The sequence below is a fragment of the Streptomyces sp. WMMB 714 genome, assembly GCF_900090125.1.
In the GTDB taxonomy this organism is placed as follows: domain Bacteria; phylum Actinomycetota; class Actinomycetes; order Streptomycetales; family Streptomycetaceae; genus Streptomyces; species Streptomyces daqingensis.
This window is the reverse complement of record NZ_FMHJ01000020.1, coordinates 1-56296: the sequence shown is the minus strand read 5'-3', so window position 1 is coordinate 56296 and position 56296 is coordinate 1. Positions and strand designations below refer to the sequence as shown.

The following is a 56296-nucleotide window of genomic DNA, read 5'->3' as shown; positions in this document are numbered from 1 at the left end:
CAGGGACAGCAGCGTCTCCGTGCCCAGGGACCGCCGCGCCACGATCGCGCCCAGCGGGATCGGCAGACGCGTCGTGTTCTCCCAGTGCTCGCCCATGTCGGCCAGCTTGTGCAGCCCGTACCGCTGGTACGTGAAGCGTGCTTCGTGGATGACGAGCCCGGCGTCGACCCTGCCGTCGCGCACCGCGGGCATGATCTCGTGGAACGGCAGCACGACGACCTCGCCGACGTCCCCCGGCACCTCCTCCGCGGCCCACAGCCGGAACAGGAGGTACGCGGTGGAGCGCTCGCTCGGCACGGCGACGGTCCCGCCGTGCAGCGCGGCGGCGTCCGTCTCACCGCGCGTGAGGACGAGTGGGCCGCAGCCGCGGCCGAGCGCACCGCCGCAGGGCAGCAGCGCGTACTCGTCCAGGACCCAGGGCAGCACGCCGTAGGAGATCTTCAGGACGTCGAGTTCGCCGCGCTGCGCCATGCCGTTGGTGACGTCGATGTCGGCGAACGTCACGTCCAGCGGCGGGGCGCCCGGCACGCGGCCGTGCGCCCAGGCGTCGAAGACGAAGGTGTCGTTGGGGCACGGCGAGTAGGCGATGCTCACCGTGCGGTCCGGCGCCCGCCGGCCGGGGACGTGGGTGTGCGCGCTCATGCCTTCCATGCTCGCAGCACGGGCAGCAGCGCGGCGCAGCCGCCCCCGAGGGCCGTCAGCGCCTCGTCGATGCGCCACGAGTCCCGGTCGCGGGGCCCGCAGGGGTTGGAGACGGTGCGCAGTTCGAGCACCGTCACGCCGTGGGCCGCGGCGGCCTCCGCGACGCCGAAGCCCTCCATCGCCTCGGCCGCCGCGTCCGGGTGGCGGGCGGTCAGCTCCTCGGCGCGCTCGGCCGACCCGGTCACGGTGGAGACGGTGAGGACGGCGCCGGCCGCTGCCCCCGCCGCCTCGGCCGCCGCGCGTACGAGCTGCTCGGGCGGCCGGTGCTCCACCGTGCCGAAGCCGAGTTCCGTGACGGAGGCGAAGCCTGCCGGTGTGGCGGCCCCGAGGTCGGCGGCGACGATCGACGTGGCGACGACGGTGCCGCCCGGCGGCTGCCCGAACCCTCCGGCGATACCGGCCGAGACGACGGCGTCGTACGGCTCGCCCGCCGCCGAGGCGGCGGTGAGCGCCGTGGCGGTGCCCGCGGCCGCGGCGGCCGGGCCCACTCCGGCGGCGAGCACGTCGGCGACGAGCGGGGCTTCGCCGTGACGGGCGTGCGCGCGGTGCAGGGCGTATCCGGTCTGCCCGGACGGCAGCGGCACGGGCTCCGCACCGCCGAGGCCGGAGGCGACCGCGTCGCGTTCGGCCGGGACGGCGGTCACGATCAGGACGCGCACCGCGCGGGAGGGTGCGCCGGGAGACGGGGACGGCGACGGGGGCACGGCCGGGTCACCCCGCCCGTCAGCCGGACTTCTTCAGGTCGAGGTGCCAGACGCTCTTGAAGTCCTTGCCTTCCGTCTGGACGACGCTCACCTGGGCCGTCTTCTTCGCCTTGCCGCCGCCGCCCGCGGACTGCTGCTGGAAGAAGGCGTCGCCGTTGAAGGTGTAGTACGTCTTGTGGATCGGGTCCGGCACGGCGGGACGGCCGTCGACCACGAGGAGCCAGCCGGTCTCGGCGGTGTCCGGCTCGACGCCGAGGCGGAGTTTGTCGCCCGCGCCGACCCGGACCGTCGTGCCGGCCTTCTCGCCCAGGCACTTCTTGGCCTCGCCGGTCGGCAGCGTCTTGCCGTCGTCGTAGCAGGCGGCCTCGGTGGTGACGGATTCGCTGTTCACGGTCGCGGTCACCAGCGGAGTCGGCTTCTCGCACGCCGACAGGGCGAACAGGCCGAGGGCGGCGGCCCCGACGGCAGTGACCCGGGAGCGGAGGACCCGCCGGGAGATCGCGTAGCTCATGTGCGGCAGGCTACCGGGCAGTCCCGGGCCGTCCGGCGGGCGGGTGCCCGGTCAGGCGATGCGCGGGTGCGGGGAGCCGTGCCGGGCCGACCGCAGCAGGTTCCGCACGGACAGCGCCACACCGGAGGCCACGAGCAGGGCGCCCACGCACATGCCGAGCGTGCCGATCAGCGGCAGCGAGATGCCCAGCCCGCCGCCCACGACCCACGACATCTGCATCAGCGTCTCCGAGCGTGCGAAGGCGGACGTGCGCACCTCCTCCGGCATGTCCCGCTGGATGAGCGCGTCGAGGGAGAGCTTGCCGAGGGCCTGGGTGATCCCCGCCGTGGTGGCGACGGCGACGAGCGTGACCGTGCCGTAGAGCACGGACGCGGCGACGGTCGCGGTCAGCGCCAGGGAGAGGACGCAGGCGATGATCAGTTCCGGGGCGCGGGCCTTGAGCCATGAGCCTATGGCCGTCCCCAGCGCGTTGCCGCCGCCCGCCGCCACCGCCACGACGCCCAGCGAGACCGCGCCCGACAGTCCGCTGAGCGGCTGGTCGCGGAGGAGGAAGGCGAGGAAGAAGGTGAGGAAGCCCGAGAGTCCGCGCAGGGCGGAGTTGGCGACGAGGGCGCTGCGGACCGGGGCGCCGACGGTGCGCAGCCCGGGCCGCCGCTCACGGGCGCCGTCGCGAGGCTCGTCGCGCGGCGCCTTGCGCAGCGAGACGACTCCCGGTGCGAGCTGCGCCTTCCGCTCGCCCTTCGCGGAGTCGACCTTGCCGGGCAGGGTGAACGACAGGAAGGCGCCGAGGGCGAAGACGGCGCACGCCCCGTAGAGGGGCCAGTGCGATCCGATCTGGTGCAGTCCCGCTCCCAGCGGCGCCGCGGCCCCGGTGGCCACGAGCCCCGCGAGGGTCACCCGGGAGTTCGCCTTCACCAGCGAGAAGGCCCGCGGCAGCAGGCGCGGCACGACGGCCGAGCGCACCACCCCGTACGCCTTCGACGACACGAGCACCGCCAGGGCCGCCGGGTAGAGCTCCAGATCCCCGGTCTCCACCGCCCCGGCCATCGCCAGGGCCAGCAGCGCCCGCGCGAGCATCGACGCGGCCATGGCAGCACGCCGCCCGTGCGGCACCTTGTCCAGGAGCGGGCCGACGACGGGGGCGAGGAGCGCGAAGGGGGCCATCGTGACGAGGAGGTAGAGCGCGACCCTGCCGCGTGCCTCGCCGGTGGGTACGGAGAAGAAGATGGTGGAGGCGAGCGCGACCGTGATCAGCATGTCGCCCGCGGAGTTGACCGCGTGCAGTTCGATGAGCTTCCCCAGCCCGGACTCGCCCGCCCCGTGCGCGTGCGTGACGCGCCGCAGGCGCCTGGCCACCGCCGCGGGTGGCCGTCGCACGGCACGCGCGGCTCCGCGAAGCTTCTGACGCAGGCGTCGGGGCTCGGCAGCCACGAGCTTCAGTTTGCCCCACGGGCCGCGTGCGATGCGGAGAGTCCACGCCGTACGGGGCCTCCGGGGGAATCCCTCGACGAGTTCCGCCGATTGTGTGGGGTAGCGTGGTCGGCGGTGCGCTCCGCACGGCCCCGAGCGGGGCGCGGACGTCGCAGCGGCTCCCCGGTCCCGCTCCGTCCGCATTCCGCACGTCCCTTCCACGGCCGCCGTACGGGAGAGCACGCCGACAACGGCGCTATGGCGTAGGAGAGACGATTCTTGTGAGTGCTGCATGAGTGCCGCGACGCGAAGCGGCCGTACCCGCCGCTCCTCCGTGCCCGACCGGCTGTGCGCCGAAGCCGTCGATCTGGCACGCGAAGCCGTCGAGGCGGTCGCCGCACCAGGCGAGCTCGGCGAACACGTGGACGTCGTCGCCGACGGGGACCGCGTCGTCACCCACCTCTTCGAATGCCTCGTGCCCGGCTACAGGGGGTGGCGCTGGGCGGCGACGGTGACCCGCGCATCACGGGCGAAGTCGGTCACACTGGACGAAACCGTTCTGCTTCCCGGCCCCGACGCCCTCCTCGCGCCCGAGTGGGTCCCCTGGAGCGAGAGGCTGCGCCCCGGTGATCTGGGCCCCGGCGATCTGCTGCCCACCGAGGCGGAGGACATCCGCCTCGAACCGGGGTACGCCGGCGACGAGACGGCGGACCTCCCGCGGGCGGACGGGGCAGCCTCGACGCCGGCCCCCGGCCTCGAAGACCTCGTCGAGGAGGAGGACGTCGATCTGCGGCCCGGCTCGCCCCGGGACGTCGACGCCGTGGCCTCCCCTCCGGAGCGCGGCACGATCGCGGCGGTGGCCGAAGAGCTGGGCATGGCCCGGCCGCGCATCCTCTCCCGGTACGGGCTGCTGTCCGCCGCGGAGCGCTGGGAGGAGGAGTACGGACCGGACACGCCCATGGCGCAGTCCGCTCCCGCGAACTGCGTGACCTGCGGTTTCCTCATGCCTCTCGTGGGGTCGCTGCGGCAGGCGTTCGGCGTCTGCGCGAACGAGTACAGCCCGGCCGACGGGCGCGTGGTCTCGCTCGCCTACGGCTGCGGCGGGCACTCCGAGGCGGCGGTCATGCCGAAGACACCGCAGCCTCCGCCGCCCGTCATCGACGAGACGCGGGCTGACGAGCTGTCGTAGGTCCCGGGCCGCGGGCGGCCGGGCGGGGGTGGCGGGACGACGAAGGAGACGGCGATGGTTCAAGGCGGCGCACACGCGGACGTGTTCGGCACGGCACGGCTGAGGCGGAGCGTGCTCGACGCCTGGACGGCGTCCCCGGCGCGTTTCCGGGAGGACGCCAACGCCGAGCAGGAGCTGGCCCTCGGCGGGTACCGCGACCGGCTCGTCGTCGAACTCGCGCAGAACGCCGCCGACGCCGCCGCCCGCGCGGGAGTACCGGGACGGCTGCGGCTCACCCTCCGCGACGGCGTGCTCGCCGTCGCCAACAGCGGTGCCCCGCTGGACGCGACGGGCGTGGAGTCGCTGTCGACGCTGCGCGCCTCGGCCAAGCGCGAGGAGCGGGACGGGGAGGCGGTCGGCCGGTTCGGTGTCGGCTTCTCCGCGGTCCTCGCCGTCACCGACGAGCCCGCGGTCCTCGGACGCACCGGCGGTGTGCGGTGGTCGCTCGCGGAGGCGCGGGATGCGGTGCTCGAAGCGGCGGCCGAAGTACCCGCCCTGGGCGAGGAGTTGCGCCGCCGCGACGGTCACGTCCCGCTGCTGCGGCTGCCGTCGCCCGCCGAGGGCACGGCACCCGAGGGCTACGAGACGGCCGTCGTGCTGCCCGTACGGGACACCGCCGCGGAGGAGCTGGCGGAGCGTCTGCTCGACGCCGTGGACGACGCGCTGCTGCTGACGCTGCCGGGCCTCGCGGAGGTCGTGGTCGAGCTCCCCGGACAGGGCGCCCGGACCTTCACGCGCCACGACCTCGGCACGGGCACGGAGGGCGCGGACCCGGGAACCGCTGCCGGCGGCCTTCCGGACGTCGTGGCTCCGGAGTCCGGCGGCTCCGGAGCCGTGGAGATCCGCTGCGAGACGGGCGACGGAACGGGCACCGTCCGGCGCTGGCGGGTGGCGCGCGCGAGCGGGAGCGCCGCCCCGGAGCTGCTCGCGGACCGTCCCGTCGAGGAGCGCCTGCGTCCCGGATGGTCGGTGACGTGGGCCGTCCCCGAGGAGGACGGGCGCCCGGTGCGGCCCCCGACCGCGGCGTACGTCCACGCGCCGACGCCGACCGACGAACCGCTGGGCCTTCCCGCGCTGCTCATCGCGGGCTTCCCGCTGGACCCGACGCGGCGGCACGTCGCGCGGGGACCGCTGACGGACTTCCTGCTGGAGCGCGCCGCCGACGTGTACGTGCGGCTGCTGCGCGACTGGCGGCCCGTGTCGCCCGGCCTCGTCGACCTCGTGCCCGGACCGCTGGGGAAGGGCGAACTCGACGGCGAGCTGCGCCGCCTGCTGCTCGACCGGCTCCCCGACGTCCCCTTCCTCTCCGGCGCCGCGACCGGCGACGACGGCACGCCCGTCGTGCTGCGGCCCCGCGAGGCCGAGATCGCCGAGGGCGCGGGCGCCCGTACGGTCGGCGTCCTGGCGGAGCTGTTCCCCGGCCTGCTGCCGGCGGGGCTGGAGCGGCGGACGGAGCTTCGGGCGCTGGACGTGGCGCGGGTGCCGCTCGGCGAGGTCATCGACCGCCTCGCGGGTGTCGAGCGGGCGCCGGACTGGTGGTGGCGCCTGTACGACTCGCTCGCCGGGGTCGACCCCGACCGCCTGACGGGGCTGCCCGTACCGCTGGCCGGAGGTGCAGGCGGCCAGGGCCGGACGGGGCCGCGTACGGCCGTCGGCCCGCGCCAGGTGCTGCTTCCCCTGCCGGACTCCGCCCTGGAGCAGGAACGCGCGCGGCAACTGGCCCGCCTGGGACTGAAGGTGGCGCACCCCGACGCCTCCCACCCCCTGCTGGAGAAGCTCGGCGCGACGGGGGCCACGCCCCGGGCCGTGCTGACGACGCCGCAGGTGCGCGCGGCCGTCGCCGCGTCGCTCGACGACGGGGACGCCTGGGACGACGGACTCGGTGAGGACGGCCAGGGCCCCCTGGACGCCGAGGAGCTGGCGGAGGCCGTGCTCGGACTCGTACGCGACGCGGGCCTCGCGCCCGGGGACGAGCCGTGGCTGGGCGCGCTGGCGCTCCCCGACGAGGACGGCGAACTCGCGCCCGCGAGCGAACTCGTCTACCCCGGGAGCCCTTTCGAGAGCGTCATCCGCGAAGGCGAACTCCTCGCGTGCGACGCGGAGTTGTGCGAGCGCTGGGGCGAGCAGCCGCTGACCGCCGTCGGCGTGCAGGCCGCTTTCGCGCTGGTGCGGGCCACCGACGTGGTGCTCGACCCCGACGAGATGGAGCCCCGCGAGGCCGACTTCGCGGAACCCGACGACGTGGGGCTGCTCGACGCGGTCGACGTCTGGTGCGAGGACGTCCTGGACCAGCTCCCCGAGAGCGGGGCGGCGGTCCCGCCCGTGGCGTCCGAACTCGTGGCCGTACGCGACCTGGACCTCGTCGACGACGACTGCTGGCCCGCGGTGCTTGCCATGCTCGCCGAGCCGCCGCTGCGCGACGCGCTCACCGCACCCGTGCGCGTCCTGCTGCCCGACGGCGTCACCGAGACCGTGCGCCCGTACACGGCGTGGTGGCTGCGCGGACACCCGGTGCTGGACGGCCGGCGCCCCGCCGGACTGCGCGCGGCGGGCGGCGACCCGCTGCTGGACGGGCTCTACGAGGAGGCGGACGCCTCCGGCTTCTCCGACGCGCAGGTGCTGCGCGCACTCGGCATCCGCACGTCGGCGGCGGCGCTGCTGGAGGAGCCGGGCGGCGCGGCGGAGCTCCTCGGGCGGCTCGCCGAACCGGACGTGGAGGTCGGCCACGCCCAACTGCACGGTCTGTACGGGCTGCTGGCCGGGCTCGATCCGGACGAGGTGACACTCCCGGACGAGCTGCGCGCCGTGGCGGCGGCCACCGGCGACGTCGAGGTCGTGCCGAGGGAGGAGGCGCTCATCGCCGACGCCCCCGACCTGGTCCCGCTCGCCGGAGGCCGGATGCTGCTTCCCGTACCGCCCGCCGGAGCCGCGGGGCTCGCGGCGGTGCTGGACGTGCGCCGCCTCGGCGAGGCCGTCCCCGGCACCGTCGACGAGGCGGCCTCCGGGGAGGGCACGGAACGCGCGGTGCCCGACGCCGTGCGCATCCTGCTGCCGGACGCGCCGCTGACGTACCGCGAGCACGACGAACTCGTGGCCGACGGCGTCGACGTGGACTGGCGCCTGACACCCGACGGCGTGCTCCACGCGGCGACGCTGGAAGGCGTGGCCGCCGGGCTCGCCTGGTCCGCCGGCCACTGGGCGCGCCGCTTCGAGGTGGCCGCCCTGCTGGAGGACCCGGGGCGCGTGTCCGAACTGGAGCGCGCCCGCTGGTTCGGCTGAGCGGCCTGCGGGGGAGGGGCCCGGCGCATGTCCGGGCGGGCGCCCGGCAGCGATGAGTTCCGGGCCGCCCGCAGGTCATTCCGGGCATGACTTCACTTTCCCTCACGACGTTCCTGTCATTGGACGGGGTCATGCAGGCGCCCGGCGGGCCCGGCGAGGACACCAGCGGCGGATTCGACCAGGGCGGCTGGCTCGTGCCGTACGCCGACGCGGAGATGGTCTCCTTCATGAGCGAGACGATCGCCGCCGCGGAGGCGTTCGTCCTCGGGCGCCGCACGTACGAGATCTTCGCCGGGCACTGGCCGAGCGTGACGGACCCGGACGACCCCATCGCCACCAGCCTCAACAACCAGCCCAAGTACGTCGCCTCGACGACCCTCACCGACGCGGAGTGGCACAACACGACCGTGCTCGGCGAGGACGTGCCGCGGCAGGTCGCCGCTCTGAAGAAGGAAACGGCGGGGGAGCTGCAGATCCACGGCAGCGGACAGCTCGCACGGTCCCTGATGGACCACGACCTCGTCGACGAGATCCGGCTGCTGACCTTCCCGGTCGTTCTCGGCACGGGCAGGCGCCTGTTCGCGGAGGGTGGGCTTCCCACCGCTCTGGAACTCACCGGCAGCCGCACCACGGGAACCGGGGTCGCCATCCACACCTACAGGTGGTCGGGCCGCCCGGAGTACGGGTCCTTCGAGCTGGAATGAGCCGTACCGGCTCCGCGAGGCGCCTGCCCTACCGCTGGGCCCGGCGGCCGGCGGCCGGCGGCCCGTCCGCGTGCCGCCGCGGCTACCGTCGGGCGCATGGGTACCGAGGAGCCGCCGGGGGAAGCGGAACGCGAGCCGGGCCCGCCCTTCACCGAGGGACGGGCCCGCGCGCTGCTCGCAGCGGCGGGGGAGCGGGCCGGAACCGGCGGGGCGGAGCTCCTCGCGCTCGGTGAGAACGCCGTCTTCGCGCTGCGCGCGGCGCGGGAGACCGGGGAGCCCGCCGTCGTGCGCGTCGGGCGGGGCCCGTGGCAGCACGAGCGGGCCGCACGCGAACTGCGCGTCGCCGCCTGGCTGGAGGAACGAGGAGTGCCTGCCGTACGGGCGGCCCGCCCCGGTGTCACCGTCGTCGACGGGCACCCCCTGACCTACTGGCGGCGCCTGCCCGGCCCCGTACGGGCAGCCACGCCCGCGGACCTGGCGGAGCTGCTGCGCCTCGTCCACGCCCTGCCCGCCCCGCCGTTCCCCCTGCCGCGCCGGGACCTGCTCTCCGGCGTGGAGCGGTGGCTCCGGCTGGCGGGCGAGGCGGTCCCGGCCGAGGACGCGGCCTGGCTGCGGACGAGGCGCGACGAGTACGAGGCCGCCGTCGCCCGCCTCACGCCCGTGCTGCCGCCGGGCCCCGTCCACGGCGACGCCCTGCCCCGCAACGTCCACGTCGGCCCCGGCGGACCGCTGCTGCTGGACCTGGAGACGTTCTGCGACGACATGCGCGAGCACGACCTGACCGTCCTCGTCCTCAGCCTGGACCGGTACGGACTGCCGGTACGGGAGTACGACCGCTTCGTCCGCGGCTACGGCTGGGACGTCCGCGAATGGCCAGGCTGCACGGTCCTCAAGAGCGCCCGGGAGACGGCCAGCTGCGCGTGGGTGGCGCAGCACGCGCCCGGGAACCCCGCCGCGCGACGGGAGTTCGACCGCCGGGTGGCGTCACTCCGGGAGGACGACGCGACGGTGCGCTGGCACGCGTTCTAGCGTGCGGGCGTGGCGGCCGGTTCGTGTGGCCGGCCGGCGGCGTTCCAGCTGTACCGGCCGAGGGAGCCGCGGCGCACTGGCCGAGCGAGCCGCGGCTCAGCGCGTCCGGCTCCGGCTGCGGCGCCTGCGCAGGGCCTTCGCCGCCGCGCTGTCGCGTTCGCCGTGCCGCGGGTGCCTCACCCACCGCCAGACCGCCTCCAGGGACACGGCTGCCACTGCGGCGACAACCACTCCCGTCCAGGGCATGACCGTCCCGACGAGCTTCAGGGCGAAGAAGTGCTGCAGCCACGGCGTCACCAGTACGGCCAGGAAGCACAGCCCCATCGTCAGCACCAGCAGGACGCGCCACCACGAGTAGGGCCGGGCCACGATCGCCAGCACCCACATGGCGATCAGGAAGAGCGTCAGCGTCGCCACGCTCGTCTCGGCGGCGAGCGAGCCCTTGCCCGTGTAGTGGTGACGGGCCAGCAGATACGTCGCGAACGTGGCCGTCCCCGCGATCAGCCCGGCCGGCACCGAGTACCGCATGACCCGGCGTACGAAGTGCGGCCGGGCCCGCTCGCGGTTGGGGGCGAGGGCGAGGAAGAAGGCGGGGATGCCGATCGTCAGCGACGAGAGCAGGGTCAGATGGCGCGGCAGGAAGGGGTACGGGACCTGCCACAGGATCACCAGCGCCGCCAGCAGCACCGAGTAGACGGTCTTGGTCAGGAACAGGTACGCGACCCGCTCGATGTTGCCGATGACGCGCCTGCCCTCGGCCACGACGGACGGGAGCGTCGCGAAGCTGTTGTCGAGCAGCACGATCTGGGCGACGGCCCGCGTCGCCTCGGAGCCCGTGCCCATGGCGACCCCGATGTCCGCGTCCTTCAGGGCCAGGACGTCGTTGACCCCGTCGCCGGTCATCGCCACGTGGTGGCCGTGGGCCTGGAGGGCGGCCACCATGTCCTGCTTCTGACGGGGCGACACCCGCCCGAAGACCGTGCCCTTCTCCAGCTCGCGCACCATGCCCTCTGCGTCGCCCGGAAGCCGGCGGGAGTCCACGGGGTGCTGCGCGCCGGGCAGCCGCAGCTTGGCGGCCACTGCTCCGACCGAGACGGCGTTGTCGCCCGAGAGGACCTTCGCGGCCACGTCCTGCTCGGCGAAGTAGTGCAGTGTGTCCGCCGCTTCGGGCCGCAGCCGCTGTTCGAGCGTCACCAGGGCGGCCGGCTCGGTCCGCCGGAAGGCCTCGTCACCGGCACTGCCCGCCCGGTCCGGGATGCCGTCCGCGGAGGCCAGCAGGAGCACGCGAAGCCCCTCGCGGCTGAGCCGGTCGACCTCCCCGAGAACGGGATGGTCCGGCGGGAGGAGGACGTCGGGCGCGCCCAGCAGCCAGCTTCGGCGGGTGCCGTCCGGCTCGACGAAGGTCGCGCCGCTGTACTTGCGTGCGGAGGAGAACGGCAGGGACTGCTCCGTTCGCCATCCCGCGGAGCTGCTGCCAGGGGAGCCGGACCCGTCCGGGGAACTTGCGGAGTCCCGGGGGCCGGACCCGTCCGGGGAGTACGCGTCGACGATGGCGCGCATGCTGGCGTTCGGACGCGGATCGGCCGAGCCCAGCGCGGCCAGCACGCGCTGCAGATACGCGGTGCCGGGCGACCCGCCGGCCTTGCCGTCCTGGAGGGCCCGCACGCCGGTGACGTCCATGCCCCCCTCCGTCAGCGTGCCCGTCTTGTCGAGGCAGACGACGTCCACCCTGGCGAGGCCCTCGATGGCCGGAAGCTCCTGGACGAGGCACTGCCGCCGCCCCAGCCGGACGACGCCGATGGCGAACGCGATGGAGGTCAGCAGCACGAGCCCTTCCGGCACCATCGGGGCGATGCCTCCGACCATGCGGCGGATGGCGTCGTCGATGTCGTGGTGGCGGAGCAGGAGCTGGCTCAGCACCAGTCCGGTCCCCGTCGGAACGATCATCCAAGTGATGTACTTCAGCAGGTCGTTGATACCGCTCCGCAGCTCGGAGTGGACGAGCGTGAAGCGGGACGCCTCCTCCGCGAGCTGCGCGGCGTAGGCGTCGCGCCCGACCCGCGTCGCGGTGAAGGCGCCGCTTCCGGCGACGACGAAGCTGCCGGACATGACCCGGTCGCCGGGGCGCTTGAGGACGGGATCGGCCTCGCCCGTGAGCAGGGACTCGTCGATCTCCAGGGTGTCGGACTCGGTGACCTCGCCGTCCACGACGCACTTGTCGCCCGGCCCGAGTTCGATGAGGTCGCCGAGCACGATCTCGTGGGTGTGCAGGTCGCGCGTCGCACCGTCCCGTCTGACCTTGGGCCGGGCCTCCCCGATGACGGCGAGCGAGTCCAGCGTCCTCTTGGCCCGGAGCTCCTGGACGATGCCGATGAGTGTGTTGGCCAGGATCACGAAGCCGAACAGGCTGTCCTGGACGGGGCCGACGACGAGGATGAGCAGGAAGAGCACGCCGATGACGGCGTTGAAGCGGGTGAGGACGTTGGCTCTGACGATGCTCGCCGCGGAGCGGCTGCTGCGCACCGGAACGTCGTTGACCTCGCCGCGCGAGATCCGTTCCCCAACCTCCGCGGTACTGAGTCCACGCGCCGGTCGGGGCGCGGACCGCCCCTCTTCCCGCTGTGTCATGCCCCGACGTTACGGGCGCTTCATGACCCTTGTCCCGTTTCGCCGGGCGCGTTGACGGTGGTGAGCGGGCCACGCGTGCCTACGGGGCGCCGTCCCGAGGAGACGCGTCGCGCCGGGGAGCCGCTTTCGGGGGCGGCAGGGCCGCGCTCCGCAGCGCGTTGCGCAACGCGGAACTCAGCGGCTCCGGCAGGGGCTCCCCCTGAGTGCTCATCACCAGCGCCGAGGCCACCTTGTGCAGCTTGACGTTCGTGTGCTGCGAGACGGTGACCAGGAGCTCCCAGGCGGTGGGCGGTGTGCAGCGGTACGCGGCCATCAGGACCCCGTGGGCCTGGTCGATCACCGAGCGCGTCTCCATCGCGCGGCGCAGCTGCTCCAGTTCGGCATGCGGACTCCCGGCGTCGCCCATGCTTGCCCCGATTCCACTCAGGGTGCCCGGTGGTGCACCTCTGTCCCAGCGGGTGTATGGGCATATGCCCGATGAAGGGATCATACTCAGCCACTTCCGGTGGTCGGAACCGAGGCGGGGGCGGGGGCGGCTCAGCGGGGGACGAGGCCGAGGGCGAGGTGGAAGCGGTCGATCGAGCGCCTGCTGACGTCGGGGTCGTCCAGGACGCGCCGCCACCTTGGAGGCAGTGCGGCGGAGTCGCCGCCCACCTCGCGGGCCGCTTCCGCGTGGGCCCCCGCGCCCTCCCACTCGGCGTGGTTGAGGACCGGGTCCCGTCCGTGCCGACGTGGAAGTGCGCCGAGACGGGCCCCGGATGCGGCGCGGGATCCCCCTCCATGGCCTCGAACACCGTGTCGACCCAGGGGTGTTGGCGGTCGGGGCCGGGCCGTCGGGCCCGTCGAACTCCACGTCGACGATCGCGACGCAGCCCGGCGTGCGTCTCCGTGGCGGATCGGGCACTGCGGTGGCGGTGCGTTCTGCGGCAGCGGTCATGGCGGGATGCTCACACCGCAACGGATGTTGAAGTCAACGCTCTCGGGAAACGCCGGCCGGGGGAGGCCGCTCAGTCTCCGGACGGCTGCTGCGGCCCGCTGCTCTCCTGCTCCCGTTCGCGCCGGATGCTCCGCTCCCGGGCCCGTACGTACCACCAGCCGAGCAGGCCGAGGCCGGCGCCGGCGGCGCAGGTCCAGATGAACCACTCGTGGCCGTGGCGCGCGTACCAGTCGTAGAAGGGGAGCTGGCCGAGGAAGAGGAGGAACCACAGTCCGGTGCCGACGAGGACGGTGCCCGTGACGGGGCCCTCCAGCGGTTCGGGAGCTTCGCGCTCGCCGTCGGTCCACCGGTCCATGAGACCCATCGCCGCAGCTCCCTCGCGCTCGTCGGCTCGAATGTCCCGCACAGCCTAACCAGGCGCCGCAGAGCGGTGGCAGGCAGTGCCTCTACGCGCGGAGATGGCGTTCGGCGACTCCGTTTGCTCATACTGACCGCAAATCGGATTGATTGATTCCGCTTGGCTTTCCGGTGTGATCCGGTTCGCTTCCCCCCTCAGGGCCTGCAGCGCCGCAGTCCGTCGCCACGCAACAACCGAGGTCACTCATGCCCTCTCTGGACGCCACCCCCGTAGACCGCTTCTTCCAGATCTCCCGGCGGGGTTCCACCGTGGGGCGGGAGGTGCGGGGTGGCCTGGCCACCTTCTTCGCGATGGCATACATCATCGTGCTGAACCCGATCATCCTCGCCTCGGCGGAGGACAAGTTCGGCCACAAGCTCGACAACGCGCAGCTCGTCACGGCGACGGCGCTCGTCGCAGGGCTGACGACCGTGCTGATGGGCCTCATCGGGAACGTCCCGATCGCGCTGGCCGCCGGACTCGGCATCAACGCCGTCGTGGCGCTCCAGCTCGCACCGAAGATGAGCTGGCCCGACGCCATGGGCATGGTGGTCCTGGCGGGGCTGGTGCTGATGATCCTCGTCGCATCAGGGCTGCGGCAGCGCGTGATGGACGCCATCCCGGCGGGCATGCGCCGCTCCATCGCCATCGGCATCGGCCTCTTCATCGCGCTGATCGGCCTCGTCGACTCCGGGTTCGTCACCCGCAACCCCGACGCCGCGAACACGACGGTGCCGCTCGGGCTCGGGCAGGGCGGTCAGCTGAAGGGCTGGCCGGTCCTCGTCTTCGTGCTGGGCGTGGCCCTGATGTTCGTGCTCGTCGTGCGGAAGGTGCGGGGCGCGATCCTGATCGGCATCGTGACCATGACCGTCGTCGCGATCGTCGTCAACGCCCTGGCGGAGATCCCCGGCGAGGCGTGGGGGCTGGCCGTGCCGAGGGTGCCGGACTCGCTCGTCAGCACCCCCGATTTCGGCCTGGTCGGGCAGGTCAGCCTCTTCGGCGGCTTCGGGGAGGTCGGTGTGCTGACGGGCTGCCTGTTCGTCTTCACCGTGCTGCTCTCGGGCTTCTTCGACGCGATGGGCACCATCATCGGCGTCGGCGAGGAGTCCCGGCTGACCGACGAGAACGGCCAACTGCCCGGCATGGGCCGCATCCTGATGGTGGACGGGGTGGGTGTCGCGGGCGGCGGCCTCGGCTCGTGCTCGGCGAACACCTGCTTCGTCGAGTCCACCGCCGGCGTAGGAGAGGGCGCGCGCACGGGGCTCGCCAACCTCGTGACCGGCGGCCTCTTCCTGCTCGCGCTCGTCCTCACCCCGCTCGCGACCATCGTTCCGTCCCAGGCGGCGACGCCCGCGCTCGTCGTCGTCGGCTTCCTCATCATGGCCTCGAACGTGGCGTCGATCGAGTGGGGCGATCCCACCGTCGCCGTGCCCGCGTTCCTGACCATGGTGTCGATGCCCTTCACCTACAGCATCACCAACGGCATCGGCCTGGGCATCCTCTCCTTCGTCCTGCTGAAGGCCGTGACCGGACGGTTCCGCGAGGTGCCGTGGCTGCTGAACGCCGTGGGGTTCTGCTTCCTCGTCTACTTCATGCTCGACCCCATCGAGCAGGCCCTGGGCGTGCGCTGAGGCCCGGCGGGTCCGTGCTCCCGCGGCGGTCGGTGACGGCCGGGTCCGCCGCCTCCGTACGCCCGGAGGAGCCGTAGAAGCGCTCCGTCCTCTCCAGGGACGCCTTGAAGCGCTCGTCGAAGTCGTCGCGCACGAGCGTGCGGACCACGTAGTCCTGGACGCTCATGCCGCGTTTGGCGGCGTGGTCGTGCAGCCTGTCGAACAGCTCGCTGTCCATCCGCAGGCTGAGCACCTTCGAGGTCATCGAGGTCATGCGCTCAACGGTCCCGGTACGGGCGGGGGTGACACGTCAGATTTCCGTGCGAACTCACTCGTATGTGTGATTCGAGAGACAAGGCGTGACCCCGCTTCCAGCTGTTCTTTAGCTTGGGTAATGAGTTACGCTAACGACATGCCGGAAACGCCCGAGCGCACCACACCCCCACTCCGCGACAGCGAACCCGACATGGCAGCTGTGAACGCTCTGCGTACCGGCGTCATGCGCCTCTCGCGGCGCCTGAGGCACCAGCGTGTGGACGAGTCGCTGAGCCCGACCGAGATGTCGGTGCTCGGCACCCTCGCCCGCTGCGGTTCCGCGACGCCCAGCGAGCTTGCCCGCAAGGAGCACGTGCAGCCTCCGTCGATGACTCGTATCGTCGCGATGCTGGAGGCCAAGGGGCTGGTCCGCCTGGAACCGCATCCCGAGGACCGCCGCCAGAAGACGGTCACGCAGACCGAGCGGGCCGAGTCGATGCTCGCCGCGAGCCGCGAGAAGCGGAACGCCTGGCTGGCCGAGCTCGCCGGACAGCTCGACGAGGACGAGTGGGAGCGGCTGGCTGCCGCGGCCCCCGTGCTGGAGAAACTCGCCCACTCATGAGGAGCAGGACAAGACGCACACGCCACGACGGAGAAGAGGAGGCGAACCTGATTTGAGTACGGGCAACGGAGCACATTCCGCACCCGCACCACAGGACGAGCCCGCAACCGACACCACGACCCGCGCCCCGGCCACCGCCGCGGACGAGACGGTCGGCGAGACCACGACCCGCGCCCCGGCCGCCGCCGGCGCCGCACCACCCCCGAACAGCGCGGAACCCGGGCCCCGCGCCGAGGAGCAGGAACCCGGCGAGGCCCGCAAGCCGTCGATGTTCAGCTCCCTGCGCATCCGCAACTACCGGCTGTTCGCCATGGGGCAGGCCGTCTCCAACACCGGTACCTGGATGCAGCGCATCGCCCAGGACTGGCTGGTCCTGAGCCTCACCGGCTCCGCCACCGCCGTCGGCATCACCACGGCGCTCCAGTTCCTGCCGATGCTGCTCTTCGGGCTCTACGGCGGTCTGATCGCCGACCGCTGCGACAAGCGCCGGCTGCTGCTGGCCACGCAGTCCGTCATGGGCCTGACCGGACTGGCCCTCGCCGTCCTCACGCTCAGCGGGCACGTGCACATCGCGCACGTCTACGTACTGGCCTTCGTGCTGGGCCTCGCCACGGTGGTCGACAACCCGGCCCGGCAGACCTTCGTCTCCGAGATGGTCGGGCCCGCCCAGATACGCAACGCGGTCTCCCTCAACTCGGCGAACTTCCAGAGCGCCCGGCTCGTCGGGCCCGCCGTCGCCGGCGTGCTGATCGCCGCCGTCGGAAGCGGCTGGGCCTTCCTCTTCAACGGCCTCTCCTTCATCGCGCCCGTCGCGAGCCTGCTGCTGGTGCGCACCGGGGAGCTGCACCGCACCGAGCGGGTCCCGCGCTGCAAGGGCCAGCTCCGCGAGGGGCTGAGCTACGTGCGCAGCCACCCCGAGCTGATGTGGCCCATCGTGCTGGTCGGCTTCGTGGGCACCTTCGGCTTCAACTTCCCGATCTGGCTCACGGCGTTCACGGACCGCGTGTTCCAGGAGGGCGCCGGCACGTACGGGCTGCTCAACACGCTGATGGCCGTCGGATCGGTGGCGGGGGCGCTGCTGTCCGCGCGCCGCGGTACGTCCCGGATGCGGCTCATGGCCGGGGCCGCGCTGCTGTTCGGCGTGCTGGAGGTGCTGGCCGCCCTGACGCCGTCCTTCTGGCTGTTCGCGGCCCTGATGGCGCCCATCGGCATCATGGGGCTGACGTTCAACGTCACCGCGAACTCCAGCGTGCAGCTCGCCTCGGACCCCGCGATGCGGGGCCGGGTGATGAGCCTCTACATGATGGTCTTCATGGGCGGTACGCCGATCGGCGGGCCGATCATGGGCTGGATCACCGACACCTTCGGGGCGCGCGTCGGCTTCCTGTCGGGCGGTGTCGTCTCCGCCGTCGTCGCGGTGGGAGTCGGGCTCGCCCTGGCGCGCGCCGGCGGCCTGCGGCTCCGTTTCGACATGCGGCGCGGGCACCGGCATCTGAGGTTCGTGCCGCGCGAATCCGGTCCGGAGCCGGACACCGGACCGAAGAGCGCCGCTCCGGCCGGGCCGGGCAGCGAGCGCGAGAGGGTGCCTTCTGCGGCGTAACGGACAGACCGTATGCTCATCGGCATGAGCATGGCGGAATCGCCCGGGGCGTCCCGGACCGAGGAACTCCAAGGGTCCGAGAGCCTTCCCGCCCCCCGTTCGGCGGGTGGCGGGGAGAGCGTCCAGTCGGTACGGCGACGGCTGGAGCGCCTCATCGGCGTCGCGGCCACCGAGGGCAACTCCCTGCGGGCACTGCGCAACGGCGACGAGATCTTCCCGGCGATGCTGGAGGCGATCCGCTCCGCGCGGCACACCGTCGACATGATGACGTTCGTGTACTGGCGGGGCGAGATCGCCCGCGAGTTCGCCCGCGCTCTCGCGGGCCGCGCCCGTGAGGGCGTCCGCGTGCGGCTCCTGCTGGACGGGTTCGGCAGCCGGCTCATCGAGAAGGATCTGCTGGAGGAGATGTCCGCGGCCGGCGTCCAGGTCGTGTGGTTCCGCAAGCCGATGTGGATCTCGCCCGTCAAGCAGAACCACCGCTGCCACCGCAAGGTGCTGGTCGTCGACGAGCGGGTCGCGTTCACCGGCGGCGTGGGCATCGCGGAGGAGTGGTGCGGGAACGCCCGTCACGAGGGCGAGTGGCGGGACACGCACGTGGAGCTGCGCGGCCCGGCCGTGGACGGGATCTGCGCCGCGTTCGCCCAGAACTGGGCCGAGTGCCACAACGAACTCTTCGACGACCACGACCGGTTCGTCGAGCAGGAGGCGGCCGGCGAGTCCGTCGTGCAGGTCGTGCGGGGGTCGGCGAGCTTCGGCTGGCAGGACATGCAGACCCTGCTGCGCGTCGTCCTGGAGTCGGCGCGCAGCCGCGTGCGTCTCACGACGGCCTACTTCGCTCCCGACGCCTACTTCATCGAACTGCTGACGGACACGGCACGGCGCGGAGTCGAGGTCGACATCCTGCTGCCGGGGGCCTACACGGACAAGCGGGTCTGCCAGCTCGCCGGGCAGCGCTACTACGAGGAACTGCTCGCCGCGGGAGTGCGGATCTGGCAGTACCGGCCGACGATGCTGCACGCCAAGATCGTCACCGTGGACGGCGTGGTGTCGCTCGTCGGCTCGACCAACCTCAACCGGCGCTCGCTCGACCACGACGAGGAAGTGATGCTCGCGGTGATGGACGAGTCCTTCACCGCGACGCTGGACGGCCACTTCGACGACGACATGGGCCTGAGCGAGCCGGTCTCCATGCGGCACTGGCGGCGCCGGGCTTTCGCGGAGCGGCTGCGGGAGGCCGCGGTCCGGCCTCTCCGCCGCTTCCTCTGAGGAGTCCGGGCGCCGGGTGTGATGTCCGCGGTGGGCGGCATCCTTGTCGCATGAGACTCTTCGCGGCTCTGCTGCCGCCCGCCGACGTCCTGGACGGGCCCGGTCAACTCGCTGAAGCGGTGGGGCAGTTGCACTCGATGGCGGGATCCGGGCAGCTGCGCTGGACGGACCGGTCCAACTGGCACATCACCCTGGCCTTCTACGGCGAGGTGCCGGACGCCGTCCTGCCCTCCCTCGAGGAGCGGCTGGCACGGGCCGCCGGCCGCGCACGCCCCCTGCGGCTGAGGATCGCCGGAGCGGGACGCTTCGGCGACCGCGCGCTGTGGGCCGGACTCGACGACGGTGAGGACGGCGACGGGAGCGGCACCGTCGCGGCGGCGCGGCCCGGGCGGGCGCGCCCAGGGGTGCGGCCGGTCGAGGCGGTGCGGCGGCTGGCGGCGGCGGCAGCCGCGGCGGGACGCCGGGCCGGGGTGGAGACGGAGGACTCCCGGCGCTTCACGCCGCACCTGACCGTGGCCCGTCCCGTGAAGGGGGCGGTGGATCTGCGTCCGTACGCCGCGGCGCTCGGCGCCTTCCGCGGCAGGTCCTGGACGGCGGACGAACTCGCCCTCGTACGCAGCAACCTGCCCGACAGCGGTGTTCCCGGGGAGCAGCCGCGCTACGAGAAGGTCGCGGCCTGGCCGCTGGGCGGTTGAACCGTCCGGTTACGGTTGGGGGCGTGAATACCAAGACGAGGACGCGCATCGTCAGCGGTGCGCTGGTGCTGCTGCTCATCGTGGTGGCCATCGCGGCCGCCGTGGGCGGCTGAGCGGAGCAGAACGGCAGGGGCCGCGCCCCGCCGCCCCCAGGGCGCGGCGGGGCGCGGCCGTGACGCCGCGCGTACGGCCCGCCTACCAGGCGAAGGCTTCCGGGCTGGGGCCCGGGCCGGGGAAGATCTCGTCGAGGGACGCGAGGAGCTCGTCGCTCAGCTCCAGCTCCACGGCCCGGACCGCGGAGTCGAGCTGTTCCGCGGTGCGGGGGCCGACGATCGGTCCCGTCACGCCGGGCCGGGTGAGCAGCCAGGCGAGCGCGGTCTCACCGGGTTCCAGCCCGTGCTCCGCGAGCAGGTCCTCGTACCGCTGGATCTGCTCCCGCACCTTCGTGTTCGACAGCGCGTCCGCCGACCGTCCCGACGCCGTGCGTCCGGACTCCCCCTGCTCCGCCTTGCGGATGGCGCCGCCCAGCAGGCCGCCGTGCAGCGGCGACCAGGGGATGACCCCCAGGCCGTACGCCTGCGCCGCGGGGACGACCTCCATCTCCGCCCGGCGTTCGGCGAGGTTGTACAGGCACTGCTCGCTGACGAGGCCGTACGTGCCGCGGCGCGCGGCCGTCTCGTTGGCTCGGGCGATGTGCCAGCCGGCGTGGTTGGAGGAGCCCGCGTAGAGGATCTTGCCCTGCTGCACGAGGACGTCGACCGCCTGCCAGATCTCCTCCCACGGCGTCGCCCGGTCGACGTGGTGGAACTGGTAGAGGTCGATGTAGTCGGTCTGGAGGCGCTTCAGGCTGGCGTCCACCGCCCTGCGGATGTTCAGCGCCGAGAGGCGGTCCTGGTTGGGCCAGGGCTCACCGTCGGTGCCCATGTTCCCGTAGACCTTCGTGGCCAGCACGGTCTTCTCGCGGCGGCCGCCGCCCTTGGCGAACCAGGTGCCGAGGATCGACTCCGTGCGGCCCTTGTTCTCGCCCCAGCCGTACACGTTGGCGGTGTCGAAGAAGTTGATGCCCGCACCGTGTGCGGCGTCCATGATCGCGTGGCTGTCGCTCTCGTCGGTCTGCGGGCCGAAGTTCATCGTCCCCAGCACGAGGCGGCTGACCTTGAGTCCTGTCCGTCCAAGCTGCGTGTACTTCATATCCGGACAGCCAAGCTGCTGGAGCGGACTCGAAGCAAGCCCCGGCCCGTCCGCGCCCGGGCGCGACGCCCGCAGGTCCCGCCGGGAGCCGGGCGCCGGTGCCGTCCGGCCGCGGGGCCCCGCGAGGGCGGGGCGGGCCGCGCGCCGATGCTGGAGACTGGGCCCCATGTCTGTGCTTGTGCGCCGCGTCGTCGCGGTCGTCGGGGTCGTCGGGGTCGCTGCCTTTGCCACGTTCGGTTCGCTGACGGGTGCTCACGCCGCCGCTGCGGCCGCGCCCGCGGCCGACGGGGACGGTGTACCGGAGTCCTTCCGTATCGAGAGCCCCCGTATCACCGAGTCCAGCGGGCTCGCCGCGAGCCGCAGGCACAAGGGGGTCTACTGGACGCACAACGACTCGGACGACGGGCCGTACGTCTACGCGGTCGACTCCGCCACCGGGAAGACGGTCGCGACGGTCACCCTCCAGGGCATCGACCCCCGCGACGTGGAGGGCATCTCGATCGGCCCGGACGGCGCCGTGTACGTCGGCGACATCGGCGACAACCTCAACGGCGGCTGGAGCGAGGTGTGGATCTACCGCTTCGACGAGCCGGAGCGGCTGCGGGACGCGACCGTCACCCCGGCCCGCTACACCGTGCGGTACGCCGACGGGCCGCGCGACGCCGAGTCGCTGATGGTGCATCCGAAGACCGGCCGGGTCTACATCGCGAGCAAGAGCCAGAAGCGGGACGGCGGCATCTACGAGGGCCCCGGGCAGCTCTCGACGTCCGGCGTGAACGTCTTCCGCAGGATCGCCCGTACGGAGATCACGGCGACCGACGGCGCCTTCTCACCGGACGGGACGCGCCTCGTGCTGCGCAGCTATCTGGGCGGCGAGATGTTCAGGTGGCGCGACGGGAAGCCGAAGGCGCTCGACCGCCCCGTGAATCCCCCTCTGACCGGCCAGGGCGAGTCGGTCACCTTCACACCGGACGGCCGCACGCTGATGTGCGGGGCGGAGGGCGAGAAGAGCCTCGTCGCCCCGCTGGAGCTGGACGGGGAGCTGCTGCCGGAGACCGTCGAGGCGCGTGAGAAGGGTTCGGACAGTGCGCGCGGGGGCAGCGGCGCCTCCCCCGGCGGGGACGGGCCCGCCGACCGGAACGTGGTCGTCGGGGGGCTCACGGTCGCCGCGGTCGTGGGGCTGTGGGTGGTGCTGCGGCGGCTCTTCCGCCGTCGCGGCTGATCCCGCGTCACGGACCTGCCGCGCCCGGACCTGCCGCGGGCGCCCTGCCGCAGGCGCCGCGCCCCGCATCCGCCGGGCCCGCCGCACACGCGAAAGGCGGGCGGGGACGCGTACGTCCCCGCCCGCCCTCGTGGCGTGCGGCTCCTAAAGGTGCTCGATCACGTAGTCCACGCAGCGCGTCAGCGCCTCCACGTCGGAGGGCTCGACCGCCGGGAACATCGCGACGCGGAGCTGGTTGCGGCCCAGCTTCCGGTAGGGCTCGGTGTCGACGACGCCATTGGCGCGCAGCACCTTCGCGACGGCGGCGGCGTCGACGTCGTCGTTGAAGTCGATCGTGCCGACGACCTGCGAGCGCTGCGCCGGGTCGGTGACGAACGGCGACGCGAACTTGGCTTCCTCGGCCCATCCGTAGAGCGTCCGCGCGGAGGTGGCCGTGCGGCGCACCGCCCAGTCGAGCCCGCCCTGACCGTTGATCCAGTTCAGCTGGTCCGCCAGCAGGAAGAGCGTGGAGAGGGCGGGGGTGTTGTACGTCTGGTTCTTGCGCGAGTTGTCGATCGCCGTCCGCAGATCGAAGAACGCCGGGATGTGACGGCCGGACGAGGCGATCCGCTCGGCCCGTTCCAGGGCGGCGGGCGAGAAGAGGCCGATCCACAGCCCGCCCTCCGACGCGAAGGACTTCTGCGGGGCGAAGTAGTAGACGTCGCTCTCGCTCACGTCGACGGGGAGGCCGCCGGCGCCGGAGGTGGCGTCCACCAGCACGAGTGCGCCGTCGTCGGCGCCCGGCACCCGCTCGATCGGCATGGCGACGCCGGTCGAGGTCTCGTTGTGGGTGAGGGCGTACACGTCGGTGCCCGCCTCGGCGCGGGGCCGCGGGTGCGTGCCGGGCTCCGACTCGACGACCGTCGGATCGCCGAGCCACGGCGCCTGCTTGGCGGCCTTGGCGAACTTGCTGGAGAACTCGCCGAAGGAGAGGTGCTGCGACGTGCGCTCGATCAGGCCGTGCGTCGCGATGTCCCAGAAGGCGGTGGTGCCGCCGTTGCCGAGGACCACCTCGTAGCCGTCGGGGAGCTGGAAGAGCTCCTTGACACCTTCGCGCACGCTGCCGACCAGGTTCTTGACCGGGGCCTGGCGGTGCGAGGTGCCGAGCAGTGACGTACCGGTGGCAGCCAGGGCGGCCAGTGCCTCCGTACGTACCTTGGACGGGCCCGAGCCGAATCGACCGTCGGCGGGCTTGATGTCAGCGGGAATCTGGAGATCAGCCACAGGTGAAGGGTAGTGCGTCGCTTTACACGGCAGGGGGCGAGGTCCACCCGGTGAGACGCCGGGCAGGTCGGACGCGCTGAAGCGGCGTCCGGGGGCGCGCTCCCGTGACGGCGGGCGGGCCCGGACCGGACCTCCCCCGCGAAAGGCATGTTCCCCCGCGGGGGAGGGAGCGGCGACGGCGCTGTGTTCCCAACTACCGCCGCCTTCATCCGGTGCAGCGCTACAGGATGCATCCTGTCGGGTCTCCGTTCACGCGGAGTTCAATCGTGGTTCTGCCAGGCCGGCACGGTCGCGGTGCCGGCCCGGCAGGGCGCGGCGGGGGTCAGTCCCGGTGGTGCGGGACGCCGTGGACGGGCTTCGGGAGGGGCGCCGCGGCCGGGGCGACGACGACACGGCCGTCGGCCGGATGTGTGCGCAGGGCGGCGGCGGGGACGCCGCGCAGCTCGCCCTGGAGCAGCCGGTACAGCCGCTTCGCGCTCCTGCGGTAGAAGCGGCGCTGCGTGAGCCGTCCGAACAGCAGGAACCCGATGCGGATGAGCGGTCTGCGGATGGGTGCCCGCCGCGAGTAGCCGGTGATGACGAAGTCGACGGCGCCGGTGTGCAGATGCTTGACCACCTCGTAGGTCAGCTCGCCCTGTTCGAGGTGGCCCTGGAGCGTCCGGTAGCTCCAGCCCCATACGCGGCGGGCGTGCTCGCCGGAGCCGTGGACGTCGTCCGTGACGCTGGTCACCCGTACGCCCAGGTCGAAGCGGAGCCCGTAGAACCGCCCTTCGAGCAGCATGTCCCGGCCCAGCAGCGGGGTCGTCGCGTCGTAGACGGAACGGAGGATGCGGGGTTCCGCGAACTGGTAGTCCCGGACGAGGCGGCGGGCGGTCTCCCACGAACCGCCGGGGACGGGGTCGCCGGCGGCCTCCGGCGGGAGGGGTTGCACGAGGGTGTCGATGTGCCACCCGCCTTCGGTCCCCGGCCGTGGCGCCGGCCCGGGGTGGTTGACGTCGAGGGAGGCCAGGGCGCGCAGGGCCCGTACGGCCTCCTCGCGGTACAGGCGTCGCTCACGCGGCATGGTGCGCCTCACTGGTCTCCGGCGGCCGCGGGACGGACGTCGCCAGCGGCGTGGACGGGGAGGCCGCGAGGCGTGCCGCCCGGCGGGCCGTCACTCCAGTTCCGCCACCGACTGGCTGATCGTCCACAGGGTGGGGCCCCACAGGCCCACGAAGATGGCCCGGCGCTCCGCGTTGCCGCGTTCGTCCTGGTCGAGACCTGCGGCCCGCATCCACAGCGTGAGGCACAGGGCGACGGAGCCCATGGCCGCGGTCTGGATGTACGAGCTGCGGACTCCGAGACGGTGGATCACCTTCGCGGTCACGTCACCGGCCTCCTTCTCAGCGATCGGCGGGACGGCTCCGATAAGCGGACGAATAGTGCACATGGTGTCATGAAGGGCATGTCCACACCGCATGCAGCACCTCCGCAGGGGCCTTCACCGGGACGCAGGGCGGGAGCCGTGCTGCGCTTCCCGCTGGGCGTGCTGCTCGTCTCGTGGCAGTACCTGTGGCGGGTGACGGCGCTTCACCGCAGCGAGACTCCGGGGGACGCGGACGACCTTCCGCCGCGGCTCGCCGAGCACCTCACCGACGAGTGGAGCAAGCCGCTCTCGGACGGCGTCGGGCCGATGTTCCGCCGGCGGTTCGCCGTGCGGATCGAGGGTGCCGCGATGACTCCCGAGGAGCTGATGGAGGCCGTCGCCGCCAACTTGAACAGGGTGGCGCCGTCGACCGTCGCGGTCTTCCACAAGACGCGGGGGAAGGCGGGTCCGCCGTGCGAGGGGGACGAGTACCGCGTGCAGATGCCGGGTCCCTGGGACGGGCCCGTCCGGGTCCTGCACTGCGACGCGACGTCGTTCCGCCTGGGGACGCTGCGCGGCCATCTGGAGGCGGGGCAGATCCAGTTCAGCGCGCGTACCGCCGAGGACGGGCTGCTCGAGTTCCGGACGGAGGCCTGGTCGAGGGCGGGGGACAGGCTGGCCGACCTGCTCTACAGCAGACTCCGCGTGGCCAAGGAGATGCAGTTCAACATGTGGGTCCACTTCTGCCTGCGGGCCGCGGCCGTCGCGGGCGGGCGCGTCGTGGGAGGCGTCCGCATCGACACCCGCAGCATCCCCGAGGAGCTCTGCCGCCGGGGCACGTCTGACGCGGCGGACGCGGCGGACGCGGCGGGGGCGGCGGGAGGCTGACGGACGCGGCGGGAGGCCGACGGACGCGACCGGAGGCCGACGGGTGGACGCGCGTCCGGCCTTCCTGCGCCGCGCCGCCGGCCCGTCTCCCGGGTCGCTCCGGTCCTCCGTGGTCGTCACCTGTGGGCGTCGTCCCGGGGCGTCGCCCGTCGTTCCGTCACTCCTCGGCGCCGTCCGTGCCGCGCTCCCGGGGCTCCTCCTGTACGCGGGCCGCGACTGCTTCGAGGAGCTGGACGACGTGCTCCTCCGCGGCGGCCTTGCGGACGCCGAGGCCGGTGAGCACGCCGTCGCCGTCCTCGAACTCCAGCAACGCGAGCAGCAGATGCTCCGTGCCGACATAGTTGTGGCCGAGTCGCAGGGCTTCCCGGAAGGTCAGCTCCAGGGCCTTGCGCGCCCCCGCGTCGTAGGGGATCAGGTCGGGCACCTCGTCGGCGGCGGGAGGCAGCGCCGCTGCCGCGGCCTCCCGTACGGACTCCGGCGTCACGCCCTGGGCGGTGATCGCCTTCGCCGCGAGGGCCTCCGGTTCGCTGAGCAGTCCCAGCACGAGGTGCTCGGTGCGGATCTCGTCGTTGCCCGCGGCGTGGGCCTCGTTGTGCGAGGCGGCGACCACGTTCCTCGCCCGCGGGGTGAAGCGGCTGAAGCCCTGGCCGGGGTCGAGGTCCGAGTTCTCGCCCGGGCCCTTCGCCACGAAGCGCTTCTGGGCCGCCTGCCGGGTGACGCCCATGCTCTTGCCGATCTCCGTCCAGGACGCGCCGGATCGCCGCGCCTGATCCACGAAGTGGCCGATCAGGTGGTCGGCGACGTCGCCGAGGTGGTCCGCGGCGATGACGGCGTCGGAGAGCTGGTCGAGGACTTCCGTGTGCACCTTCTTGATGGCCTCGATGAGGTCGTCGAGGCGGACGGTGGGGGTCATGGGGGTCGGGTTCACCATGGTGTCAACGGTAGGTTGACGCCCGCGAGGGTGTCAACCCTTGGTTGACGCTCGACCGGTGTCCTCCACGGGCGGGCGGCTCGACTCGGCGCATCGCCTCCGGGGGAGGGTGCCGTTCGGAGGTGTTCAGCGTGCACGCTTGTCCCATGGCACAGGCACGGGATGCGGCGGGCCGGGACTCCCGGGGACGCATGCGAGGCACGGACAGTCAGGCGGCAGGGCGGCACAGCGACGCGACGGCGCCGCGGGCCGAAGCGGACGAGGTGGAGGCGGCGCTCAGAGCGGCCGTCGGAGGCGAGGTCGAGTTCTCCACCACCTCGCGGGCGCTCGTGACGATGGACGCCTCGAACTACCGGCGCGTGCCGATGGGCGTCGTCGCCCCCCGCGACGCGGACGACGTGGCCGCGGTGCTCGCCGTCTGCCGCGAGCGGAACGTGCCGGTGGTCGCGCGCGGCGCAGGGACGTCGATCGCGGGGCAGGCCACGGGCACGGGCGTCGTCCTGGACTTCACACGCCACATGGACCGCATCGAGCACATCGACCCCGCGGCCCGGACCGCCGTCGTACAGCCCGGAACCATCCTCGACAGGCTCCGCGACGCGGCGGCCCCGCACGGCCTCACCTTCGGCCCCGACCCCTCCACGCACAGCCGGTGCACGCTCGGCGGGATGATCGGCAACAATTCCTGCGGCTCCCACTCGGTGGCCTGGGGCACGACCGCCGACAACGTCCGCGAACTCCACGTCCTCGGGTACGCAGGGGAACGGATGCTCCTGGCCCCCGGTGGCGAGGGCGTCCCGGCCCGGCTGCGGGAGGGCGCACGGGAGCTGGTGCGGCAGGAGATGACGCGGCTGCGGACCGGCTTCCCCGAACTCCCGCGCCGCATCTCGGGTTACGCGCTGGACGAGCTGCTGCCCGAGAAGGGCGAGGACTGGGCCAGGGTGTTCACAGGCAGCGAGGGGACGCTCGGTCTGCTGACCCGCGCGACGGTCGGGCTGGTGCCCGCGCCGGGGGCACGCGTCCTGGCGGTGCTCGGCTACCCCGACGAGAGCGCCGCCGCGGAGGCCGCCGCCGGACTGCTGCCGCACGGGCCGCTGACCGTCGAGGGCATGGCCAACGACCTCGTCTCCGACGCCGCCAGGACGGACCTGCCGCGCGGCGGTGCCTGGCTGTTCGTCGAGGTCGGCGGCGACGACGAGGCGCACGCGCGGTCGAGGGCGGCCGAGCTGTGCCGTGCGGCGGCGGACGGCGTGACGGATCACCGGCTGGTCGTCCCGCCTGCCGCGCAGCGCGCGCTGTGGCGCATCCGCGAGGACGCCTCCGGTACGGCGACGCGGATGCCGGGCGGGCCCGGCGGCGAAGGGGACAGCGAAGCGTGGCCCGGCTGGGAGGACTGCGCCGTGCCGCCCGCCCGGCTCGGGGCGTACCTGCGCGACTTCCGCGCACTGCTGCGGCAGCACGGGCTGCGGGGGCTGCCGTACGGGCACTTCGGCGACGGCTGCATCCACGTGCGCATCGACTTCGACCTGCTCGGCGACGAGGGGATCCGCCGGTTCCGGACGTTCTCCTACGAGCTGGCCGACCTCGTGGTCGAGCACGGCGGCTCGCTCTCCGGCGAGCACGGCGACGGCCAGGCGCGGGCCGAGCTGCTGCCGAAGATGTACGGACCCGAGATGGTGGAGCTCTTCGGGCGGTTCAAGGACCTCTGGGACCCGGCCGGGGGCCTCAACCCGGGCATGCTGGTGCGGCCCGCACGCATCGACGAGAACCTGCGCTTCGCACCGCTGCCGCGCGAGCCGGTCGACGTGGAGTTCGGCTACCCGCACGACGGCGGCGACTTCTCCGCTGCGGTGCGGCGCTGCGTCGGCGTGGCCAAGTGCCGCAACACGGAAGCCGGTTCGGGTGTGATGTGCCCGTCCTTCCGCGCCACGGGCGAGGAGCGGCACTCGACGCGCGGGCGCGCCCGGCTGCTGCACGAGATGCTCGCCGGTGAAGTCGTCACCGGCGGCTGGCAGTCGGAGGAGGTGCACGACGCACTCGACCTGTGCCTGTCGTGCAAGGGATGCCGCAGCGACTGTCCCGTGAACGTCGACATGGCCACCTACAAGGCCGAGTTCATGCACCACCACTACCAGGGCAGGCGGCGCCCGATGGCGCACCACTCGATGGGCCGGCTCCCGCAGTGGCTGCGGCTCGCGGCGGCGAGCAGGACGGCGCCGCTGCTCAACGCCGCCGCCCGCGTACGGCCGCTGGCGGCGATCGCGAAGCGGCTGGGCGGTATCGCGCCGGAGCGGGACATCCCGCCGCTCGCGGCGGAGCCCTTCACGCGGTGGTGGCGCAGGCAGCGCGGCAAGGACGCGGGGCGCGGAGGGCCGCGGGGCGATGGCGGCAAGGCCGGGAAGACGCTGGTGCTGTGGCCGGACACGTTCACCAACTACCTTTCGCCGGAAGCCGGTTCGGCGGCCGTGCGGGTCCTGGAGGACGCCGGTCTGCGGATCACCGTGCCGCCGAAGCAGGTGTGCTGCGGGCTGACGTACGTCTCGACAGGGCAGCTCGATCTGGCCCGCGCCGTCATGCGCCGCACGCTCGACCACATCGAGCCCGCACTGGACGCGGGCCTCCCCGTGACCGTTCTGGAGCCGCCGTGCGCGGCCGCGCTGCGCACGGACGTCCCGGAGCTGCTGAGCGACGACCCGCGTGCGCGGCGGCTCGCCGCGGCCGTCCGGACGTTCGCCGAGACGCTCCAGGAGTACGCCCCGGACTGGGAGCCGCCGCGGATCGACCGTCCTGTCGCAGGCCAGACGCACTGCCACCAGCACGCCGTGATCGGCGACGAAGCGGACCGGAGGCTGCGTGAACGGGCCGGTCTGACCGGGGAGTTGAGCAAGGGCTGCTGCGGCCTCGCGGGCAACTTCGGCTTCGAGAAGGGGCATTACGAGGTGTCCGTCGCCTGCGCGGAGGACCAGCTGCTGCCCGCCGTGCGGGAGGCGGGCAGCGGCGCCGAGCTGCTGGCCGACGGCTACTCCTGCCGCACGCAGCTGGAACAGCTCGAAGGACGGTCCAGCCGCCATCTCGCGGAAGTCCTCGCGGAGGGGCTGGAGCGGCGGGGAGCCGCCAACGGTGAGGAAAGCGACGCGTGATGACCGGGTTTCAGCCGGAGTAGCGCTCTTGCGGCCGGCAGGAAGGCCGGGTCCGGACGGTGCGCGGCCCTGGGGGTGCGGCGCGGCGAAGCCGCGTCACTTCCAGGGCCGCGCCCACAGAGGGGGCAGGCGGTGGGCGTCGCGTGCCCACTTCTTGCGGGCTTCCTCCCACTTCTGCTCGGCCTTGAGCCGCTCGGGTGCCGACTGCTGGGTCTGGACCAGTTCCTCGATCTCGCGGCGGCCCGCCTGCCTCGTCCTGTCCTCGTCCGCCTCGATCTTGTCGATGCGGGCGGTCAGTTCGGCGTCCCTGGTCTTCTGCGAGCGGGCGAACTCCGCGTCTGCCAGGGCCTGTCTGCGGATCCTGATCCCGAAGGCATTGACGTCCCGCTCCTCGTATTGGCGACGCGGATAGACGGCGGAACGCTCGTCGCCGTCGGACGTCCTCACGTTGATGTAGCAGTTCTCCTTCGGGGACAGCTCGGTTGTGACGGTGATGCGGGCCAGCCGCAACGGGTCGCCGTCGGGGGCGGGGGTCGCGTCGGGAGCCACGCGGAGAAACTGCAGATGGTGCTCGTGCAGGCGCAGCTCCCCGAAGTCATCGGTCAGCGCGGGTCCCAGCGGCGGCCGACGGAGCTTCTCGCGCTCCTCCTTCAGCGACCGGACGAGATCTCTGCTCCTGCTGCTCGATTCAGTGAGGCGTCGTTCCACCGCCCCCACCGCCCGCTGTTCCCTGTGCTGCACCGACCGCCGTAGCTGGCGGGCCTGCCGCAGGTCGTTGCGCGCGCCGCGATACCGGGCGGCGTAGATGTACTCCCGCTTGTCCCAGCTCGCCGGATGGAGGCGCAGGTGCCGTCCGGCGGCGAGCAGGCCGCCGGCGAGGGCCAGCAGGAGTAAGTCCACGATGTCCAACGTCCGTCCCTCCCTCGGTACTTCACCAGCAGTGTTCCACCGGCCGGTACCCGTCCGCGTGTACTGCCGGACGACCGCTGTGTGTCGTATGCCGCACCGGTTGCGGAACGTGTGATGCGCGGCGTGCAGCGGGAGTTGTGGGGCTTCCGTGGCGTCCGGCCGCCGGGGTTCGGGCCGCGGCCGGCAGTGCGTTCTGCTCCGTCCCGTCCCGGCGTCGCGTCCGGAATCTTTCCAAGCATGCTTGCTTGTTTTTGTCTTCGCTGTCACGCTCGTGGTCCGAACGAGCGAGGAGCGGGGCGGGCGATGACGGAAGCCGCGGGCAGCGCGGACGGTCCCGGCGCGGATGCCGGTGGAACCGCCGCCGATACGGCTGCGGCCGTGTCGGCGGACCTCCGCGACGAAGGCGAGGCGCTGGACGGCCTCGTGGCGGAGATCGGGGCCGAGTCCTGGACCCTGCCGACGCCCGCCCCGCGCTGGACGGTCGCGCACCAGATCGCCCATCTGGCCTGGACCGACCAGCAGTCGCTGACGGCGCTCACCGACGAGGCCGCCTTCGGGCGCGCCGCCCAGGCCGCCCTCGCCGAGCCCGGGCGGTTCGTCGACGAGGGCGCGGAGCGCGGTGCCGCGCTGCCCCCGGCTGAGCTGCTTCAGCGGTGGCGGACCGGACGCGCCGAACTGCTGCGGGCGCTCGGGCAGGTTCCGCGTGGCGCTCGTATCCCCTGGTACGGGCCGTCGATGAGCGCAGCCGGGATGGCCACCGCGCGGATCATGGAGACCTGGGCGCACGGCGAGGACGTCGCCGACGCGCTCGGCGTGCGGCGCGAGCCGACGCGGCGGCTGCGCCACGTCGTGCGGATCGGCGTGCGGGCACGGGACTTCGCCTACGCCGTGCGCGGGCTCCAGCCGCCGGAGGAGGAGTTCCGCGTCGAACTGCGGGGCGTCGACGGTGAGTTGTGGACGCACGGGCCCGCCGATGCCGGGCAGCGGGTGACCGGCGACGCGGTCGGCTTCTGCAGGCTCGTGACGCAGCGGATCCACCTCTCGGACGCCGGAGTGCACGCGCAGGGCCCGGACGCCTCCCGCTGGCTGGAGATCGCGCAGGCGTTCGCGGGGCCGCCCGGTGAGGGCCGGCCGGCGAGGAGCGGCGCGTGAACGGGCGGGACGTGAACAGGCGGGACGTGCTGCGCGTCGGGAACTGCTCGGGCTTCTACGGCGACCGGTTCCAGGCCATGGAGGAGATGCTCACCGGCGGCGAGCTGGACGTCCTCACCGGCGACTACCTCGCCGAGCTGACGATGCTCATCCTCGGCAAGGACCGCATGAAGGACCCCGGGCGCGGCTACGCCAGGACGTTCCTGCGGCAGCTGGAGGGCTCGCTGGCCCTCGCCCGTGAGCGGAACGTACGCATCGTCGTCAACGCGGGCGGCCTGAACCCGGCCGGACTGGCCGACGCGGTGAGGGAGTTGAGCGAACAGGTGGGGGTTCCCGCCGAGGTGGCGCACGTCGAGGGCGACGACGTGCTGGCGCGGGGCTCGTGGGGCGAGGGGGTGCTGACCGCCAACGCCTACCTCGGGGGCGGGGGGATCAGCGCGTGCCTGCGCGCCGGTGCCGACATCGTGGTCACCGGCCGCGTCACGGACGCGGCGCTGGTGAGCGGCGCCGCCGCCGCGCACTTCGGCTGGTCCGACGGGGCCGACGGGTCCGTCGCGGACAGGGACGCGCTGGCGGGCGCCGTCGTGGCGGGGCACGTGCTGGAGTGCGGGACGCAGGCGACGGGCGGCAACTACGCCTTCTTCGCGCAGGAGGGCATCGACGTGCGCCATCCCGGCTTCCCCGTCGCGGAGATCGAGGCCGACGGCACGTCCGTCATCACCAAGCACCCCGGTACCGGCGGCGCCGTGACCGTGGGCACGGTGACGGCGCAGCTGCTGTACGAGACGGCCGGCGCCCGCTACGCGGGTCCGGACGTCACCGCCCGCCTCGACACGGTGCGCCTGCGCGACGCGGGCAGGGACCGGGTGCGGATCGAGGGCGTGCGGGGGGAGGCGCCGCCGCCCGAGCTGAAGGTGGGGCTGACCCGCATGGGCGGCTGGCGCAACGAGGTGGCCTTCGTGCTGACGGGGCTCGACATCGAGGCCAAGGCGGCGCTCGTACAGGCGCAGATGGAGGACGCGCTGGAGCGCGCAGGCAGCCGTCCCGCACAGGTGACGTGGACCCTCGCGCGAACGGACCGCGAGGACCCCGCGGTTCAGGAGGAGGCGAGCGCGACGCTGCGGCTGGCGGTTCGCGACCCCTCCGCGGACGCGGTGGGGCGCGCCGTCAGCGGCGCCGCGATCGAGCTGGCGCTGGCGAGCTTCCCCGGCTTCCACGTGACGGCGCCGCCCGGAAAGGGCGCGCCGTACGGAGTGTTCGAGGCCGCCTACGAGGAGGCCCGGCGCGTACCGCACGTCGCGGTGCTGCCCGACGGGAGCCGCGAGGACGTCCCCCCACCCCGCACGGCGCAGGAGCTCCGGCCGGTCGCCGAACCGGAGTTGCCCGAGCCGCTGCCCCGGGGGCCGGTGCGCAGGGTGCCGCTGGGGACGGTCGTGGGAGCGCGCAGCGGGGACAAGGGCGGCAGCGCCAACGTGGGCGTGTGGGTGCGCAGCGAGCCGGCGTGGCGCTGGCTGGCGCACGAGATGACCGTCGACGCGTTGCGTGAACTGCTGCCGGAGACGGCCGGGTTGGCGGTTACGCGGCACGTCTTCCCCAACCTGTGGGCGGTCAACTTCGTCGTCGAGGGGCTGCTCGGTCAGGGAGTCGCCTCCCAGGCGCGGTTCGATCCGCAGGCCAAGGCGCTCGGGGAGTGGCTGCGTGCACGGCACGTGGACGTGCCGGAGGAGATCTGCGAGGGGGTGGTGGGCCCGTGACCGTGCTGGGCTCGGCGCTGGACGTGCGGGGCGACGACTACGCCGCCGCAAGGGAGACGATGCTGGAGCGGCTGGGCGAACTCGACGCCGAACTGCTCAAGTCGGTGGCGGGCGGCGGTGAGAAGTACGTCCGACGGCACCGCGGACGCGGCAAGTTGCTCGCCCGCGAGCGGATCGAGCTGCTGCTCGACCCGGACACCCCGTTCCTGGAGCTCTCACCGCTGGCCGGCTGGGGCAGCGATTACGCGGTGGGCGCGTCGCTGGTGACCGGCATCGGCGTGGTCCAGGGCGTGGAGTGCCTGATCACGGCGAACGATCCGACGGTACGGGGCGGTGCGAGCAATCCCTGGACGCTGAAGAAGGCGCTGCGGGCCAACGAGATCGCCTACGCGAACCGGCTGCCCGTCATCAGCCTCGTGGAGTCCGGCGGCGCCGATCTGCCCAGCCAGAAGGAGATCTTCATCCCGGGAGGCGCGCTCTTCCGCGACCTCACGAGGCTGTCCGAGGCCGGAATCCCCACCGTGGCCGTGGTGTTCGGCAACTCGACTGCGGGAGGCGCGTACGTCCCCGGCATGTCCGACCACGTGATCATGGTGAAGGAGCAGTCGAAGGTCTTCCTCGGCGGACCGCCGCTGGTGAAGATGGCGACCGGCGAGGAGGCCGGCGACGAGGAGCTGGGCGGCGCGGACATGCACACCCGCGTCTCCGGGCTCGGCGACTACTTCGCGCTGGACGAGCCCGACGCGCTGCGCCAGGCGCGGAGCGTCGTCTCACGGCTCAACTGGCGCAAGGCGCACGGCAGTCCGGCCGTCGCGACGGCGGCACCGCCCGAGTACGACGAGGAAGAGCTGCTCGGAGTCGTCCCCGGCGACCTGCGTACGCCGTTCGACCCGCGCGAGGTCGTGGCCCGCGTCGTGGACGGCTCCGACTTCGACGAGTTCAAGCCGCGCTACGGCACGAGCCTCGTCACGGGCTGGGCGCGGCTGCACGGCTACCCGCTGGGCATCCTCGCCAACGCGCGCGGCGTGCTCTTCAGCGAGGAGTCCCAGAAGGCCACCCAGTTCATCCAGCTCGCCAACCAGCGCGACATCCCGCTGCTGTTCCTGCACAACACCACCGGCTACATGGTGGGCAAGGAGTACGAGCAGGGCGGCATCATCAAGCACGGCTCCATGATGATCAACGCGGTGTCCAACTCGAAGGTGCCGCACCTGTCGGTGCTGATGGGCGCCAGCTACGGCGCGGGCCACTACGGCATGTGCGGCCGGGCCTACGACCCGCGGTTCCTGTTCGCGTGGCCGAGCGCCAAGTCGGCCGTCATGGGCCCGCAGCAGCTCGCCGGCGTGATGTCGATCGTCATGCGGGAGTCCGCGGCGGCGAAGGGCAAGCCGTTCGACGAGGAGGCCGACGCGGGCCTGCGGGCGATGGTGGAGCAGCAGATCGAGGCCGAGTCGCTGCCGATGTTCCTCTCGGGGCGGCTCTACGACGACGGGGTGATCGACCCGCGCGACACCCGCACCGTGCTGGGCATGTGCCTGTCCGCCATCCACACCGCACCGGTCGAGGGCGCGCGCGGCGGCTTCGGCGTCTTCCGGATGTGAGGGGCTGTGACGGGCCGATGAGCGGCGGAGTGGAGCAGAGAATGATCACATCGGTGCTGGTCGCGAACCGGGGAGAGATCGCCCGGCGCGTCTTCCGCACATGCGCCGAACTGGGCGTCGCCACCGTCGCCGTCCACTCGGACGCCGACGCGCACGCCCCGCACGTACGCGAGGCCGACGCGGCGGTCCGGCTGCCCGGTGACTCACCCGCCGAGACGTATCTGCGCGGCGACCTCGTCATCGAGGCGGCGCTGGCCGCCGGCGCCGGCGCCGTGCATCCGGGCTACGGATTCCTCTCCGAGAACGCCGGCTTCGCGCGGGCGGTCCGGGACGCCGGACTGGTGTGGATCGGCCCCGACGCCTCCGCCATCGAGGCCATGGCCTCCAAGACCCGCGCCAAGCAGCTCATGGGCGAGGCCGGCGTACCGCTGCTGGCGCCCGTACGGCCCGAGGAGGCCACAGAGGCCGACCTGCCGCTGCTGGTGAAGGCCGCGGCGGGCGGCGGCGGACGCGGCATGCGCGTCGTGCGCGAACTCGCCGCGCTCGACGGGGAGATCGAGGCCGCGCGTGCGGAGGCCGCGGCGGCGTTCGGCGACGGCGAGGTCTTCGTCGAGCCGTACGTGGAGCGCGGCCGCCACGTCGAGGTGCAGATCCTGGCGGACGGGCACGGGACCGTGTGGGCGCTGGGCACCCGCGACTGCTCGCTGCAGCGGAGGCACCAGAAAGTCGTCGAGGAGGCGCCCGCGCCCGCGTTGAGCGCGGAACTGCGCGCCGAGCTGCACGAGGCGGCCGTCCGTGCGGCGCGGGCCGTGGACTACCGGGGCGCCGGTACGGTCGAGTTCCTGGTCGCGTCCGGCGGGCCGGGCGGGCCGGGCGGGCCGGGCTCCGCGGGCGTGGGCCCCGGGCACCGCGCGTACTTCCTGGAGATGAACACCCGCCTCCAGGTGGAGCATCCCGTCACCGAGTGCGTCTACGGAGTGGACCTCGTGGCCCTCCAGATCCGTGTCGCGGAAGGCGGGGCACTCGACCCCGGAGGGCCGCCCGCGCCACGGGGCCACGCCGTGGAGGCCAGGCTGTACGCGGAGGACCCGGCACGCGGCTGGCAGCCGCAGACCGGAACCCTGCACCGCCTGGAGGTGCCCGGTGTGCGCCTCGACAGCGGCGTCGCGGACGGCGACGAGATCGGGGTGCACTACGACCCGATGCTGGCGAAGGCCGTCGCCTTCGCGCCGACGCGGCAGGAGGCCGTCCGCAGGCTGGCGCACGCGCTGGAGCGCGCCCGCGTGCACGGCCCGGCCACGAACCGCGAACTCCTCGTACGGTCGCTGCGCCACCCGGACTTCGCGGACGCGGGCAGCGGCGGGAACGGCGCGGACGGACCGGCCTTGGGGCTCGACACCGGGTTCTACGACAGGCACCTGGAGGAGCTGACCCGGCCGGGCGACGCCACGGCACGCCGGCTCGCCGCCCTGGCGGCCGCGCTGGCAGACGCCGCTCGCAACCGGGCCGCCGGCACGACCGTCACGGCGCGGCTCGGCGGCTGGCGCAACGTGCCCTCGCAGCCGCAGGTCAAGACGTACAGGTCGGAGCCCTCGCAGGAGGAGATCGAGGTCCGCTACCGGCTCACCCGCGACGGCCTGCACGTCGAGGACGGCCCTGCCCCGGACGGCGAAGCGTCCGCGTCGGACGCAGGCCCGGGGCTCCTCTCCGGCGCGCGGCTGCGCCTCCTGGAAGCCCAGCCGGAGCGCGTCCGTCTCGAAGTCGACGGCGTGCGGCGGGAGTTCGCCGTCGCGCGGTACGGCCGGCACGGCGAGCACGTCCACGTCGACGCCCCGCCGCCGCTCGGCTCCCACGCCTTCACCGCACTGCCCCGCCTGCGTGAGCCGGAGACGCGCAACGAGCCGGGTTCGCTGCTCGCGCCGATGCCGGGGACCGTCGTACGCGTCGTCCCGGGCCTGTCCGTCGGCGACGCCGTGAAGGCGGGGGAGCCGCTGCTGTGGCTGGAGGCGATGAAGATGGAGCACAAGGTCGTCGCCCCCGCTTCCGGGACCCTCACCGCGCTGCACGCCGAGCCGGGGCGCCAGGTGGACGTCGGCGCCCTGCTCGCCGTCGTCACCGAGGACGGCGGGGCCGGGGCGGGGGACGCCGCGCGGACCGAACCGCCCACGCCGTCCGGATCGTCCACGCAGCCCGAACCGTCCGCCCAGAGTGACCAGTCCGCTCAGAAGGAGACGTCATGATCTCAGTGAACGCGGCCCTGCTGGAGTCCGAGGAGCAGCGTGACCTGCGAGCGGCCGTGGCCGCGCTCGGCAAGCGCTACGGGCGCGAGTACTTCGCGGACGTCGTGCGGGACGGCAAGCACACCGACGAGCTGTGGGCCGAGGCTGCCTCGCTGGGCTACCTCGGCGTCAACCTCCCCGAGGAGTACGGCGGCGGAGGCAGCGGCATAACCGAGCTGGCCATCGTCCTGGAGGAGCTGGGCGCGGCGGGATGCCCGTTGCTGATGCTCGTCGTCTCGCCCGCGATCTGCGGAACCGTCATCGCGCGCTTCGGCACCGAGGAGCAGAAGCGGAGCTGGCTCCCCGGACTCGCCGACGGCAGCCGCAAGATGGCCTTCGGCATCACCGAGCCGGACGCCGGGTCCAACTCGCACCGCATCACCACCACCGCCCGCCGCGACGGAGGGGACTGGGTGCTGACGGGCCGCAAGGTCTTCGTCTCCGGCGTGGACATCGCCGACGCGACGCTCATCGTCGGCCGCACCGAGGACGAGCGCACCGGCAAGCTCAAGCCGTGCCTGTTCATCGTCCCCCGGGACGCGGAGGGCTTCACGCGCAACCCCATCGAGATGGAACTGGCCGCGCCCGAGAAGCAGTTCGAGCTCGTCCTGGACGACGTCCGGCTGCCTGCCGACGCCCTGGTCGGTGGGGGCCCCTCCCACGCCGGAGGCCGTGGAGGAGAGGACTCCGGGCTGCTGCAGCTCTTCGCGGGGCTCAACCCCGAGCGCATCATGACGGCGGCGTTCGGCATCGGCATGGGCCGCTACGCCCTGGAGCGGGCCCTGGACTACGCCCGCACGCGGCAGGTGTGGAAAGAGCCGATAGGCGCCCACCAGGCCATCGCACACCCGCTCGCCCAGGCCCACATCGAACTGGAGCTGGCCCGCCTGATGACGTCCAAGGCGGCGGCCCTGTACGACGCCGGCGACGACATGGGCGCGGGCGAGGCGGCGAACATGGCCAAGTACGCGGCGGGCGAGGCGTGCGTGAAGGCCGTCGACCAGGCGGTGCACACCCTCGGCGGCAACGGCCTCACCCGGGAGTACGGAATCGCCTCCATGATCACCGCGGCGCGGGTCGCCCGCATCGCACCGGTCAGCCGGGAGATGATCCTCAACTTCGTCTCGCACCAGAGCCTCGGGCTGCCCAAGTCGTACTGACCGTGCGGCGGCCTGTGCCTCCCGGGTACTGCCGGAAACGGGCCGATGGCAGCAGACTGTGAGGTCACTTCTGGCCATTTTGTCCGGCCAGGCCGGCCTGCCGTGCCGCTCCCGACCGCCGCTCCCGGAGGACCGCATGCACTTCCGCAGTGAGTACCCCGACGTCCCCGTCGTCGACGAGCCCATCCACGACGCCGTGCTGGGCGGGAGCGCCGCAGCACACGCCACCCGCACCGCGCTCGTGGACGGGGTCGGCGGCGACTCGCTGACGTACGGGGAACTCGACGGCCTCAGCCGCCGGATCGCCGCCGCGCTGGCGGAGGCCGGCGTGCGCAAGGGCGACGTGGTCGCCCTGCACAGCCCCAACACCATCCTCTTCCCGGCGGCCTTCTACGGCGCGACGCGTGCCGGGGCGGCCGTCAGCACCGTCCATCCCCTCGCGACGGCGAAGGAGCTGGCGCGCCAGCTGAGCGACTCCTCCGCGCGCTGGATCGTCACCGTCTCGGCGCTGCTGGAGACGGCGCGGCAGGCCGCGGAGTGGGCCGGCGGGATCGAGGAGATCTTCGTCTGCGACCGGGCGGAAGGCCACCGCAGCGTGCTGGACATGCGCGACAGCACGGCGGCCGAGCCGCACGTGGAGTTCGACCCGGCCGAAGACCTGGCCGCGCTGCCGTACTCCTCCGGCACCACGTCGATGCCCAAGGGCGTGATGCTGACCCACCGCAACATCGCCACCAACCTCGCGCAGCTCCATCCGCTGATGCCGAGCGGTCCCGAGGACACGCTGCTGGCCGTGCTCCCCTTCTTCCACATCTACGGCCTCACCGCCCTGATGAACGCGCCGCTGCGCAACGGTGCCTCGGTCGTGGTCCTGCCGCGTTTCGAGCTGGGCCAGTTCCTGTCCGCGATCGAGACGCACCGGGTGAACGCCCTCTACGTCGCGCCGCCGATCGTCCTCGCCCTCGCCAAGCACCCGGACGTCGACAAGTACGACCTGTCCTCGCTCGAATACGTCGTCAGCGCCGCCGCCCCGCTCGACGCGGACCTGGCGGCCGCCTGCGCGCGGCGTCTGGGGCTGCCGGAGGTGAAGCAGGCGTACGGGATGACCGAGCTCTCCCCGGGCACGCACCTGGTGCCCCGGCACTCGGCCGCGGCCCCGCCCGGAACGGTCGGCAAGCTGCTGCCGAGCACCGAGATGCGCGTCGTCGCCCTGGACGACCCCGGCCGCGACCTCGGCGCGGGCGAGACCGGCGAACTCCTCTTCCGCGGCCCGCAGGTGATGAAGGGCTACCTGGGGCGGACGGGTGAGACCGCCGCCATGATCGACGGCGAGGGGTGGCTGCGCACGGGCGACGTCGGACGCGTCGACGACGAGGGCTGGCTGTACGTCGTCGACCGCGTCAAGGAGCTCATCAAGTACAAGGGCTACCAGGTCGCCCCGGCCGAACTCGAAGCCGTTCTCCTGGCCCACCCGGCGATCGCCGACGCGGCCGTCATCGGGGTCGAGGACGGGGAGGGCAACGAGGTCCCGAAGGCTTTCGTCGTCCGGCAGCCCGGGGACGAGGGCGCACAGCTGACGGCGGAGAGCGTGCTGGCGTACGTGGCGCGGCAGGTCTCCCCGTACAAGAAGGTGCGGCAGCTGGAGTTCATCCCGAGCGTGCCGCGCGCGGTCAGCGGAAAGATCCTGCGGCGCGAGCTGCGTGCCGCGGAGAACGGCGGGGCATGAGCCGCCCGCCGGAGGGCGCCGGCCGGTCCGGCCGCGACACGAGCGAGAGGACGAGCGGGAAGTGACGACGACAGCCGCCGAACAGGACGCGTCCAGGGGCCCGTTGGTGCGCAGCGCGCACGCGAAGGGCATCACGACGCTCACCCTCGACTCCCCGGGCAACCGCAACGCGCTGTCCGCGGGACTCGTGAGCGAGCTGTACGCGGGACTGGAGAAGGCAGCCGCGGACGGGGGGACGCGCGCGATCGTCCTCACCCACACCGGCAACACCTTCTGCGCGGGCGCCGACCTGCGCGAGGGCGGCCAGAGCCCGGGGGACCTCGCGGCCGTGCTGCGGACGATCGTCGAGCTGCCGAAACCGGTCGTCGCCCGCGTGGACGGCCACGTGCGGGCGGGCGGCACCGGGCTCCTGGGCGCGTGCGACATCTCCGTCGCCGGGCCCGCGTCCACCTTCGCGTTCACGGAGGCGCGGATAGGCGTCGCCCCGGCGGTCATCTCGATGCCGCTGCTGCCCCGGCTCGACGCCCGGGCCGCCTCCCGCTACTACCTCACAGGGGAGCGGTTCGACGCGGCCGAAGCGGCCCGGATCGGCCTCGTCACGCTCGCGGCCACCGGCGACGAGGACGTCGACGCCCTGCTCGCCCCCGTCCTCGACGGGCTGCGGCGCGGCTCCCCGCAGGGGCTCGCGGAGTCGAAGCGGCTGGTCACCGCAGAGGTGCTGCGGACCTTCGACAGGGACACCGATAACCTCGCCGCACTGTCCGCGCGGCTGTTCGCATCCGAGGAGGCCCGCGAGGGCATGACCGCATTCCTCGAACGACGGGAGCCCTCATGGGTGCCGTGAACGCCCGCGGCGCCGCCCCCAAACAGGACCGCAGCCGTGCGACCCGGCAGCGGCTGCTGGAGTCGGCGGTCACCTGCCTGGCCGAACTCGGCTGGTCGGGCAGCACGGTGACGGTCGTGGCCGAGCACGCCGGGGTCTCGCGGGGCGCGGCGCAGCACCACTTCCCCACTCGCGAGGACCTGTTCACGGCGGCCGTCGAGTACGTCGCGGAGGAGCGGTCCCGGGCGCTGCGGACGCTGCCGACGCCACCCGACACCCCGGCGGCCGTGCGGCAGATCGTCGCCCTCTTCACCGGCCCGCTCTTCCGCGCCGCGCTCCAGCTGTGGGTCGCCGCGTCGAACGAGCCCCAACTGGGCCCGCGGGTCACCGCCCTGGAGACCCGGATCGGGCGGGAGACCCACCGCATGGCGGTCGAACTGCTGGGTGCCGACGAGTCGGCCCCGGGCGTACGCGAGACAGTCCAGGGGCTGCTCGACATGGCGCGCGGGCTCGGCCTCGCCAACCTCCTGCGGGACGACAGCGCACGACGTGAACGCGTCGTCGCGCAGTGGGCGCGGATCGTGCGGGACGTGCTGGGGCGGTAGGCACCGACGGCGTTCTGCACCCGCACGACCCGGCCCTGCCGCGCCGCCTCGACACAGCAGTCCTGGCGTTCGCCGCCGCAGGATTCCTTGAACCGACCGTGGGGAGTTGAATCCGGAATGACCACCAGGGACGAGACGGAATACGTCGCGGCCGTCGACCTCATCGGCGCACTGATAGCCGCCTGCACCGCCCGCATCGACGAGGCGGAGGAAGCCGGCGGAGACGCGGAGGAATGGCGGCAGGCCCGCACAGCGCTTGTCCGTGAGCGCAGCGACCTCCGCCCTCAGGACCGGGAGCGGGTGGCGCACATCAGGCAGCACTACCCGGCCCGGCTGAGGCACGTTCGGGAAGCCGGCCGGTGATGCGGCCGGCAGGCCGTCAGTCGCATCCCAACGGCCCGCGGGATGACCGCCGACGAGCGCGGTTCCCGCGACGCGGCCCAGTGAGGAGGGAACCGGTGTGAACGCCCCCGAACAGGCAGCCCGTGACGAGGAGTTCACCGGCCACGTCACGCGGCGGCTCGCGGCGCTGCCCCGCGTCGAGGCCGTCGCGCTCGGAGGTTCGCGTGCCACCGGGACCCACTCGCCCGGCAGCGACTGGGACTTCGCCGTCTACTACCGGGGCGCGTTCTCACCGGAGCATGTGCGCGCCCTCGGCTGGCCGGGGGAGGTCTCCGAGATCGGGGGCTGGGGGGGCGGGGTGTTCAACGGCGGCGCCTGGCTGGAGGTGCGCGGCCGGCGGGTCGACGTCCACTACCGCGACCTGGACGAGGTGGGACGCGTCCTCGCCGAGGCGGAGCGGGGACGCTTCGAAGTCGAGCGGCTGCTCTTCCACTTGGCGGGCGTCCCCACGTACGTCCTCCTCGCCGAGCTGGCCGTCAACCGCGTCCTCCACGGCGAGCTGCCGCGTCCCGGATACCCCGACGCGCTGCGGCGGTCGGCGCCGCGGCGCTGGTGGGCCGAGGCGCGGCACACCCTCGGCTACGCCCGCGGCGCCTACGCGGAGCGGGGGATGCTCACCGAGACCGCGGGCGCCGTCGCGACGGCGGCCTGCCAGGCGGCGCACGGGGTGCTGGCCGCGCGCGGCGAGTGGGTCACCAACGAGAAGACGCTGCTCCCACGTGCGGGCCTCCGCGAAGTCGACGGACTCCTCGGCGGGTTGACCGCCGAGGCCCGGCAGCTGACGTCCGCCGTCGACGCCGCGTCGGCGCTGCTGGAGCGCGTGGCCCCCTGAGGGAGCGCCGGCCGGACGGACCGGCGCCCTCCAGGGCCGCCCGCCGGGTTCAGTGCCGCACGTCGCCGTATCCGTCGATCTCGCGGGGTTCGCGCGGCCCCGGTCCCACGTAGCGGGCCGAGGGCCGCACCAGCCGCCCGGTCCGCTTCTGCTCCAGGATGTGCGCGGCCCAGCCGGCCGTGCGGGCGCAGGTGAACATGGACGTGAACATGTGCGCGGGCACCTCGGCGAAGTCGAGCACGATCGCCGCCCAGAACTCCACGTTCGTCGCCAGCACCCGGTCGGGCCGCCGGCTGTGCAGCTCCTCCAGCGCCGCCCGCTCCAGGGCCTCAGCGACCTCGTAGCGCGGCGCGTCCAGCTCCCTGGCCGTGCGCCGCAGCACGCGCGCCCGCGGGTCCTCCGCGCGGTAGACGCGGTGGCCGAAGCCCATCAGACGTTCCCCGCGGTCGAGTTGGCGCTTCACGAACGCCTCGGCGTCCCCGGTGCGTTCGATCTCCTCGATCATGCCGAGCACCCGGGACGGCGCACCGCCGTGCAGCGGCCCGGACATCGCGCCCACCGCACCCGAGAGCGCCGCCGAGACGTCGGCACCCGTGGAGGCGATGACGCGGGCGGTGAACGTCGAGGCGTTCATGCCGTGCTCCGCGGCCGACGTCCAGTAGGCGTCGACGGCGGCGACGTGCTTGGGGTCGGGTTCGCCCCGCCAGCGCCGCATGAAGCGCTCGACGACCGTCTCCGCCTTGTCGATCTCCCGCTGCGGCACCATCGGAACGCCCTGCCCGCGCGCAGACTGCGCGACGTACGACAGCGCCATGACGGCGGCGCGGGCGAGGTCGTCGCGGGCCTCGGCCTCCCCGATGTCGAGCAGCGGCCTGAGGCCCCACACGGGGGCCAGCATCGCCAGCGCCGACTGCACGTCGACGCGGATGTCCCCGGAGTGGACGGGGATCGGGAACGGCTCGGCCGGCGGCAGCCCCGGGTCGAAGCCGCCGTCGACCAGCAGGCCCCACACGTTGCCGAACGACACGTGCCCCACGAGGTCTTCGATGTCCACACCCCGGTAGCGCAGGGAGCCGCCCTCCTTGTCGGGTTCGGCGATCTCCGTCTCGAACGCGACGACTCCCTCGAGTCCGGGTACGAAGTCGGACATCAGGCGGCTCCTCAGGGGTTCCCGGCAGGCGGTGCTGCCGGCGGGTCGGCGACGCGGAAGCGGATCCGCCCGAGGGGCGGGACGGCTGCCGGTCCTGGACTGCTCGAATCGGGGCGCCGGTTCCACTGCCGCCGCCGCGGCTCGCGGACCGTGTCGCCCCCGGTGGTCATGCCCCGCCGGACGGCCGCTCACCCGGCCCGGGCGGCCGAAGGCCGCGACCGGCGTGCGCGGCGGACGACGCGGGTACGGCCAACGATTCTCCGGGGTCCGCGTCCGGCGGGGAAGGGTGAGTTCAGGCACACGGCCCGGCCCGCCCGCCGGCGCCCCGGGGCCCTCGCCAGGGAGGACGGCGCGTATGCGGCTGCGAGGCCCCGGAAGCGGTGTTGCAAGATGAGTGCGTGCCCGACGCCCACGATGACGCCGCCCGAGACACGCCGCTGACCATTCTCGACCCCGCCGCCATGCGGGCCCGCTACCGCGCCGAGGGGCTCCTGGAGGAGGAGCTCGCGCCCGAGCCGTACGGCCAGTTCGCGCGCTGGTTCGCCGACGCGGTGGCGAGCGGGCTCCACGAGCCCAACGCGATGGTCCTCTCCACGGCCGACGCCCAGGGGCGGCCCAGTTCCCGCACGGTGCTGCTGAAGAAGTACGACAGCCGCGGCTTCGTCTTCTTCACCAACTACGGCTCGCGCAAGGGCCGGGAGCTGCTGGAGAACCCCTACGCCTCCCTGCTCTTCCCCTGGCACCCCGTCGCCAGGCAGGTCATCGTCGCGGGCAGGGCGGAGCGCATCGGCAGGGACGAGACGGCGGCCTACTTCCGCACCCGCCCGCACGGATCCCAGCTCGGGGCCTGGGCGAGCGAGCAGTCCTCGACCGTGGCCTCGCGGGAGGAACTGGACCGCGTCTACGCAGAGCTGGCCGCCCGCTACCCCGAGGGGGAAGACGTCCCCGCACCGCCGGGCTGGGGCGGCTACCGGCTGAGCGCGGATTCCGTCGAGTTCTGGCAGGGACGGGAGAACCGGCTGCACGACCGGCTCCGCTACGTCCGTAACGGCGGCGTCGCGGACGGTAGGAGCGGAACGGGCGGCGCGTCCGACGAGGGCGCGTCCTGGAGGGTCGAGCGGCTCTGCCCGTAAGCCCGCGGGAAGCGGGCGGAACGCAGACGGCCCGCGGGCTGCTCCGCTCGCCGGTGGCGAACGGCGCCGGTCGGACGAGTCCGACGAGCCCACGGGCCGGGTGACTGCTGGAGATCGGCCGGCGTACCGGCGTCACACTGTGGCGTCGGCCTAGGCCGCAGCCACCTCACGCGTCCGGGTGTGCAACATCTACCGGATCACCTCCTTTCTCGTGTGCACCGCACGTTAGGCAGCCCCGGCGGGGGCCGCAAGCGATTTCGGGGCGGCAACGATTTGGGAGAAGTTCGCCGAACGGCGTGTGCGCTGCGTCACGCAGGAGTTGAATGATCCGTACGCGCAGCACCCGGCAGTCATTCCCGGCGCGTTCAAGTGGGGGTGCCCAGTTGTCCGCTCAATTCAAGACTCACGCCGCTTCCTCGTCCGACGGCGACGACAAGCACGGCCCGGACGACGAGCTGCTGCTGGCCGCCCTGCTCGACGGCATGGACGCCGCTCTCTGCGCGTTCGACGCCGACGGGGTCGTCACGCACTGGAACCGCGAAGCGGAACGCATCCTCGGCTGGACGCACGAGGAGGCGGTCGGCCGCAAGGGGCTCGCGGGCTGGGCGGTCCGCGAGGCGGACGCCGAGCAGGTGGAGGCGCGGCTGCTCGGGGCCATGCACGCGCCGGGCCGGCAGGTCCACGAGTTCGCACTGCTGAAGAAGGACGGCGGCCGGGTGCTCGTCCGCACCCAGTCGTCCGGTGTCAGCGGGGCCGACGGCAGGCCGACGGGGGTCTACTGCGCGTTCAGCGAGGTGCACGCGCAGATCGACCTGGAGCGTTCGATCGCCCTCAGTGAGGGCCTCTTCGAGGAGGCGACCTGGGGCGTCGTGCTGGTCGACGCCGATCTGCGTCCCGCCGTGGTCAACGTCAGCGCCGCGGGCGCCTTCCGGGTCTCGCGCACGACGATGCTCGGGCGCCCCCTGGGAGAGCTGATCGACCACGGCGTCGAGGAGCTGGAGGGCGCGCTGCAGCACGTCCTCGCGGAGGGGCCGCCGGCCACGCCGTCCGACATCTGGGTCACCCTGCGCTCCGCGCGCGGCTCCGACCGGGAGCAGGAGCAGGAAGGCGGCTCCGGCGGCGCGCGCCGGTGCTGGCGCAGCGGCTTCCTGCGGCTGTCGTCGCCGCTGGCCGAGGAGCCCGCCCCGCTGGGTGTGGCCTGGCTCTTCCAGGACGTCACGGAGTCCAAGCGCCTCGAACAGGAGGCGGCCCGGCTGCGCTTCCGCGACAACCAGCTCCACCGGGCGGCCCGCGCGGCCTCGGAGTGCGAGGACCCGATGGAGGCGGCGACGATCCATCTCGACTTCGCCCTGGCGGGCTTCGCCGACCACGCCCTGCTCGACCTGGTCCTCCCCACCGACGCCGACGCCGACGCCGACGCCGACGGCGTGGGCGACGGTGAGCACGGGCAGCCGGACGGTGGCGCCGCACGGGGAGCGGCCGGCGACGACGGCGCGGAAGCCGGGCCGCCCCGCCTGGTGCGGGTGGCGGCCACCCCGGCCTCGGCGTCCCCGGCGCCGGACCCGGTGTCGGGCCACCAGAGGGGGCTGCCGTGCGGCATCCCCGTCAGCTACGCGGAGAACCACCCCGCGCTCCAGGCGCTCAAGCGGTGCGGCTCTGTCCGCGCGAGCGTCGGCGGCGCCGCGACCGCCCGTGCCTTCCCCGGACGGGCGGCGAAGGACGGCGGCCAGGGAGCCGGCGAGGGCAGCAGCGTGCTGGAGGGCTGGGCCGCCGCCCGCAAATGGCCCGAGGGGACGCTGCACGGACTGTGCGCGGTGCTGCGCAGCCGGGGAAGGACGCTGGGCGTCGTCACGCTGCTGCGCGGCTCCAGCCGCCGCTCCTTCGACCGCGCCGACGCGGCGTACGCCGAGGACATCGCCGTCCGCATCGCGGCGGCGGTGGACCTGGCCCAGCTCGCCCGCCGCCGGTAGCACCCGCGGGCACGCCGCACGCGCCGCACCCGCGGACGCCGGGTTCACTTGTAGAAGATGCGGTCCGCGTAGCGCGTCATGACGGCCTCGTTCCACGCGTGGCCCCCGTCCACGTTCCCCGAGCGCAGCATCGGCGGCTCGCCGCCCTGCGCGGCGAGCGTGCGGACAGCGGTGGCGACCACGGCCTGCATGATCGCGCTCGTCACGACCGTCGACGCCGGTGCGAAGGCCCCGGTGACGCCCTCGGCGCTCAACTCCGCGTCGCCCACGGCGATGTGGCAGTCGACCACGATGTCGCAGTGGTCCTTGAGGAACGTTCCCGACGAGTGCCGGGACGTCGTCTCCCGCGAGTACGCCAGTGACGTCACGCCCACGACCTTCAGCCCCTTGGAACGGGCGTGCGCGGCCATCTCCACGGGCAGCGCGTTGCGCCCCGAGAGCGAGATGACGAAGAGCAGGTCGCCCTCCCGGACGGGACCGGCGTCGAGCACCGCCGCGGCGAGCCCGTCCACGCGCTCCAGCGCGCTCCCGAGCGTGGCGGGGCGTACGTCCACACCGACCGCCCCCGGCACGGGCAGCAGGTTCATGACCGCCAGGCCGCCGGCCCGGTAGACGACGTCCTGGGCGGGGAGGGAGGAGTGGCCCGCGCCGAAGGCGAAGACCCGGCCGCCCTCCGCGACCGTGCCGGCCAGCAGGGCCCCCGCGGCGGCCATGCTCTCCGCCTCGGCGTCCGCGACCTTTCCGAGCAGTGCCGTCGCCGCGGTGAAGAAGTCCCTCGCCGGTGCCGTCGTCTCGGTCGTCTCCACAGGGTTCCTCCCCCTCGGCCCGCCCCCGTCCGGACGCGGGTGTGCGGGCCTCGACCGGCCCCCGGTAGCGTCGCGGTCACGCTGAGGTCCGTATCCGTCACTTGTCAAGTGAGCATCCTTTCCCGGGTGGGGCGGTTGTCCTTCCGATGCGTCAGAATTGCGGGAGGGTCACTGCACCGATTCGATGAGGGGCACGCATGTCCGGACTGATCGACACCACGGAGATGTATCTCCGCACCATCTTGGAGCTGGAGGAGGAAGGCGTCGTTCCCATGCGTGCCCGTATCGCCGAGCGCCTCGACCAGAGCGGCCCGACCGTGAGTCAGACGGTGGCGCGCATGGAGCGCGACGGGCTGGTCAAGGTCGCCGGGGACCGGCACCTCGAATTCACCGACGAGGGGCGGCGGTTGGCCACCCGCGTCATGCGCAAGCACAGGCTGGCCGAGTGCCTGCTGGTGGACGTGATCGGTCTCGAGTGGGAGCAGGTGCACGCCGAGGCGTGCCGCTGGGAGCACGTGATGAGCGAGGCGGTCGAGCGCCGCGTCCTCGATCTGCTCCAGCACCCCACCGAGTCCCCGTACGGGAACCCCATCCCCGGCCTGGAAGAGCTGGGGGAGGAGGCGGAGGCCGAGTCGTTCCTGGACGACGGCATGGTGAGCCTGACGGACCTGCGGTCGGAAGGCGACGGGGAAGGCAAGACCGTCGTGGTGCGCCGCATCGGCGAGCCCATCCAGACGGACGCGCAGCTGATGTACACGCTGCGCCGGGCCGGAGTGCAGCCGGGCGCGGTGGTGAGCGTGACAACCGGAGCGGCCGGCAGCGTGCAGATCGGCAGCAGCGGCGAGGCGGCCGAGCTGGACGCCGACATCGCCGCGCACGTCTTCGTGGCGCGGCGCTGAGAGTACGCCGGCCGCGGGCGGCCCGGGAGCGGTCGTTCTTCCCGGGGCCGTGTCCGGCGCGAGCTGCGTCCGGTGCCGGCCGCGTCCGGTGCGGGCCGCGTCCGGCCGAAAGCGGAGCATCTTCCCGAAGCGCTCCGGGGGTACGAGAGTTGCGATAAGGCGAGTGCCTGCGGTCGATGCGTGACACTCTGTGTCCACGCGTGTGCGCACGGGAGGGGAGTCGTCGATGGAGTCGCCGAACCGGGAGGACCGGGCGAGACGCGGAACCGCCGCCGGGGCGGACTCCCGGTCCGCGCGATGTGCCACGGAACGTGACAAGGGCCCCGGCGCTGTCGGCGACCGGGGCCCCGCCTCCCCTTTTCCCCCGGGAGCGACCCGGAGCCCCGAGCTCTCAGGGTCGACCCTCCTCCCGGTCAGTGTCTCCCCGTGGCCTCGGCGATCAATCCCTGAGCACAGTCACTCGAAAGTAGGGGTTTCTCCCGGAGTGCGGCGCGTTCGAATAGAAGTTCGATAGCGTGGTTGCGCGGACGGAAGGACTGGGGGTGCCGAAACTCATGGTGCGACGGATGGATGTGACCGGCGCGGACGGAGTCCGCCTGGCCGCCTGGGAGTTCGCGGACCCGCCCAAGTGCGCCCCCGGCCGGTCCGGCGAGCCGGCCCCCGCGGAGGGGCCACGCCCCGGCGGAAGCGGCGGCGAAGGCGAAGGCGTGAGCGTCGCGGACGCCCGGCGCGGTGCCGGCGCGAGGGACGCGGACAGCGGCCCGGACAGCCCCAAGGGCGTCCTGTTACTGCACGGGCTGATGGGCCGCGCGGCGCACTGGGCGGGCACCGCGCGCTGGCTCTCCGGCCGCTACCGCGCGGTGGCGCTCGACCAGCGGGGCCACGGCCGCAGCGACAGCCCCGTCCACCTCGAAGACCCGTACGCGCGCGAGGCGTTCGTCGAGGACGCGGAGGCGGCCGTCGAGCAGCTCGGTCTCGCTCCGCTCGCCGTCGTCGGGCACTCCATGGGTGCGCTGACGGCCTGGCAGCTCGCCGCCAAGCGCCCCGATCTCGTGAGCGCGCTCGTCATCAGCGACATGAAGGCCTCGGCGCTGGGCGCGCAGTCGCAACTGGAGTGGCGGCACTGGTTCGACTCCTGGCCGGTGCCGTTCGCCACGCTCGCTGACGTCCGCAAGTGGTTCGGCGAGGAGGACCCCTCGCTGGAGCGTCCGGCTCCGTCGCGCGGCGACTTCTTCGCCGAGGTGATGACGGAGGGCGAGGCGGGCTGGGGGCCGGTCTTCTCCCGGAGGCAGATGCTCGCGGTGCGGGAGGCGTGGGTGCACGACGCGCACTGGGACGAACTCGCCCGCGTCGTCTGCCCCACGCTCGTCGTACGCGGTATCGACGGCGAACTGGGCCGTGCGGAGGCGCAGGAGATGGTGCGGGTCCTGCCCCGAGGCATGTACGCGGAGGTGCCCGACGCGGGCCACCTCCTGCATCTGGAGAAGCCCGCCGACTGGCGGCGCGTCGTGGAGCCGTTCCTGCACGCGGCCCACCCCGCCGTCAACTGACGGAGGCGTCTCCCGAGCGGACCCGCCGGGGCCCGTCGCCGGCGCCGGCCGGCGGCGCCCGCCCTCCTGCCGAAGGGCGCGCAGGCACAAGCGTGGGGGCGCAGGCGTACGAGCCGGGCGTGCACGGGTAAGTCCCACTGCGGTGCAATGTGTTGGGAAGTGCTGCATCGACTGAGTCAGGGGCATATGTCCAGGACTGATCATCGGTGTCTTCTCGGGGAGGTCCCATGGCCGCAAGGCCGCTGGTCGCTCGGCAGCCCAACCAACGGCTGCAGACGCTCATCCAGGAAGCGGGGTTCTCCAACGCGGGGCTGGCGCGGCACGTCAACCTCTGCGGGGCGGAACAGGGCCTGGATCTGCGGTACGACAAGACATCCGTCGCCCGGTGGCTGCGCGGGCAGCAGCCGCGCGGACGCACCCCCGCCGTCGTGTGCGAGGCGTTCAGCAGGCAGTTGGGCCGCACGGTCTCGCTGGACGAGATCGGCATGGCCGCGGGCGGGAACCTCGCCTCGGGCGTGGGCCTGCACTTCGCGCCGACCGTGATGGGCGCCGTGGAGCAGGCGTGCGAACTGTGGCGCAGCGACGTCGGGCGCCGGGACTTCATGAGCGGCGCCCCCGTCGCCGCCTCCGCCCTCGTCGAACCCAGCCGCGACTGGCTGATCACGCCCCCGGACGCCCGGGTGGCCCGCGGCGCGGGCCCTCGCGTGGGCATGCCCGACGTGGCGGCCCTGCGGGCGACGACCGACTCCCTCGCCCAGCTCGACCACCGCTTCGGGGGCGGCCACGTACGCCCGCTCGTCGTGCACTACCTGAACAGCGTGGTGTCGGGGCTGCTCGCGGGCTCCTACACGGAGGCGGTGGGGCGCGCCCTGTTCGGGGCGGCGGCACGCCTCACCGAACTGGCCGGCTACACGGCCGTCGACACCGGGCAGAGCGGTCTGGCGCAGCGCTACTACATCCAGGCGCTGCGCATGGCGCAGGCGGCCGGGGACCGTGCCTACGGCGGGTACGTCCTGGCCGCCGGAATGAGCCAGCTCGCCGCCTCCCTGGGCAACCCGCGTGAGGTCGCGCAGCTGGCGCGGGCCGCGCAGGAGGGCGCGCGGGGGCATGCGACCCCGCGCGCCCTGGCGCTCTTCCACGCGGCGGAGGCGCGCGGGCACGCCCTGACGGGGGACGCCGCCGAGTGCGCCAGGCTGTGCGGCGAGGCGGCCGACGCCATGGACCGTGCCGAAGCCGAAGGCGAGCCGGGGGGCGACCCGGAGTGGATCGCACACTTCGGCCCCGCCTATCTGGCCGGCGAACTCGCCCATTGCCACAGCGATCTGCGCCAGCCGGACCAGACCGTCGCGCAAGCGCGGACGGCACTGGCCGGGCACCCGGAGCACCTCGTGCGGCGCAGATCCATCGGGCTGTTCCTGCTCGCCTCCGCGTACGTGCGGAAACGTGAGCTTGAACACGCCTGCGCGGCGGGGGCGGAGGCCGTGAACCTACTCGATTCCCTGCGTTCCGGGCGCAGTTCGGAGTACGCGGCGAACCTCCGGCGGCAACTTGCGCCCTTTGTGAAGGTGCCGGTCGTCGGAGAATTCGCCGCGCGTCTGGAGCGGTCGGCGGCCGGAACGGGAGTCGCTTGAGTGCGGGTTCATCCGTATCTGCGCCATATCTGAGGTGAAGGGTTGGTGTCGCCACTTCCACCGCGTGGTACTCCCTTCGGGCTACCCGGTAGCGTGACCCGACGATTCCGGTAAGCCAGGTTGATCGAGGAGCCCCGGTGACAGCGCAGAGCGGACGCGGACAGGGCGACAAGCCCCTCTACGAGGGTGTCGTGCTGCCGGCGAACGGCGACCCGTGGACCCCCGAACAGCAGCGCCAGGTCGCCCAGCCGCAGGTCCAGCCACCGGCGGGTCAGCCGTGGGGCCAGCCCTGGGGGCCGGAGTCGCAGGCAGCGGCGTCGCAGGCGGCCGTGGCGGCGGGGGAGAACCCCGCGGCGCTGCCTCCGCCGCCCGCTCACGCGCCTCCCGAGCCGCCGTCGCCCCCGATGCCGGCGCAGTCGCCTCCGATGCCGGCCCAGCAGGCTCCTCCGATGCCCGCCGCCGGGGCGCCCCCGATGCCGGCCGCGCAAGCACCGCCGATGCCCCCGGAGCAGCCCCTCGCGCAGCCCGGGCCGCTGTCCGCGCCCGGCGGGTACGGGCCCGGCCCCATGCCGCAGCCGGACGTTCCGGGCGCGCTGCCGCAGGTCCAGCAGTACGGGCCGGACGCCGCCGCCACCCAGTTCGTACCGCCCGTGCACGATGCACCGGCCCATCCCTACGCGGCCGCCGTCCAGCCGCCGCAGGCACCGGCGGGTGTCTCCGACGCCGACGCCACGCAGTACATACCGCCCGTCACCGACGGACAGTCCGGGCATCTCCCGCCCGGCCACCTTCCGCCCGCCGGGCCGGCGGACGCGACGCAGATGCTGCCGCCCCTGACCGGTCAGGCACCCGGGGACCCGGAGGCGACGACCATGCTCCGCTCGCCTCTGCCGCCCGAGACGCGGGGCGCGGCGGGAACGCAGGGAGCCGGCGCGTACGCGGCCGGCGCGGGCGCCGGAACGCAGCAACAGCGCACCACGCCCGCCGAGTTCGACAGCCTCTTCCGCTCGGACGCCCCCGGCCCCTCGGGTGGCGACGGCGAACCCGGTTCGACGCAGAGCCTGCCCATCTTCGACCGGGCCGCCACGCGCCAGCGCTCCGGCGGCCCCGTCCCCTCCGCCGTGCCCGGCGGTCCCGGAGCCCCGGCCGGCCCCCCGGCCGCGGCGGGACGCGCCGCACGCCGCAACGCGGAGCGCGGGCCGGCCTCCAGACTCACCTCGCCGGTCGTGCTCATCGCGGCCGGCGTCGTGATCGTCGCGGCCGTGGGCATGGCGGCCGGAGCCGCGCTCAGCGGCGGGGACGAGAAGGAGGCCAGGAGCGGCGCGCCCTCCGGCCAGGACGGGGGGAAGGCCGGCGAGAAGAAGGGCCCCGCGGCTCCCGACCCGGCCGAGGCGCAGGCCCGGGAGCTGGACAAGCTCCTCGCGGACAGCAACAACAGCCGTGCCACCGTGGTGACTTCGGTCGAGAACATCAAGTCCTGCAAGAAGCTGGACAAGGCCGCCGACGATCTGCGGGCAGCGGCCGGGCAGCGCAACGGACTCGTCGCCCGGCTGGGCAAGCTGAAGACCGACGAACTTCCCGCGAGCGGCGAGCTGACGGCCGCACTGACACGGGCGTGGAAGTCCTCGGCCGCCGCGGACAACCACTACGCGGCGTGGGCCGACCAGACCGCCGGCAAGAAGGGCTGCCGCAAGGGCAAGGCCCGGGTCACCGCGCACACGGGTGCCGGCACGCGCGCCAGCGGCCAGGCGACGGCCGCGAAGAAGAAGGCCGCCGGACTGTGGAACCCCACGGCCAAGAAGTACGGCCTGAAGGAAAGGCAGTTCGGGCAGCTCTGACGCCCGCGGCAGGCCCGCCGGCCGGGGTTCACGAGGCGGGGTTCACGAGGCGGGGTTCACGAGGCGGGGGCGGCCCCGCTCTCCAGGGTCTCCTCCACGTCCACGAACCCCTTGTGGACGGCTACGAGCCGCCCCTCCCGCACTCGCTGGTACGTCACTTTCGCGTTGACGATCCTGGGGAAGTCCCGGGCGGCGAGCATGTTGTCGTAGCCCCAGTTCAGCTTCGGGGTCAGCCCGCCCGTCGCGACGGTGTCCCCCCGGTCCAGCGCACGCCGTACCGACTCGGCCGTCGGCGCCGCGCCGCCGAGGGACTCCAGGACCTGGCGCAGCACGGTGTACGCGACCCACGTCGTCTGCACGCCGGGGTCGGAGCCGTCGACGCGGTCGTCGCCGAAGGCGTGCTCGTCGATCACCTTCCGCATCGGGGCCCAGCGCGGATCGTCGGACGCCGGGTACCAGCCCGTCGCGTAGGCGCCCTCCAGCGGGCTGCGGCGTCCGCCGGTGCGGTCGACCAGGGACTGCCGGACGCTGCCGAGCACGGACGCCGTCCGTACGCCGGGCGCGTCCTTCCGCAGGCGCCGGAACGAGTCGAAGAAGGCGTCCGTGCGCCCGCCCAGTACCGCGGTGACGCAGGGCCCGGAACCTCCCGAGCGGGCCCGCCCCGCGTCACCGGCTCCGGCCTCGTCTCCGGTTCCATCTCCGGCTCCGGCTTCGGCTCCCTTCAGGGCCTGGCCGGCCTGCCGGGCGTAGGCGGAGGCCCCCTCCGGCGCCCGCACGTCGGTGGCCCGGCCCGCCCCGCTGCCCGCGAGGCCCGCGTCGAGCAGCGGTGGGAGCTGGTCTCCCGCGCTGGTGTCCGGCCTCACGAGCGAGACGTGCGAGCACTTGCCGGCGGCGAGCTGGCGGCCGTTGCCCGCGACGAGTGCGGGCAGTCCGCCGTTGACGGGATACGACAGCGGACTGCTGAACTCCTGGTGCGCGACGCCGTACCCGCCGATGTAGGGGATGCCGGCCTGTTCCAGCGCCGACATGAAGGAGCGGCCGTGCTGGCTGTAGGAGCCCACGACCGCGACGACCTCCTCCTTCGCGGCGCGGTTCGCGCAACGGGCCGCCCGCACGGTGTCGTTGTGGTCGTTGCAGGTGAGCACCTTCAGGCGGCGGCCGTCGATGCCTCCACGGGCGTTGACCCACCGCGCGTACGCCTGCGCCATGGCGGGCATCCCCGGCATGTCGGTGGCGCTGGTGCCCTGGGGCGCCCAGGTCATGACGGTGACGGTGTCCTCGTCCGCCGTCGCGGAGCCCGGTGCCCCGCAGCCGGTCGCCAGTACGGCGCAGGCGGCGGCGGAGGCGGCGGTGCTGAGGAGGACGGATCGGCGCCGGGGCTTCATGCGTCGGCACGATGCCGGGCGGGAGGTAACGCACGGGCGCTCGACGGCCAACTGTGAGTGACGCCGTGGTGAACAGCGGGGCCGTCGGCCGGTCGCTCCGGAGGGGAACGTATGGTCGATGACCATGCAGCAAGGATCAGCGCAGTCCGGGTGGGAGTCCCCGGAGGTACCGCTCCAGGGGCCCGTTCCGCAGACGCCCACGGAAGCCGCTCCCGTGGAGCAGTCGCCCGCGGGGGCCGCTCCCTCGGAAGGCGCTCCCGTCCCGGCGGGACCCGGAGCGCCGGAGGCCGGCGAGGCGCCGCAGCGGCAGGGCCGGCCGCCGCGAGATTCCGCGAGGGGTTCCCGTCGCGGCCCCCGTTCCACCACCATGGGCACCATGGCCGTCCATGACATGCCCTGGTGGCGCTGGCGCAGCAACGTGCGTTCGGCGCTGCACATGCTCTCCGACCCCGTTTTCCAGCAGGAATGCTGGGCGACCGGCCGTCCCGGCTACGGTGACGTCACCGACGCCGTGTACAGGCTGGTCGAGGACACCTGGCTGGACAACTGGTCCGCCGAGAAGTACGTCGGCACGATCTTCCGCGACTCCCAGGAGGCCGCGCTCGTCGACACGGCGGTGCTCCGGGTGCTGCGCATCATGCACCAGGTCGGTGCGGATGCCCCCGTCGTCTCCTACATGGAGCACCACGGCTGGCCCGAAGCGGTACGCGCGGCTCGTGACGCGCACGTACGGCTGGCGACGAACGACGGCGAGGACCCGGACGAACCGCCGCGCTCGCTGGACGTGCTGGCGATCATGCTGCACTCCGTCTAGGGCGTGTCTCAAAGTAGCGTCGTCCGGCCGTAGGCCGGGGGACGCGGTGTCTGGTGCGTGCGATCGCAAGGCGGAGGGAGGAGAGCGCAGCGGGCTGCGCCGACGACCGACAACGCAGCCAGCGTGCGTGCCAGGCACCGCGGCCCAGACGGGACTTTGAGACACGCCCTAGGTGTACTGACCCGTGAGGTTAGGAACGCGGCTGGCGGGTGGTAGGCCGCCGAGCGCGGTGTGCGCGCGGTGGTGATTGTAGGTGTGCAGCCAGTTGGGGAACGCTTCGCGTCGTTGGCTTTCTGAGTGGTAAGGGCGGGCGTATGCCC

At 73.4% G+C, this 56296-nt stretch carries 46 protein-coding genes and 2 pseudogenes (1 of these 48 cut by a window edge); 29 read left to right on the top strand and 19 right to left on the bottom strand.

The features are described from left to right. The 4 genes from H181DRAFT_RS27330 to H181DRAFT_RS27315 all read right to left on the bottom strand — a co-directional run. Nucleotides 1-642, bottom strand: the 5' portion of a protein-coding gene (locus tag H181DRAFT_RS27330) for a 1,4-dihydroxy-6-naphtoate synthase (RefSeq protein ID WP_045867120.1). 246 nt of this gene lie to the left of the window's left edge; 642 of the gene's 888 nt are visible here — the first part of the coding sequence; it begins with the start codon at nucleotides 640-642; its stop codon lies beyond the left edge, outside the window. Continuing rightward, nucleotides 639-1361: a futalosine hydrolase gene (locus H181DRAFT_RS27325; RefSeq protein WP_045867119.1), complete on the bottom strand. Its 723-nt coding sequence runs from the start codon at nucleotides 1359-1361 to the stop codon at nucleotides 639-641. The genes H181DRAFT_RS27330 and H181DRAFT_RS27325 overlap by 4 nt, the downstream gene beginning before the upstream one ends. A gap of 64 nt (nucleotides 1362-1425) precedes the next feature. Further along, nucleotides 1426-1917, bottom strand: a complete 492-nt coding sequence (locus H181DRAFT_RS27320; protein ID WP_045867118.1) for a hypothetical protein — start codon at nucleotides 1915-1917, stop codon at nucleotides 1426-1428. Nucleotides 1918-1968: 51 nt separating this feature from the next. Continuing rightward, on the bottom strand, nucleotides 1969-3327 hold the full coding sequence (locus tag H181DRAFT_RS27315; RefSeq protein ID WP_254666987.1) for an MFS transporter: 1359 nt from the start codon (nucleotides 3325-3327) through the stop codon (nucleotides 1969-1971). A gap of 292 nt (nucleotides 3328-3619) precedes the next feature. On the opposite strand from H181DRAFT_RS27315, the pseudogene H181DRAFT_RS27310 reads away from it, so the two are divergent. The 4 genes and pseudogenes from H181DRAFT_RS27310 to H181DRAFT_RS27295 all read left to right on the top strand — a co-directional run. Next, nucleotides 3620-4498, top strand: a pseudogene (locus H181DRAFT_RS27310) (DUF3027 domain-containing protein); the annotation flags it as partial. A 72-nt stretch (nucleotides 4499-4570) separates the two neighbouring features. Then, entirely contained in the window at nucleotides 4571-7834 is a 3264-nt protein-coding gene (locus H181DRAFT_RS27305; protein WP_045867116.1) for a sacsin N-terminal ATP-binding-like domain-containing protein, read from the top strand. Between the two features lie 86 nt (nucleotides 7835-7920). Then, nucleotides 7921-8538 carry a dihydrofolate reductase family protein gene (locus H181DRAFT_RS27300; protein ID WP_045867115.1) on the top strand — a complete coding sequence of 206 codons (618 nt, stop codon included), beginning with the start codon at nucleotides 7921-7923 and terminating at the stop codon, nucleotides 8536-8538. Nucleotides 8539-8634: 96 nt separating this feature from the next. Continuing rightward, a complete protein-coding gene (locus H181DRAFT_RS27295; protein WP_045867114.1) occupies nucleotides 8635-9567 on the top strand; it encodes a phosphotransferase enzyme family protein in 933 nt (310 codons plus the stop codon). Nucleotides 9568-9663: 96 nt separating this feature from the next. On the opposite strand, the gene H181DRAFT_RS27290 is transcribed toward H181DRAFT_RS27295, so the two are convergent. From H181DRAFT_RS27290 to H181DRAFT_RS27280, 4 genes and pseudogenes are all read right to left on the bottom strand, one after another. Further along, on the bottom strand, nucleotides 9664-12195 hold the full coding sequence (locus tag H181DRAFT_RS27290) for an HAD-IC family P-type ATPase (RefSeq protein ID WP_078896013.1): 2532 nt from the start codon (nucleotides 12193-12195) through the stop codon (nucleotides 9664-9666). Between the two features lie 79 nt (nucleotides 12196-12274). Further along, complete coding sequence (locus H181DRAFT_RS27285; protein ID WP_052708772.1) at nucleotides 12275-12601, bottom strand: ANTAR domain-containing protein; 327 nt, start codon at nucleotides 12599-12601, stop codon at nucleotides 12275-12277. Nucleotides 12602-12858: 257 nt separating this feature from the next. Beyond that, nucleotides 12859-13078: pseudogene (locus tag H181DRAFT_RS30095) on the bottom strand (antibiotic biosynthesis monooxygenase); the annotation flags it as partial. A gap of 124 nt (nucleotides 13079-13202) precedes the next feature. Further along, nucleotides 13203-13496, bottom strand: a complete 294-nt coding sequence (locus H181DRAFT_RS27280; RefSeq protein WP_045867113.1) for a hypothetical protein — start codon at nucleotides 13494-13496, stop codon at nucleotides 13203-13205. Between the two features lie 239 nt (nucleotides 13497-13735). On the opposite strand from H181DRAFT_RS27280, the gene H181DRAFT_RS27275 reads away from it, so the two are divergent. After that, nucleotides 13736-15160 carry an NCS2 family permease gene (locus tag H181DRAFT_RS27275; RefSeq protein ID WP_074468069.1) on the top strand — a complete coding sequence of 475 codons (1425 nt, stop codon included), beginning with the start codon at nucleotides 13736-13738 and terminating at the stop codon, nucleotides 15158-15160. Here the strand turns inward: H181DRAFT_RS27275 and H181DRAFT_RS29595 are convergent. Further along, complete coding sequence (locus H181DRAFT_RS29595; RefSeq protein WP_368073306.1) at nucleotides 15120-15392, bottom strand: hypothetical protein; 273 nt, start codon at nucleotides 15390-15392, stop codon at nucleotides 15120-15122. The two genes, H181DRAFT_RS27275 and H181DRAFT_RS29595, sit on opposite strands and share 41 nt — an antisense overlap. A 159-nt stretch (nucleotides 15393-15551) precedes the next feature. Between H181DRAFT_RS29595 and H181DRAFT_RS27265 the strand changes: the two genes are divergently transcribed. From H181DRAFT_RS27265 to H181DRAFT_RS27250, 4 genes are all read left to right on the top strand, one after another. Next, nucleotides 15552-16016, top strand: coding sequence for a MarR family winged helix-turn-helix transcriptional regulator (locus tag H181DRAFT_RS27265; protein WP_045867112.1), 465 nt, complete (start codon nucleotides 15552-15554; stop codon nucleotides 16014-16016). 268 nt (nucleotides 16017-16284) lie between these two features. Further along, nucleotides 16285-17616: an MFS transporter gene (locus H181DRAFT_RS27260; RefSeq protein ID WP_045867139.1), complete on the top strand. Its 1332-nt coding sequence runs from the start codon at nucleotides 16285-16287 to the stop codon at nucleotides 17614-17616. Between the two features lie 24 nt (nucleotides 17617-17640). Beyond that, nucleotides 17641-18882 (top strand): phospholipase D-like domain-containing protein, encoded by a 1242-nt coding sequence (locus tag H181DRAFT_RS27255; RefSeq protein ID WP_045867138.1) that lies wholly within the window; start codon nucleotides 17641-17643, stop codon nucleotides 18880-18882. 50 nt (nucleotides 18883-18932) lie between these two features. Continuing rightward, nucleotides 18933-19577 carry a 2'-5' RNA ligase family protein gene (locus tag H181DRAFT_RS27250; RefSeq protein ID WP_045867111.1) on the top strand — a complete coding sequence of 215 codons (645 nt, stop codon included), beginning with the start codon at nucleotides 18933-18935 and terminating at the stop codon, nucleotides 19575-19577. Between the two features lie 195 nt (nucleotides 19578-19772). Here H181DRAFT_RS27250 and H181DRAFT_RS27245 read toward each other — a convergent pair whose 3' ends face one another. Beyond that, nucleotides 19773-20768 (bottom strand): aldo/keto reductase, encoded by a 996-nt coding sequence (locus H181DRAFT_RS27245; RefSeq protein ID WP_045867110.1) that lies wholly within the window; start codon nucleotides 20766-20768, stop codon nucleotides 19773-19775. Between the two features lie 166 nt (nucleotides 20769-20934). On the opposite strand from H181DRAFT_RS27245, the gene H181DRAFT_RS27240 reads away from it, so the two are divergent. After that, nucleotides 20935-21990 carry an esterase-like activity of phytase family protein gene (locus H181DRAFT_RS27240; RefSeq protein WP_254666986.1) on the top strand — a complete coding sequence of 352 codons (1056 nt, stop codon included), beginning with the start codon at nucleotides 20935-20937 and terminating at the stop codon, nucleotides 21988-21990. A 144-nt stretch (nucleotides 21991-22134) separates the two neighbouring features. Here H181DRAFT_RS27240 and serC read toward each other — a convergent pair whose 3' ends face one another. The 3 genes from serC to H181DRAFT_RS27225 form a co-directional block, all read right to left on the bottom strand. After that, complete coding sequence (gene serC, locus H181DRAFT_RS27235; protein WP_045867109.1) at nucleotides 22135-23253, bottom strand: phosphoserine transaminase; 1119 nt, start codon at nucleotides 23251-23253, stop codon at nucleotides 22135-22137. A gap of 322 nt (nucleotides 23254-23575) precedes the next feature. Continuing rightward, entirely contained in the window at nucleotides 23576-24316 is a 741-nt protein-coding gene (locus H181DRAFT_RS27230; protein WP_052708777.1) for a DUF1990 family protein, read from the bottom strand. 90 nt (nucleotides 24317-24406) lie between these two features. Then, on the bottom strand, nucleotides 24407-24619 hold the full coding sequence (locus tag H181DRAFT_RS27225; RefSeq protein ID WP_045867108.1) for a hypothetical protein: 213 nt from the start codon (nucleotides 24617-24619) through the stop codon (nucleotides 24407-24409). A 78-nt stretch (nucleotides 24620-24697) separates the two neighbouring features. Here H181DRAFT_RS27225 and H181DRAFT_RS27220 point away from each other — a divergent pair, with 78 nt between their 5' ends. Next, entirely contained in the window at nucleotides 24698-25486 is a 789-nt protein-coding gene (locus tag H181DRAFT_RS27220) for a DUF1990 family protein (protein WP_045867135.1), read from the top strand. 157 nt (nucleotides 25487-25643) lie between these two features. Here H181DRAFT_RS27220 and H181DRAFT_RS27215 read toward each other — a convergent pair whose 3' ends face one another. Beyond that, nucleotides 25644-26417 (bottom strand): Clp protease N-terminal domain-containing protein, encoded by a 774-nt coding sequence (locus tag H181DRAFT_RS27215; RefSeq protein WP_074468068.1) that lies wholly within the window; start codon nucleotides 26415-26417, stop codon nucleotides 25644-25646. Nucleotides 26418-26608: 191 nt separating this feature from the next. Between H181DRAFT_RS27215 and H181DRAFT_RS27210 the strand changes: the two genes are divergently transcribed. After that, complete coding sequence (locus tag H181DRAFT_RS27210; protein ID WP_045867106.1) at nucleotides 26609-29557, top strand: FAD-binding and (Fe-S)-binding domain-containing protein; 2949 nt, start codon at nucleotides 26609-26611, stop codon at nucleotides 29555-29557. 96 nt (nucleotides 29558-29653) lie between these two features. Here the strand turns inward: H181DRAFT_RS27210 and H181DRAFT_RS27205 are convergent, their stop codons facing one another. Beyond that, entirely contained in the window at nucleotides 29654-30457 is an 804-nt protein-coding gene (locus H181DRAFT_RS27205; RefSeq protein WP_139131766.1) for a hypothetical protein, read from the bottom strand. 312 nt (nucleotides 30458-30769) lie between these two features. Here H181DRAFT_RS27205 and H181DRAFT_RS27200 point away from each other — a divergent pair, with 312 nt between their 5' ends. From H181DRAFT_RS27200 to H181DRAFT_RS27155, 10 genes are all read left to right on the top strand, one after another. Continuing rightward, the gene (locus H181DRAFT_RS27200; RefSeq protein ID WP_078896010.1) at nucleotides 30770-31618 is read left to right on the top strand and encodes a TIGR03084 family metal-binding protein; all 849 of its coding nucleotides are present in this window, start codon (nucleotides 30770-30772) and stop codon (nucleotides 31616-31618) included. Further along, the gene (locus H181DRAFT_RS27195; RefSeq protein WP_302622663.1) at nucleotides 31615-33372 is read left to right on the top strand and encodes an acyclic terpene utilization AtuA family protein; all 1758 of its coding nucleotides are present in this window, start codon (nucleotides 31615-31617) and stop codon (nucleotides 33370-33372) included. Before H181DRAFT_RS27200 ends, H181DRAFT_RS27195 begins: the two co-directional genes overlap by 4 nt. Further along, nucleotides 33369-34973 carry an acyl-CoA carboxylase subunit beta gene (locus tag H181DRAFT_RS27190; protein ID WP_045867104.1) on the top strand — a complete coding sequence of 535 codons (1605 nt, stop codon included), beginning with the start codon at nucleotides 33369-33371 and terminating at the stop codon, nucleotides 34971-34973. Before H181DRAFT_RS27195 ends, H181DRAFT_RS27190 begins: the two co-directional genes overlap by 4 nt. A gap of 41 nt (nucleotides 34974-35014) precedes the next feature. Next, complete coding sequence (locus H181DRAFT_RS27185) at nucleotides 35015-37213, top strand: ATP-binding protein (protein ID WP_045867103.1); 2199 nt, start codon at nucleotides 35015-35017, stop codon at nucleotides 37211-37213. Beyond that, a complete protein-coding gene (locus H181DRAFT_RS27180; protein ID WP_175439837.1) occupies nucleotides 37210-38412 on the top strand; it encodes an acyl-CoA dehydrogenase family protein in 1203 nt (400 codons plus the stop codon). The genes H181DRAFT_RS27185 and H181DRAFT_RS27180 overlap by 4 nt, the downstream gene beginning before the upstream one ends. A gap of 136 nt (nucleotides 38413-38548) precedes the next feature. After that, a complete protein-coding gene (locus H181DRAFT_RS27175; protein ID WP_045867102.1) occupies nucleotides 38549-40138 on the top strand; it encodes a 4-coumarate--CoA ligase family protein in 1590 nt (529 codons plus the stop codon). Nucleotides 40139-40199: 61 nt separating this feature from the next. Continuing rightward, entirely contained in the window at nucleotides 40200-40982 is a 783-nt protein-coding gene (locus H181DRAFT_RS27170) for an enoyl-CoA hydratase family protein (RefSeq protein WP_045867101.1), read from the top strand. Continuing rightward, nucleotides 40970-41566, top strand: a complete 597-nt coding sequence (locus H181DRAFT_RS27165) for a TetR/AcrR family transcriptional regulator (RefSeq protein WP_045867100.1) — start codon at nucleotides 40970-40972, stop codon at nucleotides 41564-41566. Before H181DRAFT_RS27170 ends, H181DRAFT_RS27165 begins: the two co-directional genes overlap by 13 nt. A gap of 117 nt (nucleotides 41567-41683) precedes the next feature. Beyond that, nucleotides 41684-41929: a hypothetical protein gene (locus H181DRAFT_RS27160; protein WP_045867099.1), complete on the top strand. Its 246-nt coding sequence runs from the start codon at nucleotides 41684-41686 to the stop codon at nucleotides 41927-41929. A 97-nt stretch (nucleotides 41930-42026) separates the two neighbouring features. Then, on the top strand, nucleotides 42027-42800 hold the full coding sequence (locus H181DRAFT_RS27155; RefSeq protein WP_045867098.1) for a nucleotidyltransferase domain-containing protein: 774 nt from the start codon (nucleotides 42027-42029) through the stop codon (nucleotides 42798-42800). Between the two features lie 49 nt (nucleotides 42801-42849). Here the strand turns inward: H181DRAFT_RS27155 and H181DRAFT_RS27150 are convergent, their stop codons facing one another. Further along, the gene (locus tag H181DRAFT_RS27150) at nucleotides 42850-43950 is read right to left on the bottom strand and encodes a citrate synthase 2 (RefSeq protein WP_045867097.1); all 1101 of its coding nucleotides are present in this window, start codon (nucleotides 43948-43950) and stop codon (nucleotides 42850-42852) included. 461 nt (nucleotides 43951-44411) lie between these two features. Between H181DRAFT_RS27150 and pdxH the strand changes: the two genes are divergently transcribed. Beyond that, nucleotides 44412-45083 carry a pyridoxamine 5'-phosphate oxidase gene (gene pdxH / locus H181DRAFT_RS27145; protein ID WP_074468074.1) on the top strand — a complete coding sequence of 224 codons (672 nt, stop codon included), beginning with the start codon at nucleotides 44412-44414 and terminating at the stop codon, nucleotides 45081-45083. Between the two features lie 383 nt (nucleotides 45084-45466). Then, entirely contained in the window at nucleotides 45467-47053 is a 1587-nt protein-coding gene (locus H181DRAFT_RS27140) for a PAS domain-containing protein (RefSeq protein WP_045867096.1), read from the top strand. Nucleotides 47054-47097: 44 nt separating this feature from the next. On the opposite strand, the gene H181DRAFT_RS27135 is transcribed toward H181DRAFT_RS27140, so the two are convergent. Next, complete coding sequence (locus tag H181DRAFT_RS27135) at nucleotides 47098-47859, bottom strand: SIS domain-containing protein (protein ID WP_045867095.1); 762 nt, start codon at nucleotides 47857-47859, stop codon at nucleotides 47098-47100. A 197-nt stretch (nucleotides 47860-48056) separates the two neighbouring features. On the opposite strand from H181DRAFT_RS27135, the gene H181DRAFT_RS27130 reads away from it, so the two are divergent. The 4 genes from H181DRAFT_RS27130 (at nucleotide 48057) to H181DRAFT_RS27115 (ending at nucleotide 53777) form a co-directional block, all read left to right on the top strand. Beyond that, nucleotides 48057-48758, top strand: a complete 702-nt coding sequence (locus tag H181DRAFT_RS27130; protein WP_045867094.1) for an iron-dependent transcriptional repressor DtxR — start codon at nucleotides 48057-48059, stop codon at nucleotides 48756-48758. Nucleotides 48759-49312: 554 nt separating this feature from the next. Then, complete coding sequence (locus H181DRAFT_RS27125; protein ID WP_045867093.1) at nucleotides 49313-50308, top strand: alpha/beta fold hydrolase; 996 nt, start codon at nucleotides 49313-49315, stop codon at nucleotides 50306-50308. 227 nt (nucleotides 50309-50535) lie between these two features. Continuing rightward, entirely contained in the window at nucleotides 50536-51939 is a 1404-nt protein-coding gene (locus H181DRAFT_RS27120) for an NsdA family TPR-like regulatory protein (RefSeq protein ID WP_045867092.1), read from the top strand. Between the two features lie 137 nt (nucleotides 51940-52076). Then, nucleotides 52077-53777 (top strand): hypothetical protein, encoded by a 1701-nt coding sequence (locus H181DRAFT_RS27115; RefSeq protein ID WP_045867091.1) that lies wholly within the window; start codon nucleotides 52077-52079, stop codon nucleotides 53775-53777. 56 nt (nucleotides 53778-53833) lie between these two features. Here H181DRAFT_RS27115 and H181DRAFT_RS27110 read toward each other — a convergent pair whose 3' ends face one another. Continuing rightward, nucleotides 53834-55162: an ABC transporter substrate-binding protein gene (locus tag H181DRAFT_RS27110; RefSeq protein WP_045867090.1), complete on the bottom strand. Its 1329-nt coding sequence runs from the start codon at nucleotides 55160-55162 to the stop codon at nucleotides 53834-53836. Nucleotides 55163-55529: 367 nt separating this feature from the next. Here H181DRAFT_RS27110 and H181DRAFT_RS27105 point away from each other — a divergent pair, with 367 nt between their 5' ends. Next, nucleotides 55530-55976, top strand: coding sequence for an SCO4402 family protein (locus tag H181DRAFT_RS27105; RefSeq protein WP_045867089.1), 447 nt, complete (start codon nucleotides 55530-55532; stop codon nucleotides 55974-55976). A 168-nt stretch (nucleotides 55977-56144) separates the two neighbouring features. Here the strand turns inward: H181DRAFT_RS27105 and H181DRAFT_RS29055 are convergent. Next, the coding region (locus tag H181DRAFT_RS29055) for an integrase core domain-containing protein (protein ID WP_139131765.1) at nucleotides 56145-56296 on the bottom strand (152 nt) is incomplete at its 5' end.

Bases quoted from the DNA above. Each gene is read 5' to 3' on its own strand.
- H181DRAFT_RS27110 (WP_045867090.1), bottom strand. From the start codon at position 55,162: ATGAAGCCCCGGCGCCGATCCGTCCTCCTCAGCACCGCCGCCTCCGCC.
- H181DRAFT_RS27305 (WP_045867116.1), top strand. From the start codon at position 4,571: ATGGTTCAAGGCGGCGCACACGCGGACGTGTTCGGCACGGCACGGCTG.
- H181DRAFT_RS27180 (WP_175439837.1), top strand. From the start codon at position 37,210: ATGATCTCAGTGAACGCGGCCCTGCTGGAGTCCGAGGAGCAGCGTGAC.
- H181DRAFT_RS27320 (WP_045867118.1), bottom strand. From the start codon at position 1,917: ATGAGCTACGCGATCTCCCGGCGGGTCCTCCGCTCCCGGGTCACTGCC.
- H181DRAFT_RS27120 (WP_045867092.1), top strand. From the start codon at position 50,536: ATGGCCGCAAGGCCGCTGGTCGCTCGGCAGCCCAACCAACGGCTGCAG.
- H181DRAFT_RS27185 (WP_045867103.1), top strand. From the start codon at position 35,015: ATGATCACATCGGTGCTGGTCGCGAACCGGGGAGAGATCGCCCGGCGC.
- H181DRAFT_RS27220 (WP_045867135.1), top strand. From the start codon at position 24,698: ATGTCCACACCGCATGCAGCACCTCCGCAGGGGCCTTCACCGGGACGC.
- H181DRAFT_RS27240 (WP_254666986.1), top strand. From the start codon at position 20,935: ATGTCTGTGCTTGTGCGCCGCGTCGTCGCGGTCGTCGGGGTCGTCGGG.
- H181DRAFT_RS27245 (WP_045867110.1), bottom strand. From the start codon at position 20,768: ATGAAGTACACGCAGCTTGGACGGACAGGACTCAAGGTCAGCCGCCTC.
- H181DRAFT_RS27105 (WP_045867089.1), top strand. From the start codon at position 55,530: ATGGGCACCATGGCCGTCCATGACATGCCCTGGTGGCGCTGGCGCAGC.
- H181DRAFT_RS27230 (WP_052708777.1), bottom strand. From the start codon at position 24,316: ATGCCGCGTGAGCGACGCCTGTACCGCGAGGAGGCCGTACGGGCCCTG.
- H181DRAFT_RS27255 (WP_045867138.1), top strand. From the start codon at position 17,641: ATGAGCATGGCGGAATCGCCCGGGGCGTCCCGGACCGAGGAACTCCAA.
- H181DRAFT_RS27130 (WP_045867094.1), top strand. From the start codon at position 48,057: ATGTCCGGACTGATCGACACCACGGAGATGTATCTCCGCACCATCTTG.
- H181DRAFT_RS27160 (WP_045867099.1), top strand. From the start codon at position 41,684: ATGACCACCAGGGACGAGACGGAATACGTCGCGGCCGTCGACCTCATC.
- H181DRAFT_RS27300 (WP_045867115.1), top strand. From the start codon at position 7,921: ATGACTTCACTTTCCCTCACGACGTTCCTGTCATTGGACGGGGTCATG.
- H181DRAFT_RS27250 (WP_045867111.1), top strand. From the start codon at position 18,933: ATGAGACTCTTCGCGGCTCTGCTGCCGCCCGCCGACGTCCTGGACGGG.
- H181DRAFT_RS27280 (WP_045867113.1), bottom strand. From the start codon at position 13,496: ATGGGTCTCATGGACCGGTGGACCGACGGCGAGCGCGAAGCTCCCGAA.
- H181DRAFT_RS27290 (WP_078896013.1), bottom strand. From the start codon at position 12,195: ATGACACAGCGGGAAGAGGGGCGGTCCGCGCCCCGACCGGCGCGTGGA.
- H181DRAFT_RS27125 (WP_045867093.1), top strand. From the start codon at position 49,313: ATGGTGCGACGGATGGATGTGACCGGCGCGGACGGAGTCCGCCTGGCC.
- H181DRAFT_RS27260 (WP_045867139.1), top strand. From the start codon at position 16,285: ATGTTCAGCTCCCTGCGCATCCGCAACTACCGGCTGTTCGCCATGGGG.
- H181DRAFT_RS27165 (WP_045867100.1), top strand. From the start codon at position 40,970: ATGGGTGCCGTGAACGCCCGCGGCGCCGCCCCCAAACAGGACCGCAGC.
- H181DRAFT_RS27215 (WP_074468068.1), bottom strand. From the start codon at position 26,417: ATGGTGAACCCGACCCCCATGACCCCCACCGTCCGCCTCGACGACCTC.
- H181DRAFT_RS27285 (WP_052708772.1), bottom strand. From the start codon at position 12,601: ATGGGCGACGCCGGGAGTCCGCATGCCGAACTGGAGCAGCTGCGCCGC.
- H181DRAFT_RS27150 (WP_045867097.1), bottom strand. From the start codon at position 43,950: ATGTCCGACTTCGTACCCGGACTCGAGGGAGTCGTCGCGTTCGAGACG.
- H181DRAFT_RS27275 (WP_074468069.1), top strand. From the start codon at position 13,736: ATGCCCTCTCTGGACGCCACCCCCGTAGACCGCTTCTTCCAGATCTCC.
- H181DRAFT_RS27265 (WP_045867112.1), top strand. From the start codon at position 15,552: ATGCCGGAAACGCCCGAGCGCACCACACCCCCACTCCGCGACAGCGAA.
- H181DRAFT_RS27295 (WP_045867114.1), top strand. From the start codon at position 8,635: ATGGGTACCGAGGAGCCGCCGGGGGAAGCGGAACGCGAGCCGGGCCCG.
- pdxH (WP_074468074.1), top strand. From the start codon at position 44,412: ATGCGGGCCCGCTACCGCGCCGAGGGGCTCCTGGAGGAGGAGCTCGCG.
- H181DRAFT_RS27200 (WP_078896010.1), top strand. From the start codon at position 30,770: ATGACGGAAGCCGCGGGCAGCGCGGACGGTCCCGGCGCGGATGCCGGT.
- H181DRAFT_RS27210 (WP_045867106.1), top strand. From the start codon at position 26,609: ATGCGAGGCACGGACAGTCAGGCGGCAGGGCGGCACAGCGACGCGACG.
- H181DRAFT_RS27175 (WP_045867102.1), top strand. From the start codon at position 38,549: ATGCACTTCCGCAGTGAGTACCCCGACGTCCCCGTCGTCGACGAGCCC.